Consider the following 57,671-nt stretch of genomic DNA (forward strand, 5'->3'; position numbering starts at 1 on the left):
CGGTGGTGTCGGTCACCGTGTCGTTCGGTCCCCGGTCCCCGGTGGTGTCGGTCACCGTGTCGTTCGGTCCCCGGTCCCCGGTGGTGTCGGTCACCGTGTCGTTCGGTCCCCGGTCCCCGGTGGTGTCGGTCACCGACTCGTCGGTCCCCGGTCCCCGGTGCCATTCAGGGCGTTGTGCAGGCACTTCATCGACCAGGAGGCCGGTCCCCGAGCGGCTCTCGTGCTCCTCACCGGGCTCCGCGTTCACTGCCTTGGTCCCCGGCTCGTGGGTCCCGTGAATCGAGCCTCGGTCCTCGGTCCCCGCTGCCCGGTCCTCGGTCCCGGGGTGCTGCTTGGCGTTCTCGGTGTTTGGTCCCCGGTGAGGTTGCAGTCCCCGGTCCCCGTTCCGAGTGACGACGATGTGGGGACCGTCGTTGGCCGAGCTGCTCTCGGTGCTAGCGGCGGGGACCGTGGTCGCCATCTCGCCGGAGCGCGGTGGGGACCATGGGGAGGGCAGCGGGACGGTGGCGAGCGCGAGCGCGTGTCGGCGGGCGGCAAGCTGGGCCAGTAGCTCGGCTCGCTGGGCGGGGACGGTGGCGACCGAGGCCCGGCCGATCGCTATCGACAGCCGCCGGGTCAGGCGCCGACCCCGTCGACTCTGCCGCTGCTCGGCTGTGAGTTCGGCAAGCCGGGTGGCCAGGGCCACGGCGCGGGCGGTGGCGCGGTCACGGGTGATCTGCGCAGCGTTGCGGTCCCGGGCGGCGATGCCAAGTCGGGACAGCAGGCGCTCGCGTGCTTCTCGCCCGAGAGTGGCGATCAGGCCGTGGGAGGCGGCACCAGGGGTGCGCAGGCGCAGCTCGATGCCCATGGCCAGGTGCCAGAGCATCGCCGCCATCACCGGTCCGACGAAGGCGCGGACAGTGCCTCCTACGGGACCGCTCTCGGCGTAAGCGGGGATCACTTGTACTCCGGTGATGAGCCACACCAAGGTGCCCGGCAGTCCAGGAGCGCCCTGGGTGTTCAGGTTCTGCCGGGCCATCAGGGCGGTGGCGAACAGGCCCAGTTCCGCGGCGGCGAACATGCTGGCGCGTTCGGCCGTGCCGGCGATGTTGAGATAGTCGGCGGCGAAGCGCCAGCTGGTGTCGGCGCTGTAGGCGGTGCAGCCGAGCGCGGCCAGGGCGGCGACCACGACCGCGGCATTGCCGAGTCGTTTCTGCGGGTTCTGTGCCCGTCGCCGGAACGCCCAGCCGACCAGGGCCAGGGCCAGCGCGGCGGCGGGGACGCCGAGGGCGAGCAGGTGGGAGAGGTCGGGGCTCGCACCGAGGGACAGGGAAGGGTGGGTCATGCGGCCCTACCTTCTTTCGCACGGCCCGGTCGTTCGCGACGATGGGGTCGCGCGAGCGGGGCAGGGATGGGTTTCATGCTGGCTGCCGTCGATGGCTGGAGAGGCTGTTCCCCCTGCCCCGCCACTTCTTCCGGACTGCTGATTAGGCTCTGCGGACCATCGCTTAGTAGGGCGAGGACAGGCGGAAGAGGTCGCGCCGCACATTGCACGGCGAGGGGAGCGTCATGACCGCCACCGCAGGCTTCGACATCGGCAAGGACTTCCACTGGCTGGCCGCCATCGACGACCGCGGCCGGCCACTGCTCAGCCACCGGGTCGGCAACGACCCGGAATCGATCGAGCAGGCCGCCGGTGAACTGCTCACCGTCCAGGCCGAACACGACGGCCTCACTGTCGGGCTGGACCTGTTGGGCGGCATCGCCGGACTGCTGACCGCCATGCTGCTGGCCGCGGACCTGCGCTGCGTCCACCTCCCCGGCCTGGCCGTCAACCGCGCCCGGCGTGGCACCCGGGGCGGAGAGAACAAGTCCGACCCGCGTGATGCCAAGGTGATCGCCGAACAGGTCATGCTCCGCGACGACCTGCGGCCCATCACCCTGCCCGAGGAGGCCACCGTCGAACTGCGGCTCCTGGTCAGCCACCGCACCGTGATGGCCAAGGAGACCACCGCCCGCATCAGCCGCCTGCGCGACCTGCTGGCCGGCATCCACCCCGGCCTGGAACGCATGGTCGACCCGACCCGGAAGACGAGCCTGCTGCTGCTTTCGCGCTACGTCACCCCTGCCGAGATCCGGCAGGCCGGCGCAGCGCGGATCAACAGCTACCTGAGCCGGCACGGCGCCTACCGCCCCACCGCCCAGAAACTGACCGAGGCAGCCGTCGCGGCCGCTCACGCCCAGAGCACCAGCGTGGTCGGCGAACGCCGCACCGCCCAGCTCATCCGCGAACTCGCCACCGACCTCATGGTCGCCAAGGACCGCGTCAAGGCCCTGGAGGCCGAGATCGAGGAGCTGGTGGCCGAGCACCCTGACGGGGCCCTCATCCGCAGTCTGCCGGGGATGGGGGCCGTCCTCACCGCGGAGTTCATCGCGCTGGTCGGCGGCATCGACCGGTTCACCAGCCCCGACGCCCTGGCCGCTGCGGCCGGCCTGGCCCCGGTCCTGTCCCAGTCTGGAAGGATCCGCTACTCGCGCAGCGCCACCGGCGGCGACAAGGCCCTCAAACGCGTCTTCTACCAGTCCGCTTTCTGCGCCATCCAGCGCGATCCCGTCTCCAGGACCTACTACGACCGCAAGAGAAGCGAAGGCAAGCGGCACCACCAGGCCCTGATCGCCCTCGCCCGACGCCGCGTCAACGTCGTCTACGCCATGCTCCGCGATCGCAAGCCCTACGAAGGACGTCCCCAACTCCGCCTCATCGCTTGACATCAGCATTAGGCAGCCTTTCCGAGAGGGGCGTGCGCCGAGGCCGGCGCCACCGGGCGGGTGACGGGCTGCTGTGTGGCGGGCCGGGCGGACCCAGGTCGGCTGGCCTTGCTGGGTGCGGCCTTCCTCTTTGCGTCCTTGCGACGAGGTACGCCGAGGGTGCGGTCGCGGTCGAAGACCTTGTTGGCCGCCTGCCGCAGCAGGTCCCGGGCGTGCTTGGTGCCGATCTGCAGGGCGACGGCGAGCCGGTCGGGTCGCCATCCGCGGACATAGGCGTGGTCGATGACGACCTGCCGCTCGGCCTCGGTGAGGTGGACGTCGCGGCCGTTGAAGAAGGCGATCACGCGGCTGTAGTCGAGGCGATGGGGCAGTCCCTTGTGCCAGGGTTCGCGTTCTTCAGCGGTCAGCCCGCCCCAGACGCCCTCCTTGAGGTCGTTCTCCAAGGCGTAGTTGAGGCAGTCGCGGCGCACGGGGCACATGGCGCAGAGTTCCTTCGCGTCGGCGATGGCCTCGTAGTCCCGGGGCAGGGGAAAGAAGGTGGCGTCGGCGTCGTCGGGGTCCATGCCGTGGCAGGCGCCGTGGGGCTGCCAGCTGGTGTCGCCGATGCCGCGCAGGCCGGTGGCCGGCGTGGTGTGGGTGGTGATGTGGCGCAAGGTGGTCTCCGGTGTGCTGCCGCGCCGGCCGACAGCAGGTCGGCGTGGGTGGACGCGGCGTCGGGCGCCTGCTGCGGCGCGGGACAGGGGCGCGGCAGCAGGGGCGGGACGGTGGTGTTGCGCGGGTGCACCGGACGGTGCACCGTCGTGCGAGTCGGTCAGGCCAAGGCCGCGTGCTTGGCGGCGGCGAGGTCCAGTCGGCAGTGATGCGGGGTGGCCCGCGGGGCGCTACCGCGTGCGAAACCGTCGGGGTCGACGCGCCGGCGACGGCACGGCTCGCCGACCGGTGCCTCGCACCAATCGCAGCGCACCGAGAGAGCGTCGGGCTGGCCCTGGGCGAGGGCTGCCTCGCGGGCGGCGCGGGCGCGACGGAAGGGCGCGAGGGCAGCCCTGGCCTCCGGCGGAATGCAGGAGCCGACTTCCTTCAGCCGGGCTTCCAGCCTCGGGCTGACACGGCTTGCGGCCAGCTGCCGGTACATCACCGGCTGGGCGGAGCCGGTGGCGACCGCACGGCGGGTGCCGACCAGTTCAGCGGTCCATGCCGCCTGATCGTCGGGGTCGGCCGACGGGGTGGGGTCGGTGTGCCGGTGCAGGCGGTCGCGCTTGTAGCTCTCCCACGGGCGGGCGATGTCCGCGGGCAGGATCTGGTACGGCGAAACGCGGATGTGGCGGCGGGCGACGACGCAGGCGTCCCAGCCGTGCGGCGTGGCCAGCGGTACCTCGTCCAGCAGCTCGTGCCACTGGGCGAGCTGGTCGCGGGCTTCGCCCTGGTCCGTGCGGATGGTGCGGGGGTCGAGTCGGCCGATGTAGGCCAGCAGGGCGGCAGTTTCGCGGCGGTCCATGGGCTACTCCGTTCCGGTCGGCGTCGGCTCGTTGAGGGCGGCGAGGAGAGCGGCTGTGTGGGCCTCGGCGCGGGTCATGCCGCCCGTCGGGGCGTGTCCGCTGCCGGGTATGGCGTAGAGCTTCGGGCGGGCCGGAGCGTGTTCCCGGGCGATCCAGGAGCGCCAGTCGGCAGCCCAGGCAGCGGGCGGTCGGGGGGTGTGCCCGGCGCGGTGGGCGCGCCACTTCGCGTCGGCTGCTCGCAGGCCCTCCTCGCCGAGGCGGTCGAGGTGGCCTTGCTGGCGGGCCCAGGTGTGGCTGGCTGCGTCGACCTGCCAGTCGGCAGCCGAGGTGACGGCAGCACCACTACTGCTGCCTTTCCGGTTCAACTTAGGTTCTCTACGGTTCTGTGTGTCGGATTCCGTACCGTGCTGGGGTCGGATTCCGGCAAATCGAGGGGTCGGAATCCGATGCGAGGGGCCGGATTCCGTACCGGCCGGATTCCGGCGGGAGGGGCCGGATTCCGCACCCTTCTTGAGCCAGATCCCGTACCGCCGCAGGCCCTTCTCTGCCTCCTCATCCAGCTCCGGCACCGGGTCGGAGCCGGCCGGCGGCTCGACGTACGCGTCCGGGTCCTCGCGTCGAGCGTCGGCGACCTTCGCCAGCCACGCGGCAGCCCGGGGCAGCCGGTACACCGTGGTCCGTTGCGGGCCCTCCAGGTGCCCCAGCACCCGCAGCTCGCCGCTCTTGTCGAGCGTGACCAGCGCGTCCCGTACCGCCGTCCGGCTGGCGTTCGTTCGCTCCACCAGACTCGTCAGCGAGGCCCAGGCGACGCACTTGTCGTCGGCCACCCGGTCGGCGATCGACAGCAGAACCAGCCGCGCGGTGCCCCGGCTGGAGCTGTGCTCCCACACCCACTCGCGTGCGTTGACGCTCATCGGACACCCCCGGCCGCGACGCCCGGCTGGCTGTTCGCCGAGGCCGGGCTGGCGTGAAGCGTGCCCAAGCGATGCGACGCCAGGGCGAGGGCGGATGCCGCGCAGGCCGGATGACGGGGCCTTTTGCGTATGGCGGGAGGCATGGAAGAATCCCCTTTGCAGTGTTGCCACGCTGAAGCGCCCGTCGGAAAGGGATCAGCGTGGTGATGGTGGGCAATCTCCGCCCTCTCGGGCCTAGCCGGGCCAGATCGGGGCGGTACGTGCCGCTACGCGTTCGGCGTCCAGGAGTAGCCGCTCCTGGGCGCCGTCGCTGTATACGGACCTGCGCGAGTCGTTGGGTTCCTGCCCTCCTCCTCACGCTCTCTGGGCCCCAGGCGGGGTGCCCGGGGGACGACGAACATACGCACGGACCCGTGTCAAGATCCAGAGTTGGCTCTAAAACTCTGTACTAGTCGCAGAGAGTGATGGGGTCGCACGTCAGGTCGGCTGGTGGCGATCGGCCAAGCACTGCTGAGCCGCCGTGGGGCGGCTGCCGCGATTACCCGCAACGCCTGTAGACGCGGCAGTGCAATTCGAGGCACTAAAATCTGCGTCGATAATATTGCGTCAATTGCGGCGCATGCGTCGCCTTCGGAGTGTCGAATGACGAACCACTAAGCGTCGCGCTGCGAGTACTGCTATCCGGCCGTGTGGTCCTCGACGGATGTTCCAGCTGGCATCGATGTCGGCAGGCAACCGACTAAGTGGTGGGCGCAGGCCGAACGGTCCGAGCGTCCCGGCATGTTCCTCACTGCGAACCCCCTTGTGTCTCATGCCACATTGCTGGTCGGAACTGCTGGCCAGAGCGATTTAAGTCAAGCCCGTCCGAGCACGTCAACGGCAACTATTTGTCCAGTTTGGTATAGTACGTCGCTAGGGTTGCGTGGTAGTTGGTTCATACCTACGCTGCCGTAACTCGAGCCTGAAATAAGGCAAATGCTTGCAACGGAGCCAACTGGATGCCCGGTCGTGAGTGTGGTCTAGACCGCCCACTGCTTCGCTCAACGAAAAGCGGCAACGTTTTGCCGATTTGCCGGCCGCCTGCATGGGTGGATCTTGAGTTGTGTCCGTTTGGGGCATGAACGTGCCACCATGTCGCGCCTCGTTTGTTCGACGTTGAACCATGGGGCCGTCTTCCATGGCGACCCACCCGGATCAAGATCACTTAGGGATTGCGTATGGTTCTTCCGGGAGGCGAAGGGTGGGCCCAGCGGATTCGCTGCCGCTTGGGTCCTTACGTGCGCCCGGAAAGAAGCGTCTCCTGATAGTCAAAGGCAGGATTTTCGTGGTCACGCAGGAACAAAAGCCCAGCGGCAATGACGCTCTGGAAGAGGAGATTTCGGAGCGCGGTGACAGCGGACAGCAATTGGCCGGCCACTACATGGGCTTCGGTGCCCTCCTGCGCAGGTGGCGCAAAGCGGCAGGGGTAACGCAGTACCGGACGGCCAGGGCTCTGGGCATGAGTGAGCGCACGTATCGCAAGATCGAACGTGGCGCGACGCCACCCCGGCTGTCCCGCACGCAGTGCGAGGCCCTCTCCGAGCTACTTCGGCTGGACCGCGACGAGCGCCACGCGCTGCTGCTCTACAACGTCGGCTCGATGCTCGTTCCGCCGAGCGGGTCCGGCCAGCCGGAGCTGCAACAGGCTTTGCGTCTGCTCATCGACCGGCAGATGCCCAGCCCCGCGTACTTGTGTGACCAGCACTGGAACATTCTGGCCTTCAACACGGCCATGGCGGAGTGGTGGCCGTGGGTGATGGAGCCGGGCGCGAATCTCATTCGGTGGGCTCTGACAACGCCGGAGGCCCGCGCTCAGTACCAGGACTGGGACAAGCACGCCTCGGCGTATGTGAAGATCCTCAAGTTCGCCCAGGCCACCAGGCCGAATGATGCCGAGCTGCGCCGGCTGATCGAGGACGTCAAGAAGGACCCCGATGTGCGGCACGTCTGGGAGACCGAGCACGACATGGGGGAGACCCGCGATGGCCATGTCTTCCGGATGAACGTGCCGACGCTGGACTGGGAGACGATCGAGGTCGTCAGCCACGTCCTCTATCCGGCGTCGATGCCCGACTGTCGCTTCGTCGTGATCACCTGGATTGAAGGCCACGGCGACGACGAGCGCGACGCGCTCGGCGGCGTCCGCGACGCTTGGGCAACAATGACCGCGAACGAAAACGACGTGGCGACGGCACAGCGGCACGCGCAGAACCGTGCGGCCGAGGACGCCGCCACCCGTTGGCGAAGGGAAGCGGCAACCCTCGCGGCCCGCATGGTTGTCGCCACTGCAGACGAAGCAGCAGCACTAGCGGGGGACAACGGCGTCCCCCTGCCGGCCATCAGCGGGACCGTGGGTTCCGACGTCCACCTGACGCTTGCGCCGGACAAGCGCACCGTGGTCTGGGCCACCGAAGAGACGACCGGTAGTTGGTCCGTCACCCATGTCTCGCCGGCCACCGTTATCGCTCGCGTGCCCAGGCACGCGGTAGAGGGCGCGTGCCTCCTTGAGATGCGTCAGCTGGTGCGCGCTGCGCTGCCGGCCGATCCTGCGGCGGCAAGCGTTCGCATCGGACAGCTCCTCGACGAGCGCGACACCGAGCAGCGTGTGCTCCGCGATGTCCTGCAGCAGGTTCAGGAAGGCAATGCCGAGTCGCCGAAGAGCTGCATGGCAGGCTGAGGGACCGCGATGGACGGCCTTGCTCAGAGCCGCCCGCCGACAGCATCAGTGGCCCCCATGCCATCTGCCCCCCCACACACACAGGAAGACCTTTCTCGTGAAGAAGTACACCTATGCCCTCCCGTTGCGCTGGGCCGACGCGGACGCGTACGGGCACGTCAATAACGCTCTCTTCCCCCGGTACATGGAGGAGGCGAGGACCCGGATGTTCCAGGAGATGCTGCCTACCGACGAGGCCGGACGCCGCCAGCACGCGTTCGTGGTCAGCCGTTCCATCGTGGACTATCGCGCTCCCCTGTCCTACCGCGAGGAGCCCGTGGACGTGGACGTCTGGGTCGTCGCCTGCCGGGGGGCGAGGCTGGAACTTGCCTACGAAATCCGTGACGCGGACCATCTGTATGCCGAAGCCACGACCTTGATGGCCGCGTACAACCTGGAGACCGGCAGGCCGCGGCGGATCTCTCAAGCCGAGCTGGACTTCCTCGCTCGCTACACCGAGTCCTGAACCGCTGCGCTGTCTCTGCATGCATGCAGGCCCCGGCTGACGACGTCCAGCCGGGGCCCATGCGTCTCCGGCCGCATCCGTCACTGCCGGGAGAGGCGGTTGAGCACGTCGAGAAGCGGGAGCACGTGGCAGGGCTACGTCAGCGAAGCAGCTCGTCGCCGGAATCCTGTGACGGAAGGAACTTCGCGGCTTTTCGGGCCAGAACGGCAGTGAAGTATTCACGTGCGTCGGGACGCAGTCGTGCGAGGGCGACCATGCCAGTGATGACAGCGTCGGCCACCTCGTCTTGGACGTCTGTCCACGTGTGGCTGTGCCCTTTTCTCGGGTTGGTGCCCCGGGCTCCGATGACGGCCTGCGCAGCCTCGCCAACCTCTTCCGCGAGCTTGAGCACTTGCAGGGTCCATTGCTCCTCTGGCGCGAGTCCGTTCTCAGCATCGAGACGGCTGAACGTGTCAGCCAGACGCTGGATCGTGTCCCAGTCGTCGGTCAGAGCGCCGCACCTGTGCTGACCGCGGGATTGCGGAGGTAGTGCGGTTCTGCGCATCAGTGCTGGATCGCTGACGAATCCGAGCCCCTCGTACAGAGACCTGGATTCATCACTGGCGTGCAGTTCGAAAAGGGTGATGTCTTCCTGCTCCAGGTCGTTGAGGAGCGCGGTGAGGGCGGCTTTGGCGTAGCCGCGACGTCGGTACCCGGGCCGGGTGGCCACGGCTTGGATGCGTGCGGCCAGTCCCTTGGGATACCGGGGTGCGGGCAGTACGGGGCTGACGAGTGCCAGGGCGCAGGTGACGAGTCCTCCCTCGGGTGCTTCGACGACGTAGGCCCGGGCATCGCCGTGAGCCTCGAGGCGTTCGGTCAGTTGGTCTCGGCACAGGGCCAGCCAGTCAGGGGTGAGCGGCTGGGAGAGGATCAGTTCGGACCGCAGGCGGGTGATGCCTTCGGCATCGGCGGGCGTGGCACGGCGTGGAGTGGTCACGGGATCGGTCCTGTTGATTCGGCGATGGGTGAGGCGGTAGGGGGTTCACCGGGCGAGGCCCGCCTCAGTCAGGGCTGGGATGACGCGGAGGCGGTGGTGTGCGGGTCGGTGATGGGCGAGAAGCAGCGGGCGGGGGCGTGGTCGATGGGGAGGTCCGGGCGCCAGGCTGTGAGGATCTGGGCGCTGCATTCGAACAGGTCCGGCGGCAGGGCATCCAGCGGCCACCAGCGCCAGTCTCCGACACTCTCGCCAGGTTGGTCGGCCGGCTCGCCTTGCCAGTGGGTGACGAGCGCGCCGAAGGTGATGCGGACGACGTCGCCGATCTGGTCGAGGAACATGCCGAGAAGACGGACGTCGGCCGGGTCGGCGCACAGACCGGTCTCCTCGGCGAGTTCGCGCACGACTGTCTCTTGCAGTGACTCGCCCGGCTCCACGGTCCCGCCGGGCAGCTCCCGTGTGCCCAGCCGGTGTCGGCCGAGGAGGAGGCCCTCGGGTCCGAGGAGCACTGCCCCGACGCCGACGGCCGCATGGGCGACGGGTGGCTTCGCGGTGCGGGGCCGGGCGGTGATCCGGGCTGGCCGGTGGACCTTGAACAGTCGGTAGGAGGCGTGGTTGTTCTTCTCCGGCGCGTCGAGGACGGTGATGCCCTGCACGCGGAACCCGTAGTGCACGAGCAGGTCTTCCCACAACTCGGGTGTGAGCACCCACATGTGCACGGTGAGATCGTCGCCGCCGGCCAGGCGCAGGATCTCCGGGCGTGGGGTGACGGTCGAGGTGGGGCCGTCGCCATCGGAGTTGGTGTGCAGCACGGTGAAGTACAGCCGTCCGCCCGGTTTGACGGCGGTCGACAGGGCGGCCAAGAGCCGGTGCGGGTCGAGGAAGTGGAAGGTGCTGAGGGAGTAGATCACGTCGTACGGGGCTGTCGTGCCCAGGTACTCGACAGCGTCGGCGTGCACCAGCCGCAGGTCCGGTACATCGGCGTAGCGGGCACGCGCTCTCTCGATTTGGCTGAGGGAAGCATCGACGCCGTCCACCTGCGCTCGGGTAGGTGCGGGCCAGGTGGGCGGCGTGCCGACCAGGGCCGCAGCCGATGTCCAGGACCCGCAGGCCCTCGACGTCCCCGAGGAGGGCGTCCCCGGGCCCGTTCGCTGCAGGGCCCCAGCTGATCCGTTCCACTTCCGGCAGGGGAGTGGCGCGCTCCAGGTGGTGCTTTCCATAGGTGTCCCAGGCGAGGCGGGTCTGATGCTCGATGTCCAACACGTCGACCTCCGTGCTCAGTTCAGGGGCGGAGTGCATAGCAGCGCAGCACGTCGAGATCGGCGGTGCGTACTACGGACCAGCTCGCGGTGAGGATTTCGGCCTCGGCGGGTGTGATACCGAGGTGCCTGTACGGATCGTCCTCCTCGCGGCGGCCGGCGAGTTCGGTGACGACCCAGAAGGTCCCGCCGGGCGCCAGGACCTGTCGGACGCGGTCGAGGAAGGCCGCCTTGTCGTCGATCCACCGGTAGACCAGGCGGCAGGTGACGATCGCATACGCGGCATCCGGCAGGGCGCTGAGGTCGTCGGAGACGAAGTCCATCAGGTGCCAGGCCGGCCCGTCGCCCCGCTGGGTGTTGCGGGCCGCGGCGATGGCGCTGGGCGCGAAGTCGATGCCGATGGTGCGGTAACCGAGCTGGTGAAGGTGGCGGGCGAGTGAACCCTCGCCGGTGCCGATGTCGAGTGCCGGGCGTCCGTGGCCCGGTCCGACATGGTCGGCCAGCATCGCTGCCTCGGTGCTGGTGACCTCGCGATACCGGCGTCCGCCGGCCCAGAGCGGCTCCCAGTAGTCGGCGGTGGCCGGCACGGTCGCCACTCGGCCGCTTTGCGAGCGGGCAGGACAGCAGGGCTCATGGTCTTGGGCGTCGGCAAGGGCTGCAGGCGCTGCTTCGCCGGGAATGACGGGCCAGTCGATCTTGATCCGAGTGTGTTTCTTATGGAACACGTGCAGGCCGTCGGTATAGGCGCCGGTCGGTCCGGTGGCGTTCTTGGGCTGGACCGTGATGTGCGGGCAGGGTGCGGCGCGGTGGTTGCGCTGCCAGTGCCGGACGTGCTCGGCCATTTCTGTGGCCGCCAGGTGACCGGCCGGTCCATAGCCGTGGATGACGAACTCGTAGGCGCCGTTGCCGTTTTCGCCGTCTCCGATCCGCTCGTGTGCCAGACGGGCGAGTGACCTCCCACGCACCATGGCCGCGCCGGGCCAGTGCGGGGGTGGGGGACTGACGAGGCCGGTGTCGTGGTCCGGGTCGACGGACAGGCGGCAGAAGCCGGGGAGAGCCCCGGCCAGATAGAGGGTGAGGGAGTCGAAGGGTTCCTCACCCCCGACGGTGACGTGCGTACGGACCGTTGAGGGCGCCATACCGAAGGCCGGGGCCAGCTGGTCGACGGGCATGGGCGTTCCGTCCTCGAAGGCAAGGCGGATGCCGCAGCCTGGGATGGTGCGTAGATTCGGTTCCCATGCGCCGACGCCTTGCATGGGGACGAAGCCGCACACGGTGAGTGGCTCCTCACTGATGAGCGCACCGTCGTGTTTCGTGAACCCAATGGACCAAACGTACTGGTGGAGGCGTAGCGGGGCGACGAGGCGTCCGCCCTCCGCGACCATGGTGATCCACGGCAGATCCCAGGTGTCGACCGTGACGATCACCGCGTCGAATCCGCCTTCGGGGACGACATCGGCGGGCAGATACTCGGCGTCCGCGGTGAAGACACGGACACGGTCGTATCCGGCGGCAGCGAGGAAGCGGGCGGCGCGGTCGGTGACGTCTGGGTCGATGTCGACGGTGGTGACCTGTCCGGTCGGGCCGACCAGTTCGGCGATCAAGGCGGCGTTGTAACCGCCAGAGCCAACCTCCAGGACACGGTCGTCCGGCTGGATGCGGGCCGCTTCGAGCATCACGGCCTGCAGCCATGGTGCGCTGACGGAGCTGCTGATCCGGCCGTCGGGCGTGTGACGGGTGGGGATGATGTCATCGGCGTACGCGGTCTGCACGGGCACGTCCGGTGCGAAAGCATGGCGGGGAACCCTGCGCAGGGCGGCCTCGACACTGGCGGTGCGGACGTGGCCGGCCGCGAGGAGCTGATCGACGAGCCGGTGCCGCAGTGCACTGGGATCGTGTTCCTGCGCGGTAGTGGGGGGAGCCGTCACCCTGGGGCCTTTCGAACGGGTCATGCGGGATCTGCGACGGTGGGGGAGCCGGGGCGGGGGATGGTGCCCGCGGGGGCGTACTGGGCGGCTTGCGCGTCGAACATCGAGGCGTAGCGCCCTTGGGCGGCCATGAGTTCGTCGTGGCTGCCGTGCTCTACGAGGCGTCCGTGGTGCAGGACGTAGATGCGGTCGGCGTGGCGGACGCCGGACATGCGGTGGGTGACCAGGACGACGGCCCGGTTCGGGGCGGCGAGCCGGCGGATGCGGTCGAAGGCGGCGATCTCCGCTTCCGGGTCGAGGGCGGAGGTGGGCTCGTCCACGATGAGCACGCCGTCGGCATCCGAGGTGGCGCTGCGCCAGTGGGTCCGGGCGAGCCCGATCTTCTGCCACTCGCCGCCGGACAGTTCGCTCGCGCCGCGGAACATCCGGGCCAGCAGGGTGCGCAGCCCTTCGGGAAGTTTTGCGATGACCGGTCCGGCACCCGCGTAGTCCACCGAAGGCTGCAGGTGCTCGGGATCGGCCGGCCGGGCGGGCCGGCCGATACGGATGTTCAACGCCGCTGTCACGGGCCAGCGTTGGAAGTCCTGGGTGAGCAGTGCGACGCGGTCGAAGACCTGGGAGCGGTCCAGGGAAGCGATGTCCGCTTCTCCCCACCGCACGGTCCCGCTCTGCGGCAGCAGCAGGCCCGACAACACCTTCATCAGCGTGCTCTTGCCGGAGCCGTTCTCGCCGACCACGGCGGTGACCGAGCCCATGGGCAGCGTGAGGGAGACCTCGTCCAGGGCGGGGGCTTCCCGGTCCGGGTAGCGGTAGCTCACTTTTTCCAGAACGACCTGCCTCACCCGCGTCGGAACGGGATCGCCCCCGCTGGGAATGGTGCGCCGCGCCGCCTCGTCCAGGAAGCGGGCGTGGTCGCGGACGTAGAGGGACTCCTCGTGCAGCTGGTTGATGTTCATCACCAGCGCGCCCAGGCTCGCCGAGCCGGACCGGACGGCGATGACGGCGGTACCGGCCACGGCCAGACTCATGTGCCCGCTCATGATCAGCCAGAACATGGCCGCGTACGTCGCCGCCATGGCGAGCCCGGACAACGCGGCGGCCACCCACTCGGTGACCGCCTTGCCGACGGCCAGCCGCTCCTGCTCGGCCTCGGCGCTCTCGGCCATCCGCTCGTAGCGGCTGAGCAGGAACGGCCCGACGGCATGGATGCGCACCTCCTGCGCGGCGGAGCGCTCGGTGAGCAGGTTCCCGATGAGGCGGCTGGCCCGTACGTGCTCGACCCAGGTCATCACCGACACGTACCGTTCCTGCGCCACCCGCATCGCGCCCCAGCCGCGCGGCGCCGCGATCAGGATCAGCAGCGGCAGCAGCACCGGGTGGAGGATGGTGAGGACGCTGGCCGTGGAGATCAGGGAGATGGTGCCGTTCAGCGCGGCCACGCAGGCGCTGATCATGCGGCGGGCGGATGCGGCGCCGTACTGGGCGACATCGATCAGGCGTCGGAACTCCGGGTCCTCGATGGCCTCCAGCTCCACCGACGCGGCTGCGGCCAGGTACTGGGTCGTGGCGATCCGCTCGACCAGCGGCTCCAGCCGGCCCGCCCGCGAGGTGGACCAGCCGGCCAGACCCGAGTTGACCACGGCCGCTGCTGCGGCGGCGACCAGGCCCGGTAGCACCGCGTGCAGCCGCTGCTCGGGGGTGCCCGAGCCGAGCAGCGCGTGCATGACGGCGTTGACCGCGAGCAACCCGACCGCCGCGGCGACACCCTGCCCGATCTCGCTGACGGCGACCGTGAGCAGCGCGCGGCGGTCGGCACGCCACGCCATCCGCAAGGTCGCCCCGACCAGACCGGGCATGGAGCGCAGAGCCGACATCATCGTCAGGTCGAGCCGGGCACGCTCGTGTTCCGACCAGCCCAAGTCGTAGCGCAGAGGACCGCCGAAAAGCTCCTCCTCGGCGTCGGAGACCTCCGGCTCCGCCATCCGCACGCGTCCGAAGAACCTCTTCACCGGGCGCCTCCCGGCTCGGAGCAGCTCAGCGACCGGAGAGCCGGCGTGGGCAGCCACCGCCCCATGGTGGCGACCGTGATCATCCGCACAGAGGCCATGCCGCCGGACTCGTCGCGGTACGAGTACCCATCCCCTCGTGCCACGTTATGGGGAGTCGCATGTGCTGGTGTTCTGGCCGAAGTCAACGTGGTCCCCCTTGACGGTTGTGCGGCTGGTTCGTGCGGCTCAACGAGCCGGCCGGAATTTCGAACACATGTGTTTCGGTCGTGTTGGTAACCCTGGGATTCAGCGCGCGCCGGAGCTTGCGGGTGGCATCGACCCTTGCGGCCCCAGGGTCAGAGGTCGGAGCGGCGGTGGCCAAAACGCCGAGCATGCTGCTGCGGCGCCGGGGACGGGCGCGGTCTCGTCGAAGCGTGTGAGCAGAGCGCCGGATCCAGGGAGCGGCGGTCGACCGCGGTCATCAGGAGAAGCGGGCGATCGCCCGCCCGGTGTGGGTCCGCAACAAGGTGCCGGCCCTCGCGAGGTCCTCGGGAGTGTCGACCGCCAACCCATCGTCCGCGACGCCGAGCATCCGTACGTCGTGGCCATGCTCGATGAAGCGCAGCATCTCCACGCCTTCGGCACGTTCCAGCGGCCCCTGAGGGAGACGCCGGAACGTGTCGAGGGCCGTTCGGGTGAAGCCGTAGAGACCGAGCTGACGCAGGTACCTCGGCCGGTCACCGCGCGGGTAGGGGATCGGCTGCCGGGAGAACATGAGGGCGTTGTGCTCGGCGTCGACGACGACCTTGACGACGTTGTGGTCCAGGACGGCACTGGCGTCGTCCAGCTCCGTGTATGCGTTCACTGCCAGGGCTCTGGGTGCCAGGTGCTCCATGGCTTGGGAGACAGCGTCAATCGCGGTGGGGGAGATGAACGGCTCGTCCCCCTGGACGTTGATGTAGGCGTCTGCGGGCAGGCGTTCTGCGCACTCCGCGACGCGGTCCGTGCCGGTGAGGTGTTCTCCGGTCCGCATGCACTCGATGCCCAGGCGGTGGCACACCTCCTCGATGCGCTCATCATCGGTGGCGACCACCACCCCGTCGAGGCGCTCTGCCTCCAGGCAGCGCTGGTGGACGTGCCACAGCAGCGGCTTGTCCCCGAGCTGCGCAAGGGGCTTTCCTGGAAATCGGGAGGCTCCCCAGCGGCACGGGATGACCGCTATGTGGTGGCGGCGCGCGGTGCTCGGCGGTGCGGCGGTGGTGACTGCCACGGCGTACTCCCGTCGGTGAGTGTCAGGAATGGGTGGGGCGGGGGAGGAGGGCCAGCTTGGCGCGGACGGTCGGCGAGGCAGAGTCCTCGAAGGACCGCCACTCGTATCCGCTGACCTCTTCGGTTTGAAGCGTCACGGCGTGTTCGGCCCGGAGGAGGAAGGCCCAGCGGAAGTCGACGTGCTGGTGTGCCGGCTCGCCCTTCGCGGGGTTGGCGGCGATGTCGTGTACGTCGATGTCCAGCGGCACGGTCTCAAAGCCGGGGAGGGGGACGACGGCATCGCGAGGAATGCCGGCTTCCTCGCCCAGTTCACGAAGGGCGGCACCGGGAAGGTCTGTGTCCCCTGGCTCGTTGTGGCCGCCGGGCGCGAGTGCCTTGCCGGTGGCGTTGTGCTGGATGTGGAGCACCTGGTCGTTGCTGTTGATGACGATGGCGCTGGAGGTGACGTGTGTGGGAAAGGTCTTGCGGCTGGTCGGATCGTCCCCGCCGGTAAGGGCGACGAAGAGCGCAGCCAGGGCGTCCCGCTCGGACGGGTGGTGGGTGAGGTACCCCTCAACGGTGGCACGGATGTGGTCGGGGGAAGGCGGCATGGAATCACCTGTCGAAGTAGTCGAACCAGATCCTGGCGATGGCCTGGCGGTCGGGTGCGGCCATTTCGTGGAGACCGGACTGGAAGCGGCCGTGGCTGAGGGCCGCGGTGGCGGCGAGTATCTCGGCCTGAACGAGATGGATGTATGAGCCGACGGCGGCGCCGTGCACGAAGTTGACGGCGCCGCCGTCAGCGAGGACGTAGAAGTAGTGGCCCGTGATCTCGTAGCGCGTCAGATGCTCGCTGACCGGGGTGCGCTTGTAGAGGCCATGGAGGCTGCCGAGTTCGAGTTCGTCCTCTGAGGACGTTACCGAGGCGAGGTACGCCCCGTTGCGCAGGGCGGAAAAATCGCCCTGGCGGAGGGCGAGGTTGCCGGTGGCACACAGGACGAGTTCCGCCTCCCGCAGCGCCTCGGCCGTCGACGCGCTCGTACGGAAGCCTTGGGAACGCGCCTGCACTCTCTTGACTGGATCGGTGTCGTGGACGGTGACGCGTAGGTCTTGGGCGCGCAGCGTTTGAGCGATGGCCCGGCCGACCTTGCCGAACCCGATGACGCAGGCATTTCGGCTGGTCAGAATGTCGCCGCGGGCGCGTACGAGGGCGTCGGTCGAGAAGACGATGGACCGGCCCACCAGGTGGTCCTCGCAGTCCTTCAGCGGGGAGCGGGCCACCGAGACGACCGGGCAGGGCAGGCGGTCGAGTGCCGCGTACCGCTGGTGTCCGTTCTCGGTGTCCTCGACGACGCCGAGGACACGGCCGGAGAACTTCTCTACCAGGGTGTCGAGGCACGGCGCGAAGTAGCCGCCGATGTCTATCAGGATGACGTTCCGGCCGCCTGCTGTGTCCTCCAGGTACTCCAACGCCCAGGTCGAGTCGGCAAACAGTTCTCGGTTCAGGTCATGGACGGTGAAGGCACGTCGGACCTTCTCCAGCGTCGGCTGGTCGACGGACCTGGGCTTGGGTAGTACAGCACCGACCGTGGACGTCGCGGCCATTGCGTGGAGGAACGCCGGCCGCTCGGAGAGCAGGTGCGTGATGATCAGGGTGGTGACGTGCTCGCCAGCGGGGAACCGTGTTGTGATCTGCCGGAAAAAGGCTTCCAGTCGCGCCCTTTCAGGACTCTCCACTGCAACTCCTCCTGGTGTCCCGCTGGTTATGCCGCGTGGCCGTACGCGGCGGTCTCGGCGGCCAGCGCCTGCATGTGAGCTCGCATGCCGTTGTGAAGGTCGACCTGGGGCTGCCAGCCCAAGACCTCATGGGCGCGGCCGGGGTCGGCGCGGGTGGTGAGGACGTCGCCGCTGCGGGGGTTTTCGTGGTGAACCTGGATCTCGCGGCCGGAGAGGCTGTTCGCGATGTTGATCACTTCCAGCAGGGAGGCGCTGGAACCACCCCCGACGTTGATCACTCCGCTGGCGGTCGGGATCGTGGCCGCGGCGATGGTGGCGGCGACTGCGTCGTCGATGTACGTGAAGTCCCTGCGCTGGTGACCGTCTCCGTACAGACGTAGTGACTGGCCGGTCAGGGCGGCCGTGAGGGCGCGGTGCGTGAACATGTCGGGGCGCTGCCGGGGGCCGTAAACGGTGAAGTACCGCAGAGCGACGACGCTGGTGGGGCAATGGGCCTGGGCGGAGTGCGCGAGGCAGAGCTGCTCCTCGGCGAGTTTCGTGACCGCGTACGGGGATGCCGGCTGTGGCCGGTCGGTTTCTACGCTCGGACCGCCCTCGGTGGGGCCGTAGACGCTGGAGGACGAGGCCACCACCAGCCGGGGAACACCCATACGGGTGACGGCGTCCATGACGCGGTGGGTGGCGAGGACGTTGGAGGCGACGTACTCGCTGAACTTCGGCCCCCAGGAGGGGCGTACCCCGGGGATGCCGGCCAGGTGAAAGACGGCGTTCGCGTCCACGAGTAGCGGCTCGATCGCGCAGTTGAGGAGGTCAGCGGTGACGTGCATGTACCCCGGGAGCCTCTGCAGGGCGGCCAGGTTGGCTGCGGCCGTGGGGTCGGTGGCAGGGTCACGACGGTCGACGCCGACGACGACGGCGCCGGCCTGGACGAGGGCCTGCGCGAGGTGGGAGCCGATAAAGCCGGCGTCGCCGGTCACCACAGCCCGGCGGGGCACGGTGGTGGTCATGTGGGATGCGTGCTGTGACACGGAGTTCTCCAGGAATTCCGGGGAGGGTTGTGGTTCAGGCGAGCCGGGCGAGAACGGTGCGGCCGTGGCTGCTGAGGGCGAGATCGTCCTGCTCGTGTCCGCGGACCAGGGCGGTGACCGCCTCGATCGCACCGAAGGACTCCAGCAGTCGCTGTTCGGTGTCGTTCAGCGGCGTTCCGTATCCGGCGAAGAACGCCGTGCGGAGGTGGGGAGCGGCCTGCCAGCGGCGGAATTCGAGCCGGGCGAAGTCGCGGATGCGGGCGTCCCGGCGCATGTGCTCGAAGTCGCACATTCCGAAGGCGTCCCCAAGGAGCCAGTTCCGCGGCTGGTAGTCGAGGTGGCACACCGCGCTGTCCATGAGCGTGTTCGCCAGGACGTCCGCGCTGTGGCTCATGCGGTCGCGTTCGGCTGTGGAGATGAGGCCGGCCCGGTCTGCACGGGCGATCCAGTCGCGTAGCCGCTGGGCGAGTTCCGTGCCGACGGCGCCGGTACGCGGTACCGAGGTGGCGTGGTGCAGCTTGCCCAGGACGCGCCCGGCCTCGTAGTGAGCCTGTTCCTCCTCCGGCGACCCGGGGGCGACCGCATCCGCCCGTACGCCGCGCACCGCGGTGAGCAGCAGGGTGCATGTTCTGTCCTGCCGGCCCACCACTTGGGGGACGTGCCCGATCAGGTGAGCTCCCCAGGCGAGATAGGCGTGGAGTTCTCGGGTGTATCGGTCGCGTTCGCTGTGCTGCTTGGCGAAGAACTCATTGCCGTCGGCGTCGACCAGACGCAGGACTCGGGGCGGGAGAGTCGGATCCTGCACGATCCGGACCGCTCCGAGCGCGCCCTGTGCCAGGCTCAGGCGCGGATCACCGGACAGCATGATCACGCGGCAGCCTCCTGCGCTAACGCGGCCAGGTGCTCGGTGTCGTTGTGGCGGTCGAGCATCCACCGTCTCTGTCTCAGTCTGTTGAGGTGGTGTTGCCACCGGGTGATGGACCCGTGAGAGACGGTAAATCCGGTCGGAGATCCGAGTGGGATTCCCAGGAGCAGGGTGTGGGCGACGATCACGGTCTCGCCGTGCGCGGCGAACAGGATGCGCTCACCCTCGTGATGGTCGATGAGCTCCCGTAGGAGGCGGCCGGCCCGCTCCAGGTAGCCGTTCCACGTGTCGGATCCAGCAGCCCAGGGCCTGTCCGGGTGGGCGTGCGGCCCGCCGTCGGCGGCGGTTTTCACCTCGGCCCAGGGTCTGCCGTCGGCGGCACCGTGGACCGGACCGTCGAGGCGGTCGTCGGTGGACATGGGGAGGTTGAGGGTCTGGCTGATGATCTCGCCGGTTTGGCGCAGGCGGAGGCGCGGGCCGGCGTACAGGGCGTCGAACGGCTTGTTTCGGTGTTCGGTGGCGAGGCGGAGCGCGACCTGTTCGGTCTGGGCGTATCCGCGGTTGGTCAGCCCGGTGCAGGTGAGCGGGCCGCCGACCAGGCCGTCGACGTTGCACTGGGCTTCGCCGTGGCGGACGAAGACGAGTTCGGTGGTGATCATGTGGATCCTTGGGGGCTGGGGCGGGGCGACCAGGTGTAGCGGTAGCCGTTGCGCCTGGCGTACGGAGCGGTCAGCACGGCGTGCAGGGTGAGGAAGTCGTCGAGCCGCTCGCGATCCGTGATGCCAAGCTGGGGGTCGTGGCGTACGGCGGCCTCGTTGTAGGCGCGCAGGGCCGAGTCAATGGTTGGAGCCGGCAAAGGCCCGTACGTCAGGACCAGCGTCGCGATCAGTTTCGCCAGGTCGTAACCCATCGGCGCCAGCGTCAGATCGTCGGTGTCGACCGTGTAGATCTCGCCGGCCTCGGTGATGATGAAGTTTCGCGGGTTGCTGTCCTTGTAGAAGGCGGTCGGCCCCTCGGCGGTCTTCTCCAGCAGCGTCAGCAATGCGTGCAAGGCCCCGCGGTCCGGCAGGTACCCCTGTTCCAGCCTTCTTCGCAGGGCAGCCTGCCGGGGACCGATGTAGTCGCCGAACGCGATGCCGTCACGGAAACGGTGGGGCCTGTTGAGCGCGGCCGGCCGGAGGTCGGTGGTCCAGGCGGCCCCGTGGACATCGCCCAGCAACCCAGCCAGGGCCGGCAGGTCCTCGGTCCGGGCAGGACGGCCGTCGATCCACTCGTATGTCAGGCTCGTCGGCCCCACCACCGTCAGCGCCGGAAGCCGCAGCGGCTGTGCGTGCTCGACGAGCCAGGCGTGATGGCGGGCTGCCGAGGCCACCCGGCCGGGGGTCTCGTAGTGCTTGGTGAACTGGCGAACGCTCACGACCGTCCTCCCCCTGACTGGGCTACCACGAAGGTGACGAGGGACTTGGTGGTGAGGGGCCGGTCCGGCAGGAACTCATGCAGTGTTGCCGCGAGCGCGCCAGGATTGCCGTAAAGGCCCGGGGCGAGGTCGTACTTCGGGTTGGTGGCCAGGTACTCCGCCACGTGGTCGTGTCCGTCGAAGGTGAAGCGGTGTTCCTCGTGCTCCACAGCGAGTACGTCGAGCGACACGGCGGCCAGGTGGGCGAGGTTGTCGCTGTGCGCCGAGATGTACAGGCTCTCGTGCTGCTCGGCCCGCGGGTCGAGGCCGGCGGCAGCGACCAGCTGGTCCATCTCCCGGTAGCTGTCGAGCCCCTTCGTGACGAGCACGGCCAGCCCTCCCGGAGCCAGCACCCGCTTCATCTCCGCGACCACCGTCTGAGGCTGCGGTGAGTGGTAAAGGCAGAAGGCTGCGACAGCGACGTCGAATGACTGGGCAGGAAGCGGCAGTTGGTGGAAGTTGCCCATGTGGAAGCTGACTGGGACGTCGGGGAGCCGTTGAGCGCGGTGTAGGGCCTGTTCGATCAAGGCCGGAGCCGCGTCTAGACCGAGTACCCGCTGCGGCCGGAGTTGCTGGGCCAGGGCCAGACTGCTTGTACCGCGACCACAGCCGACGTCCAAGACCAGGCCGAGCTTGTCTGCCCGCTCGTGGTGGGCGCGTACCAGGCGCACGATTGTGTCTGGTACCGGGCGTCCGGAGGTTTTCGCCCGCATCAGGGCATTGGACCGGCCGGCCAGCCGCGAGGCGTGCCCATACAGCTCCGCTTGCCGCGCGGGGTCCAGGAAGGGGTTGGCGCCGCTCATGCCGCACCCTCCCCTCGGGGGCGCGGAGCGCTCAGCGGTGCTCGGCGGCGACCTTGCGCAGCCAGCGGTGCGTCTGTCGTCGGTTGCGCAGCAGCACCACCTCGGCACGGCCCGAGGCGAATTCCTCGATCTTGGCCATGACGCGCGGGCGCATCTTGCGGCGGTACGTCGCCACGTACTTGATCACGCCCCAGTGGATGCGGTTGTGCACCCCGTTGCCCTTGTGCCCTGCCCCGTGCCGGACCTGACGGGAGAAGATCCCGTACAGCGCGGCCACGGTCGAGACGTCCATGAGGACCACCGTGTCGCAGGCTTCGAGCCGGATCTGCAAGGTGGAGTTGTAGTTGCCGTCGATCACCCACTTCGGCTGCGCGACCAGGTCCCGCTGCAGGGCGGCGAACTTCTCCATGGGCAGCGCGTTCCACGCGTCGTCGTAGAACGCGGCGTCCAGGTGCGTAACCGGGGCGTCGAGGATCCTGCCCAGCTCGCGTGCCAGGTAGGACTTGCCGCTGCCTCCGCAGCCGACGATGGCGACCTTCTTCATGGTGCTCCAGCGTAGAGGCGCTCGGGTGCCCGATCGGACCGGCCGGTCGGACACGTTCGGATGATCCAGGTGCCATGGTCTGGGAAGCCAGCTGCATCACGCCGCTCCCTGCTCCACATTTACGGGGCTGGCAGCCGTGTCCAGTACGGCTTCCAACGCCTCTACCTGCCGACTCAGGCGGAACAGGTCCAGGCGGTCCAGGCAGGTCGCGATCAGGTCTGCGTGCTGCTGGGTGCCGGCGATCCGCTGGAGGTGGGCGAGCCGCTCGATCACCTCGCTGCCGGAGCTGACGATCAGTTCCTTGGGCACGAAGCGGTCCGCGTGCAGGATGTCGGCAGGGGTGAGCGGCAGGCAGCCGACGAGGACGGCCTCGAAGATCCGCTGCGTCATCTGCCCGACGACGGCGTACCGCTCCGGCAGCATCAGCACGGTTGCCAGAGACCTGCCGTACACGGCGTGGACTGCCTCGAAGGGGAGCCTGCCGAGGAACCGGACGTGCGGCCAGCGATCGGTCTTGGTCCACTTGCCCCCGACCAGGTGATCGAAGCGTGTGGCGGCCGGCGCGAAGAAGCGATCGAAATGCTGGTCGCGGTCGTATTGGTTGCCGACGTACCCGAGGACGATGTCCCTGGGCTTCTTGGCGAGCACGATCGGATCCGCCTCGTCGAGGAGACGGTCGTCGACCGGGAAGAGCAGGCGGTGGGCGCTCGCCGTCGGTTCGAGAGCGGCCTCGCACACAGTGGTCCGGCGGATGCGCCGCCACACGCTGTCCGGCCGGAGCTGGCGGTCCTTGTCCCAGATCACGGTCGGGGTTCCGAGCCGAACTGTGTACCAGGTGAGCAGCTCTGTCTGGCGGTGCAGGTCGCAGGTGTGTCCCTCGATGCCGCATGGGGTGGTGTTGCGCCCGTCGATCGCCCAGCGCCACTCCAGGAACAGGACGTCGATGTCCGGGTTGCCGTTGTGGAAGGCGTAGGCGTTGCCGAGGTCGTCGCCGGCCTCGATCAGGTCGCGGTTGGCCTGCAGGAAGATGATCTCGTGGCCGCGGCCGAGGAGGGCGTCGATCAAGGGGCGGCGGTGGCTGCGGCCCCCGTCCGGGGTGTCGGTGATGCCGTTGCCGAGGAATCCCCAGAAGCTGTATCCGATCTTCACTTTGTGATCCACCGGCCTTCCAGCAGCAGGGCGTCCAGTCCGGAGCTGGCCAGGCAGTCCAGCGCCATCTCCGGTGTTCCGCAGATCGGCTGGCCCTTGACGTTGAGGGAGGTGTTGATCAGCACTGGCACCCCGGTGCGGCGGGCGAAGGCGCTCAGCACGTCGTGCATGAACGCGTTCTGCGACCGGGTGACGGTCTGGAGGCGGGAGGTGCCGTTGGCGTGCACGATGGCCGGCACGCGCTCGCGCGCCTCGTCGGTTACGCCGGATGCCATCGACATGTACGGCGCCTCTTGGCCGAGGGTGAAGAACTCCGCGGCGCGTTCGGCCAGGACCATGGGGGCGAATGGGCGGAACGGCTCCCGGAACTTCACGGTGGCGTTCAGCCGCTCGACGACCCCGGGCTCCAACGGAGAGGCGAGGATCGAGCGATTCCCAAGGGCGCGGGGGCCGGCCTCGACTCGTCCTTGGAAGAGCCCGACGATCATGCCGTGGGCAAGCTGGTCGGCGAGGAACTCGGCGGACTCCACGCCCAGCGTCTTGTGCTGGAGCCCGGGCCATGGCGTGAGGTCAAGGGCCTGGTGCTGATACGACGGGCCGAGATAGCAGGCCCGGGCGACGCCGGACACAGGCCGTCGGCTGCGGCTGCCGGTGTGCACGGCGATGGCGGCCCCGATCGCGGTGCCGGCGTCGCCTGGGGCGGGCGGGACGAAGACTTCGTCGAAAAGTCCGGCCTCGATGATCCGCCCGATGCTCACGCAGTTCGTGGCGACTCCACCGCCGACACACAGGCGGCGCGATCCGGTGATCGTCCGCGCCCGGCGGGCCAGATGCAGCATCACCTGCTCCGTGCGCTCCTGGAGTGCGGCGGCCAGATCCCGGTGGACGTCTTGGATCGGCTCGCTCGGGTGGCGCTCGGGGCACGTTGCGGCGATGAAGCGGCGAGAGGTCCTCGGGTAGCCCGAGGTCAGCACCCGCGGCGGGAAGTAGGCGGGGTCGAGCGAGAAGCCCGTGGGTGTGGTGCGCACCGCCCGGGCAAAAAGGTGGCGGAACCGCTCCGGATCGCCGAGGGCGGCGAGCGCCATCACGGTGCCCTCCTCGTCACCACGGCGCCACCCGAGGTGCTCGGTGACCGCGCCGTACACGTAGCCCAGGGAGGCAGGGTCGTTGATCGCCTCCAGGGTGCGGGTGGAAGGGTGGAGCGCGTCCTGTCCACGGGCGATGGTCGTGGTCTGCCGCTCGCCGAGGCTGTCCACGATGAGCACGGCGGACTCGTTCCACCCGGAGGCGGCGAAGGCCGCCAGCTGGTGGGCACGGTGGTGCAGGACGGGGGAGACGCGGGAGGAAGGGAACCGCCGGCCGAGGGCGCGGGTGCGCAGCTGGGTCCGCAGCGCCACCTTGGCGAAGCCGCGCGCCCTCGGCAGCGCCAGGTCGCGCGTTGTCGGTGACAGTGCGAGGCGCAGTGCCGCCGGCGACTCGGCAAGGTAGTGAGCGGGCCGGAAGTTGTACGCGACGGCGTCGACGTCGGCTGCGGTGAGCCCAGCCTCGCTCAGCAGCCACTTGACGGCGTGGCGGGGGTAGTCCTTGGTGTGCTTGTGCTGAGAGAGGCGCTCCTCCTCGACAAAGCCGATCAGCTCCCCGTCCACCAGAAGGGCAGCAGAAGAGTCGTGCGTGTATGAGCACATCCCGAGGACCACCGAGGGCGCGGGGTTCATGGCGGCCATCACCGCGTCCCTGGCGTCTCGCGCGCGGTGGACGTGCGGGCACGGCGGTTCAGCTCGCCGTACCAGGCGATCAGCGCCTCGCCCAAGGGCCCGTCGATCTTGTCGGCGACTCGCCACGCCTGCTCACGAGAGCCGTCCTTCCACAGACGGTAGCTGCGCAGTGTTTCAGCCATCGTGTCCCAGCCCGGGTGGCCGGTGACGTCCCGGGCCTCGACCTGGTCGAGGAGGCCGTCGAAGCCCTGCCACGGTGTGGTGAGGTCCGGCATGACCGCGCTCGCGGTTACCGCGGTCAGCTCTTCCGCCTGGTCGAGATGGTTCTCGTAGATGTGCAGTGATCCCACGTGGTGGTGGAACTCGCCCAGCTCGGCGCCGAGCCAGCCCGCGACCAGCTCATGCAGCACGGTGTAGAAGAACAGGTCGTACGGCATGCCGATCCACACGTCCTGACCACGCATCGTCGTCGACATGTGCAGGCGGCCGGCACGCAGATGGAAGCCGAAACCCAGCGTGCAGGGCACGTCCTTGTGCCCTGCAGCGTCCTGGGCCGGGTCGTAGAGCTGGATCAGGGCCCGGCGGGAGTCGGGGTCCTCTCTGAGGATCTCGACGACGCGGCTCAGCTGATCCACGTTCCCGGCCCACTTCCGCATCCGCGGCCCGTACGCGCCCCGCAGGACACCGTCGTCGGCGTACTGCCGCAGGCGTGCGTTGTAATCGAAGATCCATGGGGCGTCCGAGCCGGAGAGGTGCCACACGGTCTCCGCCACGGCGAACGCGGGGTTGATGACGCGTGCCAGCGGCGCGTACAGCAGTCGAGCCCGCGGCTGCGTCAGCCGCATGTGGACGTCTCGCACCTCACGGGTCGCCATGCCGCGAGGGCTGACCCTCTCGCCGCTCTTGGCCAGGGCGACAGCGCCGACGAACAGTTCGGCGACGCTGTCGGCGGTCAGGTGTGTCATCGGACAGGTACTCCTTCGCCCTGCGGCCGTCCGGACTCGGCGGCGCGGGCATCGTGGTTGATGTGGTGGGAGGGCATGACGTGGCCGCCCGAGCGGCGGGTGATGAGGCATGCGACTTGGGCTGCGCTGTCACCGCGCCACCGGCACACCGCGTCCGTCGCCGCCCGGTCGGCAGGTGGGTGCGGACCGCGCAGTGCGACGAGAGCGTCGGCGATGTCATCGGCGGTGGTGCACCGCCGTGCAAGGCCGTGGTCGGAGAGTCCGAGCGTGCGCTCGCCGGGCGAACCCAGTTCGAGCACCGGCACGCCCATCAGCGCGGCTTCGATGCCGCACGTCGAATAGGCGCTTGCCAGGGCGTCGGCACCGGCGAGGCAGCCACGAGCGCCGACCCGGGGATCGGCCACGGCCACGAGCGGCCGACCGTGCCGTTCGAGCAGGGGGGCGAAGACGTCGACGCTCTGCGCCGGGTGCGGCGCGATGACGAGGCCCCAGTCGCCGCCGGCCTGCCACAGACCGTCCAGCAGCAGGTCGGCCTGGGCCTTGAGCCGGTCAGGACCGAAGGGCTGGCAGGCCCACACCGCGATACGGGCAGGACTGCGACGCGGGCCATGTGCCAGCAGATGTTCCAGGTAGCGCCGCTGGGTATCGCGGCCGAGGCCAGCGAGTACATCGAAGCGGGGCTGGCCCAGGACATGGACTTCGGCGTCAGGGTGGCGCACCCACTCCTTCGCGAGGGGGAGGTCCCGCTCACCCATGACCACAATGTCGCTGCTGTGCAGGGCGGGCCATGCGACCGACTCAGCCGTCCAGGCCCCGTGCTGGACGTGCACCGTGTTCATCCCATGGCGCTCTGCAACATGTACAGCCAGCGCACCCAGCGGGCTGGTGTCGTTGCTGACCAGGACGGTATGCGGCCGTACGGCGGCGAGAACGCCGTCCAACCATGTCTCCGCCCGGACCACGGATCGCCAAGACGGCTGGGTGTACCCGCCGCTCGTCTCCAGAAGTACGGACACGAGGCGGAGCAATCGGGCCAGTCGGAGCTCGTGCTCGTCGACTCGAACGACGGGGCCGTCATCCTGCGGCCTCAGCCCGTCCACGACGCCGGAGAGGTCGAAGAGACTGGGCGGAGGCGAGCACAGGTTCACCCCCGCGACGCCCGAAGCCGGGCACCGCTCCGCCGGGTCGGTCGCCAAGTCCACCACGAGGCTGGGGCGCCCGTTCCTGGCCAGCTCCTCCAGCACTGGCAGCAGAGTGGCCGCGTGACGGGACGACCACGACAACGCCACCACCTCGCTCACGGGAAGCTCCGAGGGCGCCGAGCTCGGCACCGATGCGGCCGTCAGGGCAGGAGGGAGGTTGCGTAACTGCGCGGATCGGAGGGGATTGTGAAGGGCTGCGGCTCCGAGCAGGTAGGCAATGCCCGACCAGGTGACCGTGTACGCCCGGTACTCGCGGGAGCTGCTCGACCGCAGCCCGACGAGTCCTTCGTAGGGCGCGAGTCTCAGCGGACCTGGGACCTTGGCGAACGGCTCCCACGCGCTGAGCGCCGCCAGCTTACGTACGACCTGTGCCACCAGGCGCCGCGCCGGCACGTGCTGGACGTACAGCCACCCCGCGCCACCCGGAGTCCTCGCGAAGTCGGCGCCGTACGCTTCGAGGGCCTCCATCACATGGTTGACCCGTGCTTCAGCATCGCGTGGGTCGAAGGGCAGGGCCTCCAGTTCGGACGTGGTGATCCGGTCGGACTTCATGGTCGCGAGCGCGGCCTCGCCGACCAGCGCCCACTGGGGCTTGCCATCGGAGTCGGTGCGGGCGATGCCCAAGGCGCTGCGCTTGGTCGGCGTCATACCAGGCTCCCTTCGAGGATCGGCCCGGTGTTCATGAGCCGCAGCAGGTCCTTCGGCGATTCGGCGACGACGGGGGCCGGGGGGCTCGGAGTGCCGTAGCCCCAGCCCGCGTGCACGTACGAGACGCCGGCGCGACGGGCTGCCTCCTGGTCGACCGCCATGTCTCCGACGTACAGGGCATCGGCCGGGTCGGCGCCCAGGTCGATCAGGGCGAGCAGGATTGGGTCTGGCGCGGGTTTCCCCCGCCCTATCCCGTTCGGCGTGCGCACCGTGGCGAAAGGGACGCCGAGCTGAGCCAGGAGAGGGGTGGCTCGCGCCAACGGCTTGGACGTGACAATCCCCAGCCGCCAGTCGGCAGCGGCGAAGGCATGCAGGACCTCCATGACGCCGTCGAACTGTCGGGCAAGGTGAGAGGCGGCCGTCGACGCCTTGGAGTAGGTCTGGTGGATCGGCTCGGCGTCAGCGAGCCCGAGCTGCTGCATGATGTCGGCGAAGGGCCGACCCAGGTGACGCTCGTACTCCCCGAACGGCACGTCGAGGCCGTGGTCCTCACAGACCTGGCGCCACGCGCGCTTCATGACCGGGCGGGTGTCGACGAGCACGCCGTCCAGGTCCAGCAGCAGCACACGTACGGCATCGGCGTCGAGGCCCCGCCTCGTTCCGCCGGAGGTCGGCGCGGGTGAGGAAGTAGGCCGGGATGACATCAGGGATCTCCAAGGGAAGGGGTTAGGAGGTGAAGGGCGACTCGGTGCGCCTCACGAGAGCGATCACTCTCTTGCCGCGTCCGTCTTCCTTGGGACAGGCAGCCCAGGCGTCGGCCGCTGCCGACACGAGGTGTAGGCCCCGTCCGCTGGTGGCATAGAGCGAGGCGACCTGAGGCACTGGGGGCTCAGGGGAGTTGTCTTCGACCTCGATCCCCACAACACCTGCCTGCAGGGCTAACGTCAGCGTGATCTCTTCGACGGGCTCGCCTTCCACTCTGGATGGAAGGCTCAGGTCCACGCCCGGAGTTCGGCCGTGCCGCTCGGCGTTGGTGGTGAGCTCGCTGACGATCAGTACAGCCTGGTCCAGAAGGTCTTCCACCCCCCACGCCATCAGCGCTTCCCGGGTGAAGGACCGCGCCTTGCCCGGAGCCCTGTCGTTGGCGGCGAGCGTCAGGGTCTTCTTCTGTTCGGGAGCGCTGATCACACTCCCCAGACTTTCGATTCGGTCCATGCTCGCCTTCTCACAACTGGTGCTTGAGCCCGCGAGGACTCGATCGGCGGTCTTGTCGGAGTGGTCGAAGCGGCGGAGGTTTTGCACGAGCACGGCCACCGGCGGGGGGTGGTCGAGGTGCCGTACGCCAGACGTCGGAGCGGGAGCGCGCCCGTCGCCCGGCACAGTCCGGGTGGCGGTGCCAGTCGTGTGGCTGGTCTTCACCGGTTTCCTCCCGGGCAAAGGCAGTTGATGGTTTCGTTGACCACGAGCGAACCGTGGATCACGTCGCGGCGGTATCTCCCGGCAGCTGTCGGGGCCGTCAAACCCGTCAAAGATCGTTTTGGTGAACCGAGGTAGACGATGGCGCGCGAGCGGAACGTGAAGCTGGCCGACGCGATCGCGGAAACAGGCTGGTCGCAGCAGAAAGTGGCGGCTGCCTTCGTGAGGGTCGCGGCTGAGGTAGGAGCAAAGGAACTGCTGGGTACCAGCCGCTCCCACATCGCCATGTGGGTGGCGGGAACGCAGCCCTCGGGCAGAGCGCCCCTTATCTTGTGCGAGACGTTGTCCCGGCGACTGCAACGCCCCATCACGCCAGCTGAGATCGGGTTCTCCGTGCCGGGCGCGGGTGCAGTGGCGGCATCGGAGTGGAACGTCGATACGCTGACTGCGCTGGTAGACCTTGGGAGAAGCGACGTGGATCTCGAACGCCGCCGATTGCTGGCCGGCGCCGCCTACTCGGTGGGTGGCCTGGTTCTGCCTGGACAGCAGTGGTGGGATGAGGCTCCCGAACGGGCAAAGTCCCGCCCCGCCGCGACGAGCCGCAGGGTCGGGGCTGCCGAAGTCGGCGCTGTGCGTGAGATGACAGAGTTCTTCTCTCGAAGAGACCAGCGACACGGCGGCATGGACGGCCGTACAGCCCTCTACCAGTACCTCGTCGACGACGTTGCCAGGTACGTCGGCGGGGTATTCACCAGCGACGACACTCGTCGCGCCCTCCTCGCCGCTGCCTCCGAGGCGGTGTACGTCGCCGGCTGGATGAGTTTCGACGCCTCCCACCATGAGGCCGCGCGGCGCTACTTCACGCTGGCGCTGAAGCTCGCGGCGGAAGCCGACGACGCTCCGCTCGCCGGCCACATCCTGCGGGCGATGGCTCACCAGGCAACTGACCTTGGCCACCCACGGGCTGCCGTCGATCTCGCTGCGGCTTCCGTGGAGCGTAAGCGGTACACCCTCGCGACCCCTCGCGAGCGGGCGCTGCTCGGCGTGGTGCAGGCCCGCAGCCTTGCCGCCGATGGACAGAAGCGGGCCGCGATCGCAGCGCTTCTCCGCGCCGAGGACGACCTCGCAGCGGCGGACGTCGGCGACGAGGATCCGAGTCGGGTGTGGTTCTTCCAGCGGGCTTCCCTGGCCCATGAGACCGCCCGCACCCTGTGGACGCTCGGTGATCTCGACGGAGCACTCCGCGAATTCAACAACAGCGTGCTGACCAGGAAGGCCGACACCTTCAGCCGGACCCACGCGGTGACATTGGGCTACATGGGCACTGTGCAGGCCCGCAAGGGGAACGTGGAGGCCGCTTGCCACACGTGGGCACAGGCCCTGGACGCGATGGAGGGCGTCCAGTCGGGCAGAGCGCGCGAGGCAGCCGTGAACATGCGCCGGGTGCTGTCCCCCTTCCGTAATCGGGGAATCAGCGTGGCGGCGGAGATCGACGAGCGCGCCAAGGCCGTACTCGAACGAGTAGTCTGACGGCGCCATGGTGGTGAAGGCGGGCATGCTGTGGCTGACCGCCTCGCCGTGCCGCGAGCGGAGAAGGGGGAACCCGTGTCCACAAAGTCCATCGAGGTGCCGGTGATCGCCGAGGTGGTCGGGGGCCACAAGGGGCGCCTCGACGACTTCAAGGGCGGTGTGGAGTCGATCATCCGGCTGCGCCCGGAGTACCCGGAGGAGACCCTGCAGGGGATCGAGGAGTTCTCTCACCTCCAGGTCACCTGGTTCTTCAACTTCGGCTCTCCTGAAGACGTTGCCCTCCACGCGCGCAGCCCGCGGGACAACCCGGACTGGCCGGCGACGGGAACCTTCGTGCACCACAACCACCGGCGTCCGGCTCGCCTCGCGACCTCGTTCCCGCGGTTGCTCCGCGTCGACGGACGGGACCTGCACGTCGCCGACCTTGACGCGGACGACGGCACCCTGGTGGTGGACCTGGTGGCGGTCTTCAAGGAGTTCCTGCCGCGCGGCACCGTCACCCAGCCCGCGTGGCCCAGCGAGATGCTGAAGGACTACTGGAGGGACGCCGCCGAGCGCTGACTCGAGGCATCCTCCGTAACCGAGGCTGGCGGCCGGCCGGGACGTAGCCGCCCGAGCGGGCGCCAACCACGGTCGCGCAGTGCTGTACCGGCAGGCACTCATCACTCGGTGCCTCCAGCGGCGAGGGCTGCGGCGCCTTCGCCTGGGGGAGCCGTCTGTTCACCACGGATCAGCAGCAGATGGGCGCCGGTTTCAGTCAGCTGACTGCGCCGTTCAGCTGCTATGGCCTTGGGGCCGAGGTGCGACGGGGTGGGAAGTACGACCCCATACGACCGAGTGGCCGTGAGGGCATCGAGCATGCCCACGAACGCGGACGTCGTGGAAGAGCAACGCTCCATGTAGACGCCGGCCAGTGTCAGCTCGTGACGGCGGCAGTAGTCGCTGATCGCCATCGTCAGGGCCAGCTGACGAGCACGCGAGACCCGCACCAGGCGCAGGTAGCCGAACACGAGCGGACCGGTGACGTGCCGCTGTTCGGTGAGGGGTTCCAAGATCATGACCGTCCATCAGGCCGTCTTCGGAGGGGCACTTCGAGCCTGATGGCGACCGGGTGATCAGGGAATCTACGGCCGTCCCACTTCTGTCCCACTTCCGTCCACCTGGCGCGACACAGCGTGCTTCGATGGCAACGGAAAGGAGTGGCACGTGGCGACCGTTCATGAATGGACCGGCCTGGAGGCGCTTGCCCTCCGGAAGGCTCTCCGCTTGAGCGTGCGCGCCTTTGCCGAAAGACTGGGTGTCTCGGTCAATACCGTCAGTAACTGGGAAAAGTTTCTGGCCAAGCGGCGACCCAATACGGAGAGCCAGGCCATCTTGGATACAGCGCTGGCCCAGGCCAACGCGCAGACCCACGTGCGTTTCGAAACAGAGCTCGCCAAACTCGCCGAGGGGGACACCCCTCCGGAAACGGCCGGGCGAGTCACCATTCCCCGCCCACGAGCCTGGGACTACCAGACGTGGGCCGACGACCTGGAGCGCGCAGTGGTGGCCCTTGCCCGCCAGAACTTTCCCTTCGCGGAATCACTTCTGCACCGCTGGACCTCTCGCTATAAAGCCTCGGAACTGGATGAACGGGGCTTGTCCCTGCTGGCCCGGTCCACCGCGCTGCACGGAGACCTGATGCGAGACCAGGGGGCCGTCGTTGGCCCACTCTCGGCCCAGCGCGCATACGCCAACGCTCGTTCGCTCTATATGCAGTTGGCGATCCCGCGCCGCGTAGCTCAGCTCGATCTCTCCCTAGCCGTCGTCACGGAGATGGTCGGCGAACTTGAGACAGCGGCGCGCCAGTACGAGGACCTGGCAGCCGACGATCGACTGTCCCCTCGTGACCGTGCCCGCGCTCGTCTGTGGGTGGGCACGGCGCTGAGCAAGGACGGCAACCACGACTATGCGGTCAGCGTGATGGAAACGGCGGTCCACGTCTTCGAGGACCTCTCCGAACAGGAGGACTGGTCGGTCGCGCAACAGAAGCTGGCCCTCGCTCACCGCGGTTCCGGAAACCTCGATGCCGCCCTTCGCCTCATCGACCTTGCACGCAGTACGGGCTTCACGGAATCGCCCATGCAGCGGGTACGCCTGGACACCGCATATGGCCACATCCTGCTCTCCGATCCCGCCACCCTGGATGATGGGCTACACGTCCTCGACGACGCTGCCAGGGAGGCGGCCCAGTACGGGCTGAGCCACCAGCTCCGCAGCATCACTGACATCCGGAGGACGGCCGACGGGGCAGCCCGCCCCACACGACGGTGACCAGGGAGATAAGCGAGTGACCGACAACCAGCCGGCCATCACCGAGGAGCAGATCAGCAAGGCCAAGCTGGTCTGGGACTTCCACCAGATGCATCACGACGTGAGCCCCGTCGACGTCGCGATCGGGCTCGGCAGTCACGACCTTGGCGTGGCCGCCTTCAGCGCCGAGCTGTACCGCGCTGGCCTGTTCCCCACCCTCGTGTTCACCGGCGGCAACAGCCCGACCACAGCCAAGGTGTTCCCCCGTGGGGAAGCCGTGCACTTCCGTGAGAACGCCCTCGCCCTCGGTGTGCCGGATAGCGCAATCCTCGTGGAGCCGAACGCCGGCAACACCGGCCAGAACATCACCCTGTCACGCGAGGTCCTCGCATCCGCCGGCATCACGCCGAAGTCCGTGCTGCTTGTCTCAAAGCCCTACATGGAGCGCCGCTCCTTCGCCACCGCCCGCAAGCTCTGGCCAGAGGTCGAGGTGATCTGCGCTTCGGAGCCCATGGAGTTCGACGACTACCTCAAGAGCATCGGCGACGAGAAGCTCGTCATCGACATGCTCGTCGGCGACCTCCAGCGCGTCATCGAGTACCCGAAGCTCGGGTTCGCCGTCGAGCAGCATGTCCCGGAGGACGTACATGCCGCGTACGAGTCCCTCATCCGTGCCGGATTCACCAGCAGACTCATCGCCTCATGACCTTCCCGCGCCCGGCGGGCTGTGTGCGATCCACCAGCCGAACTTCCTGCCGCGGCTGAATACCCTGGCCAAGTTGTTCGCGGCGGACCACTGGATCGTGCTCGACGACGTCCAGTTCGCCCGCCGCGACTACCAGCACCGTGCCCGGCTGGCCAGCATGTCCCACTCAAGCCGACGTCAATGGCTCTCGATCCCTACCCACCTTCCTCATGGTCGGTCGACCGTCATTCAGGACGCCGTGCTGGTTGACCCGGAACGATCATGTCGACGAGTCATGCACATGCTCGCGCAGCGCTACGAGAGCTGCCCTGATTGGCGGACTTTCAGGCACGAGCTGGACAACGTGCTGGTCCAGTTCCAGCGAACGGACAAGATCGCCGATGTGGCCGAGGCGTCCACGCGGATGTTTCTCAACCTGATGGGGTGGAAGGGCCGCATCCTGTACAGCAGTCGCCTGCCGGCCCGCTCTGAGCGGTCGCAGCGACTCGCCGACCTCGCAGCGGTCACCCGGGCGCGCGGCTACCTCTGCGGCACCGGTGGCACGCGCTATCTCGAGGTGGGCCCGTTCGCGGCCTGCGGGATAGCCGTGATTCCCTTCCGTACGCCGACGAAGGGTCTCTGGGAGGGCGGGCGTGATGTCAGCGCCGTACACCCTCTCATGACCTATGGAATCAGGGCCGTGTCCGAAGAACTGCGTGCCGTCGCCTCCCGACACCACCCGTCCCTGCGGGCCCCGCGCCGGAGTCCCGCAGCGGAACCGGCGGGGCATGGTCCAGTACGTCCCCGAGCCGATGCTGGCGCTGCCGACGGTGGGCAAAGCAGTCTCTGTTGAACATCTCCCTATGTCGATGTTGGGCCTGTATGGTCACTGCACGCATGCGTCCGGTGGCGAAGCGGTGCCGGTGCGTGACGTTGCGATGGCTTGGATCAGGGGGTGTTCGGGATCGTCGCTCCGACCACTGGGCAGACAGCGGTGCGCATGCTTTTCATCCTGGATCGGCTCGGTGATGAGTGCGATACCGGCGGAGACGTGCCGCCGTCGGCGATCAAGGTGATCCAGTCAGAGCGGAAGCTGCAGAAGCTCGACTTCCTCATCCGCAACCCGGACTATCTCGCCAACTTGATCATCTCCGGATGGGAAGAGGGCCGATTGTCCGGAGAGCGCCTCCTCGACGCGCGAGCCGTGTTGAAGGAGCGAGAACCGGAGCTGCACACCTACCGGATGCTGCGCGGACGGCACGGTGCGTTCGAGCAGTTGAACAACGCGTTGAGTGTGCTGCGGCATCTGGAGTTGATTGCCATCCGGCGAGCGGGGCGGGTATCCGACGGGAAGGTGCGGCGCCGGGACTACTACCTGCTGGAGGCCGGTGCCGTCCGGGCGCAGGAGCTGCGGACCACGGAGCCGCTGCTGGCCTGGTACGACCAGCAGGCCGCGTATGTGTCCGTTGCAGCGCAGGGCATGTCCGGGGGACAGCTGAAGGCACTGCAGTACGGGCACGAGGAGTATGCGGGCACTCCGGAAGGCCGGCTCATCGGAGGCATCACCGCACGGGTGAGACAGCGCTTGGAGGCGGCACTCGAACGGGAGGGGCTGGCAGCGTGAGCCAGGGCACTACACAGAACGAGGACGATGCCTCGGGCCCGGTTGAAGCATGGCTGGCGGAAATCGCCAAGGCGGCCCGGCAGCCGGTCGAGGTCGTGCGTGCGGTGCTTGCCGAGCATGGGGTAAGGGCCCATACGGCGCTACCGCGTCCGCATCGGATCCTGGTCACAGCCGTGGAGTTCGAGGGAATCCGGCCTGCTCCGGACGGCCAGCAGCAGGACGCAGCCGACATCCCCTTCCGTTTCGAGTGGCGGCCCGGGCCCGGTGTGTGGTGTCTGGCTTCCACAGGGAAGAACGAGGCGGGCAAGACCAGCGTCCTTGAGATCATCTTGTGGTGTCTGCGCGGCCGAGTGGGCCTGCAGCGCGATGTGCGCAGCTGGTTGCGCCGCGTGCGCTGCGAGTTCGTTCTGGATGCCGAGCCGCTCAAGGTGGAGATGACGGTGACCGACGGCATACCCGCCGGCCGGGTGGTCTCCCAGCAGACCGGAGTCGTCCTGGTCTCGTTCGACGGAGTCAAGGCGTTCGAGGAGTCGATGGACGCCTTCATGCTGGACCGTCTGGGGCTGGAGCCCCTGCGTACCCAGCAGAAGGCCCGTGGAGACGTGGAGGCGCTGCCCGTCACCGGAGAGCTGTCGTGGCCTTCCTACGCCAGCGGCCTGTACATCAATCGCAAGGGCCTGGGCCATCTGTTGGGCAACGACTCGAAGAATGCGCTGCCAACCCGGTTGCTGGAACTGTTCCTGGGTGCCCCGTGGGCGGCGACCATGGTCGCCGCCTCGGTGGCCCAGAAGGTGGTGGCTGCTCAGCTGTCCGCCGCTCGCCAGCGGGCGGCGGCCGACGCCGAGGCACGGCGGGCCCAGCTGGGCGAGCTGACCCGGCAGCTGGACGCCGAACGCGCCCGCCTGGAGGCGTTGCCCGATCACGGTCAGGCCGCAGCCGACCTCGGTGTGGCCTACCGAACGCTGGCCGACGCCACGGCCGCGGCCAGCGAGGCACAGCGCCAACTCGCGGCGAGCCGTCTGCGTCACGACACCTTGGAGGAGCAGCGGCACAGCCTCGCGCAGGCCGTGCAGACCGCCCAGGAAGCGGTGCTGGCCCAGGCGTTCTTTCACACCCTGACGCCAACGATCTGCCCTCGCTGCGACACGAAGGTTTCCAAGGATCAGTGGGCCCGCGAGCAGGAGGGACACTGCTCGCTCTGCGACTCCCGCTTGCCAGACCCCTCCGACCACGATGACGCTCACGGAGAGGAAGAGGAGGACACGCCGGAGACTCTGCGACAGGCATTGGCTGGCGTTCAGCAGGAGGCGGAAGAAGCCGCCAGCGCCCTGGCCGCGGCTCAGGCGCGGGCGTCGGCCGCAGCCGACGCCGTCAACCGGGCGGAGGCTGCCCTCAACGAGGCGCTTAAGGACCCTGGCACCGGCGAACGGCGGGCCGGGGAGCTGGCCGTGGCCCGCCTGGAGGGAGCGGTCGCCGAGCGAAAGGGCCGCTTCACCCAGCTGGACGCCGCCCTCGACATCACTCCTCTGGAAGTGGCCAACACTGTCCTCAAGGCGGCGGAGAAGGCCGCGCACACCCGCCGGACCGCGGCGCTGAAGCAAGTCCTCCGGGATGTTGAGCAGGACATCGTCACCATGGGCCGTGCCCTCGGGCTGGAGATGCTCCAACGTGTCGAACTGGGCACCGGCGCCACCCTGACGGTGTGGAAGGGCGGCCAGCAGCACCCCTATGGCTCCCTGACCGAAGGCGAACAGCTGCGGCTGAAGATCGTCACCACGACGGCGCTGCTGCGGCACGGCATCCGCAGCGGTGTCGGCCGGCACCCTGGACTTCTGATCGTAGATTCCCCTGGAGCCGAGGAAGTCGACAGCAAGGACCTGCGGCTCATGGTGCAGGACCTGGTCAAGCTCACCGACATGGCGCCGGAACTGCAGGTCATCATCGCCACCGCCCGCGGCCAGGACGTGGCCTCCCTCATCCCCGAAGGTCAGCTGCGGCTCGCCCCGCCAGGACAACGCCTGTGGTGAGGTTGCCAGCCCCGCCCCGCGCGAGCGCTCGCCGGCGGCGTCCGGCATAAAGTCCAAGGCGCACACCGGTCCGGCAGCAGGAAGGAGGCACGACGATGACAGGCCCCGCCACCGACCCTCTGTGCCTGTTGGCCGACGCACGTCGTACCGGCGCACCCCCGCCTACCCTGGCCGAACTTGGCGGTCCGGTGCTCCTGACCGATGCCCGGGACGAACTGCTGGACCACGACGACCTGCCCGCTCTGGTGTCACTCGTCTGCAACGAGAGCATCACACTGGCCAGCCCAACCGGCCAGGACTTCCTTCTCGCCGCAGCCGAGGCCCCCGACGATCCGCTTCTGCTCGAAGACGTCGTCACGGCCCTGCTGACGCATCCCGATGCCGTCCGGGTGCTCGGTGAGGATCTTGCCGACGTCTGGTTGGACGCGAGCCGCACCCGCCTGGATCTTATGGGCGGTATCGCTTTGGAAGCCTGTGCCCGCCTCGTCCTGGCTGGCATCGCGAGCCACCACGGCCTTGTGGACAGACTGCGCCGCATGCGCAGGGAACTGGCACGTATCGACGAGGACTTCGCCGCCCGCGCCGTCCGTGTGGCTGGCGCGCTCGCCGAACAGTTTCCGGCCCCGGAAATCCCACCGCTGTTGGAGCGTCTCCTCAGCCACGACGACGTCGCCGACGACGCGGCCTTCGAGCTGGGCATGCTCTCTCTGCGCCAAGCCTTCACCGCAGCTACCGTTGACGAGGCCCGCCCCCAGCTCCTCAAAGCCCGCGAATATCTGAGCGACGCGTCTTGCATGGAGGAACGCCCGGACGCAGTCGGCTTCGGCGCCGCCCTGGACGCCGTCCTCGCCTATACGACAGGCGCCACCGTCTCCGACGACACCGTCCGCCGGCTCCAGGACGCGATCTTGGACATCCGCCTGAACCTTCTCGGCCTGCCACCCGGCTGGCGCACTCCCCGCCTGGACACCCTAGCCAGCTGGCAGCAGCTTCTCGACACCCTCATCCACGCCCAAGGGGCTGACCGAGAAGGGTCGTGGCTGCACGCCGCCGCGGTCATCACCAGCTTGGTCGACGTCTATACAGCCCACCGCAGTCTCGACCTGCTTACCCCTACTGACGGCTCCCTATCCCCGGCACGCGTACCCGGTGCCTCGGTCTCGACGCCGGGCCTGCACGCCCTACTGGCCCCGCGTGTGGAACAGACTCTGCTCGCCCGCGAAGGCGGCCTAGCCCTGCTCGACCAGTGGCTCGCCGAACTCGGCAGTGCATCCGAGTCCGACCAGGACCCCACGACCCCGGTCGTACGGGAACAGGCCACCGCTCTCCGCGAAGCCCTGTCAGCCGGAAGGCAGGACCCCCGCCCAAAACCTGAAGGCCCGGCAACCGTCCTTGCCGGGCTTCCCCTGCCGCCTGACGACGCCGACCGCCTGTCTGGCTTCCTCGCCGCAGCCCCCGAACTCGCTCTCCGCCTGGCCGACATGTGGCAGGCACGCCAGGCTCGAGAACCCGTCGATGAAATCCCCGCAATCGCCACCGCCTACCGCAAGACCCGCACCGATCTGCGACAGCAGTGTCCCCACGGCTACACCGGCCAGTTCGCCACCGATATCGACTGCATGCTGCTCTACCTGCTCCGCTTCCTGGACCTGAGGCTCAACGAGACGCAGAAATTCGGTGGCGACGCCCGCAAGTACCTCCGCCGCCTCAAAAAGGACGAAGTCAAGCCACTGGAAAAGGAGATGGGCAGAGACCTCCGCGATTTCCTCCGCGGCCAGGGTCTGCGCGTCGAACTGGAAGTCAACAACATCGGGGCGGGACACGTCGACATCGCCTGGCGCCCCCACGACGAGCTGATCACGCTCGAACTCAAACGAGACTGGGCCAACCCCTCCTGGGACGCCTACACCAGAGCCTTCCTCCCACAGGCGATCTCCTACCAGGTCAACGGCCCGCCCGTGAACTTCCTCGTTGTCCTGGACCTCACAGACAAACCCGACGGACTGGCCTCAGTACCCGCCTGCGTCCACGTCCGCACCGTCCCCGGCCCTGCTGGCGACCCAAGACCCCGCACAGTGATCATGCTGCGTATCCAGGGCAACAAGCGTGACCCGCACGACCTGTAGTCGTCACGACGCCAGTGCTGGGGATCCGTAACCGCTGCACAGCCTGTCCAGTGGGCGTCCCCGCAGCAGCCACGGGCGCAAGGCGCTCCTCTGCCTCTAGGCGAACCTGTTTCCTGCGGGGAGTCGCTCACATCTCGGTCCTCAGGATGGGTTGGGTCGTGGTGGTGTCACAAGCGATCTGCATGGAACCTCGACGCGAGGTCCGGGTCCGCCGCCACCTTCTCCACCCTCGCTGGCCTCAGCCGCGCCGATCTCGTGTCCCGCACCGCACCCGCAGCCGAAGCGGCCGATCTAGACACATGCGTGGACGTCATTGCACCGTTCGCTACCCTCCCGGGCATCTTCGTCGGCTTCGCCAAGCGCTGATTTCGCTGACCAGGCCCCTGACGGCTTCGCGAGCGCCGACGGGGATGAGTGTGTCCCATTGTCCGCCGGGGCAAGGAGGCTGTTCGATTCACGGAGGAGGGTTGAGCGGGTGGCGAAGTACGGGAAAACGAGGCAGCGGCTAGTGGATTTTCTGCTGCTCCAGCCATTTGAAGATCTCGGCCTTCTTGTACAGGACTTTGGCGTTCCTGCCTCGGCCGAGCTTGTAGCCCTTCAAGCCCAGTTTCGATGCCTCCCTATAAACCCAGCTTGTCGACATGTTGAGCATCGCAGCGACCTCAGCAGTGTCCATGAGGACCGGCTCGATGCTATGGCGCCGGCGTGGGGAGTCGAAATCGGTGTGGGACTCGACGGGGTGTGACTGCGGTTGCGCCGGCAAGATGGCTCCCTAAAGGCTGGTCTGAGCGTGATCGCTGCATCGGCTCGCGCTCTGCTCTGGCTGAATCTCGAACGTTCTTGACACCCGACCTGTGTCACCGCCAAGAGTCACCGGACGAGCTATTCCATGGTCATGAGAATCGCCGGTTTGGCTAACCGGCGATTCGCTGCTATGTTGCCGCGCCCGTTCGGCACTCGGGATCTTTGAAAAACCTTGGCTGCCTGCACCTGCGGGGCGGTATGGAGGCGCTCGGGCCAGCTGACCTAGGGCGGTGCGTGGTCCGGGTCCCGGTCAAGCGCCGCTGGCTCTGGCTGCCGTCCAGACCGCCCGAGTGACGGTCATCACGGATGCCCCTGAGAGGGTGCTGCGTAGGCTTGTGCCGTCGTCGCGGTGGGGGACGGGGGAGTGCGCGAAACCCTCGTCCGGTCGCCTGACGATGCGTCAGAGAAGTCAGCAAGTGGTCAGCATGAGTTCTGAAAAACCTGGGGAAAGCTGCCCGAACGTGCGACTCGTTGTAGGGTATGGAAACAGCCCTTGACCTGCAAAAACGCAGGCAGGGAGCCTACTTGTGGGAGTGCCCCGATGTTGCGTACTATGTTCAAGTCCAAGATCCACCGCGCCACCGTCACCCAGGCCGACCTGCACTACGTGGGATCGGTGACCATTGACGCCGACCTGCTCGACGCCGCCGACCTGCTGCCGGGCGAGCTGGTGCACATCGTCGACATCACCAACGGCGCCCGGTTGGAGACGTACGTCATCGAGGGCGAGCGCGGGTCCGGGGTGATCGGGATCAACGGGGCGGCCGCCCATCTCGTGCACCCCGGGGACCTCGTGATCATCATCAGCTACGCCCAGGTCACCGACGCCGAGGCGCGGGAGCTGAAGCCGCGCGTCGTGCATGTCGACGCCGGCAACCGGATCGTCTCCCTCGGCGCCGACCCGTCGGAGCCGGTGCCCGGCTCCGACCAGCAGCGCAGCCCGCAGGCCGTCGGGGCCTGACCGGGGGGCTCCGAGCGCGCGGCGGCTCGTCCTGTCGGGTGAGTGGCCGCGCGGGGGCCGGGTAGGCGGGGGAGTAGTCCAGAGGCGACGTTCAGCGACTGCCCGGAGGACGCCATGACGTACCCGCATTACGACCCGGTCCCGCCGGGGCCGACACCGGGTCCGGGTCCCACCACACCGGACCCCTATCCGAGCCCCGTCCCGCCGCCCGAGCCGGGCCCCCAGCCCACACCACCACCGCCGGGCCCCGGCCCGACCCCACCGCCGGCACCTCCGGCCCCAGGCCCCCCGGAACCGTCACCGTCGCCGATCCCACCGGGCCCGGAGCCGGTACCGAACCCCGAGCCGGGCCCACCCCTCACCTGACAACACCGGGCACCGATGTGCCCCAGGCGCGGGGCCGTATCGATATGCGGCCCCGCCACCTTGGGCGGAACCAGCACCCCTCAGGCGGAAACCTCCGACCGGTCCCCGCCCCACAGCGTGTGGAACGACCCCTCCCGGTCCACCCGCCGATACGTGTGCGCCCCGAAGAAGTCCCGCTGCCCCTGCGTCAGAGCCGCCGGCAGGCGACGCGCCCGCAGCGCGTCGTAGTACGCCAGTGCCGCCGCGAAGCCCGGCGTCGGCACACCCTGCCGCGTCGCGGCGATGAGCACCTCGCGCCAGTCGTCCTGGGCGGCGGCGATCTCGCGCGCGAAGGTCTCGTCCGACAGCAGGCTCGGCAGATCGGCGCGGGCGTCGTACGCGGCGCGGATCCGGTCCAGGAATGCGGCCCGGATGATGCAGCCGCCCCGCCAGATCGAGGCCACCGCGCCGAGGTCGATGTCCCAGCCGTACTCCTCGCTGCCCGCGGCGATCTCGTGGAAGCCCTGCGTGTACGACACGATCTTGGACGCGTACAGTGCCTGCTCCACCCGGTCCGCGAAGGCGGCCGCCTCCTCCTTGCCCAGCGGCACGGCCTGCGGGCCCGCCAGCCCCTGCGAGGCCTCGCGGAGCTTCGCATGACCCGACAACGAGCGCGCGAAGACGGCCTCGGCGATGCCGGACACCGGCACGCCCAGGTCCAGCGCGATCTGGACGGTCCAGCGGCCGGTGCCCTTCTGCTCGGCCTGGTCGACGACCACGTCCACGAACGGCTTGCCCGTCGCCGCGTCCACGTGCGACAGCACCTCCGCCGTGATCTCGATCAGATACGAGTCGAGACGGCCGGTGTTCCACGTACGGAAGATCTCCGCGATCTCGGCGGGGGAGTACCCGGCGACCTCGCGCAGCAGCTGGTACGCCTCGCCGATCAGCTGCATGTCGGCGTACTCGATGCCGTTGTGGACCATCTTCACGAAGTGCCCGGCGCCGTCCGGGCCGCAGTGCGTGACGCAGGGCGCGCCGTCCGCGGCCTTCGCGGAGATCTTCTCCAGCATCGGGCCGAGGGAGTCGTACGACTCCACCGAACCGCCCGGCATGATGCTCGGCCCGTGCAGCGCGCCCTCCTCGCCGCCGGAGATGCCCGTGCCGACGAAGTGGATGCCGCGCTCGCGCAGCTCACGCTCCCGGCGCCGGGTGTCCGCGAAGTGCGCGTTGCCGCCGTCGATGATCATGTCGCCGGGTTCGAGGAGCGGCGCGAACTCCCGGATCACCGCGTCCGTCGGCTCACCCGCCTTCACCATGATCACCAGGCGGCGCGGGCGCTCCAGCGCCGCCACGAACTCCTCGGCGGTCTCGGCCCCGACGAAGTCGCCCTCCTGCCCGAACTCCTCCACCAGCGCCTTCATCCGCGACGCCGTACGGTTGTGCACGGCGACCGTATAGCCGTTGCGGGCGAAGTTCCGGGCGAGGTTGCGGCCCATGACCGCCAGGCCCGTGACACCGATCTGCGCTGAAGTGCTCATACCGCCTGCTCCCTAGCTGCCTCGTGACTACGGCTCCGTCAGCACGGCTCCGCGACCATCCTGACCTGCCGCCACGGCGAGCGCACATCCGACCCGCCATGCCTTCAGTACGGCGCGAGGCCACCTGAAGCCTCAGCGTCCGGGACGTCCGGTCAACGAAGGTCCCTTCCCGGCCACTTGGGGGCTGTGGGAGGCCGGTTTTCCGTCTTGTCATGGCCTGTTCGCGGCGCTTACCTTTGCCCCCTCCTGACGCATGCCGAGGGGAATTCGGACATGGCCGTACGCGGCCGGCATCGCCGGTACCAGCCGAACAGGATCAACCGCGCCTCACTCACCGTCACGGCGGGCGGCGCCGGCCTCGCGATCCCGCTCGTCGCAGCCGGCCCGGCCGACGCGGCCGACGCCTCCACCTGGAACAAGGTCGCCGCCTGCGAGTCCAGCGGAAACTGGAGCATCAACACGGGCAACGGCTACTACGGCGGCCTGCAGTTCACCCGGTCCACCTGGGAGGCGTACGGCGGCACCCGGTACGCCCCGCGCGCCGACCTCGCGACCAGGGACCAGCAGATCGCCGTCGCCGAGCGGGTCCTCGACGGGCAGGGGCCGGGCGCCTGGCCGGTCTGCTCGGTGCGGGCCGGGCTGACCCGGGGGGACACGGATCCCGGCCTGCACGCCGACAGCACCAGCACGCGCCCCGCCAGGAGCGTCGCCCTGAAGGAGGTACAGGCGCACAGCACCCCGCAGTCCCGTGCCGGCCGGGCCGAGATGTACACGGTGGTGCACGGCGACACCCTCTCCGGGATCGCCGAGGAGCACCATGTCCGCGGCGGCTGGCGCGCCCTGTACGCCGGCAACCGCCGGACGATCGGCGCCGATCCCGACCTGATCCTGCCCGGCCAGCGGCTCAGCCTGCGTGGCGCGGCCACCACCGGCACCAAGTCCCCGCAGAAGAAGGCCCCTTCGGAACACAGGACGGCACCGCACCGGACGAAGAGCACCGGCCGTACGCTCGTCGCCCCCGTCGACGCACCCATCGGCACCGGCTACCACGTGGCCGGCGCGCACTGGTCGAAGGGCTACCACACCGGCGTCGACTTCCTCGTGCCGACGGGCACCTCCGTGCAGGCCGCGGAGGCCGGGCAGGTGGTGGCCGCGGGGTGGGGCGGCGCCTACGGCTACCAGGTGGTGATCCGGCATGCCGACGGCCGCTACACCCAGTACGGCCACCTGTCGGCCATCTCCGTGCGGATCGGGCAGAACGTCGCCACGGGCCAGCGCATCGGCCGTTCCGGAGCCACCGGGAACGTCACCGGCCCGCACCTGCACTTCGAGGTGCGGACCGGACCCGACTTCGGTACGGACATCGACCCCCTCGCCTATCTGCGGGCCGGCGGGGTCAGGGTCTGACGCGCGTACCGTGCCCGTGCAGGACCGGCAGCGGTGCCCCGACGCGCGCGGGCAGCGCGAGGTACGACGAGGGCAACGAGCGGACATCCGGCAGTTCCCCGCCGGCGCCCGGCCCCGGAACCCGGCAGCCGACCGGGCCCGGCACGAGCAGGTTGCGCAGCACCGGCGCGTCGGACGCGCCGCCGGCCTCGGGAAGCCCGCCCCGCTCCGGCCCGGCCTCCGCCGCTGCTCGCTGCTGGGGCACGGCGGGGAACGCTTCCGGCGCGGACACCGGTTCCGGGCCGCCGTCCGGCAGGGCGGGCGGCTCGGCGCGCGCGATCCGCTCGGTCGTCAGCATGATCAGGCCGCCCGCCGCCACCACCCCACAGCTCACGGCGAGCGCGGCGCCCTCACGGCCGTGCCGGAACGTCTCACCGAACATCAGGATGCCGACGGCGGCCGCCAGCACCGGATTGACCACGGTCTGCGTGGCCAGCGGCGCCGCGAGGCCGCCGCCCCGATAGGAGGCCTGGGACAGCACGACACCGCCGACCGCGAACAGGGCGACCGCCGCGAGGGACGGCAGGTCGTCCCAGTCGATGCCGTGCGTCCAGTCGACGGCGACGGTCTTGGTGAACACCGACGACATGCCGAACGCCGTGCCGGAGGCGGTGGCGAGCAGCACGCTGCGCACCGCCGGGTGCCGGTGCGCCGCCAGCCCGGCGAACGTCAGCGCCACGACCGCACCCCCGGTGACCAGCGCGACCGCCACCCGCTGGCCCATGGCCATGGAGTGGCCGTCGGAGGAACCGACCAGGGCCAGCAGACCGGCGAGGCCCACGGTGGCCATGACCGCGCCCCGCCAGGCGGTCGCCCCGGCCCTGCGGCCGACGCACAGCGCCGCCATGGGCAGGGCGAAGACGATGGTCAGCGCGCCCAGCGGCTGGACCAGGCTGAGCGGGCCGTAGGCCAGCGCCACCACGTGCAGCACGCCGCCGAGACCGTTGAGCGCCAGCGCCCCCCACCAACCGGCCCGCCGCAGCGGCAGGTACGCGCCGACGGGGGAGGAGACCGCCACCTGCTCCTGCACGATCGCGCCGGCCGCGTAGGCGAGTGCCGACACGAACGACAGCAGCACGGACAACGCGAGGGCGCTCATCGGCGTCTCCTGTGCGGGCGGCGGGGGCCCTGAGCCCGGCGCGACGTACGGTCGGCTTCCATGGCCAACACTCTGCCCGGCCGCGCTCTTCCCGTCGTCGTCCCTGAGCACTCAATGCCTCCTACTGCCGATGGAGTACACCAGCCGCGCGATCATCCTCGCGACGGGTGACGGAAGTCCCACCCCTCGTGCCCGGATCCGGGAACGCGCCTGATACCAGTACTGGTCGTGGACCTCGACCCCGCTCTCGCCGCCCTCCGCCCCCTCGGCGGCTTCTTCGTCCTGCGCACACTGCCGGGCCCGGCCGAAGCCACCGGCGGACCGGATCCCGGGCACCTGCCGACCCTCGCCGGGACCTACGAACGGGTGAGCCCGGACCCGTTGGCGGTGCGGGTGGCCGTGGTCGCGGACCGGCTGCGCACCGGCGAACCACGCGTGGCCGCCTCCATCGCCCAGCAGGGCCTGGCCGCCCGGCTGTGGTCGGTGGCCCTCGGCTGTGCCGTCCGCTACGGCCGGCTGCCCGACCTCGGCCCGCACCTGCTGCGCTGGGACCCGCTCGCCGCCGCCCCCGACGACCTGTACCTGACCGAACTGCGTCCGTTGCCCGGGGACGCCGCCATGCTCGCGGCCGTCGTGCTGCACGGACACCTGGAGCCCCTGACGCGGGCCCTGAGCGACGGCTACGGCAGCGCCCCCGGACTGCTGTGGGGCAACGCGGGCTCCACACTCGCCGGAGCCGCCCGCGAACTGGACCGCTGGTCCCGCGCGCACGGCCGTACCGACCTCGCCGACCGGGCCCGTGCCCTGACGGACGAACTCTTCGCCCACCCCCTCCTGCGCGCCACCGGCACCCGCACCGGCACCGCGTTCCGCCGCCGCAGCTGCTGCCTGTACTACCGGGTGCCCGGCGGCGGGGTCTGCGGCGACTGCTGCTTCCCCCGGCCGCCGCGCTCTTCCCCAGGGGCCGCTTCTGGGTGACCATGAAGGGAACCTGCCGCCGGTACAAGGGGGTTGTCGGGTGCGAGTGGGACTGCTGACACGGGAGTACCCCCCGGACGTCTACGGCGGCGCCGGTGTCCATGTGGAGTTCCTGGCCCGGGAGCTGACCCCCCTGGTCGACCTGGAGGTGCACAGCTGGGGCGAGGGCCGCGGCGTGGGTGTCGTACGCCACCGCCCCTGGTCCGCGCTCGACGGCGCCAACGACGCACTGCGCACCTTCTCCGTGGACCTGTCCATCGCCGCCGCCCTCGAAGGCCGCGAACTCGTCCACTCCCACACCTGGTACGCCAACCTCGCCGGCCACGTCGCCAAGCTCCTGTACGGCGTCCCGCACGTGGTCACCGCCCACTCGCTGGAGCCGCTGCGGCCCTGGAAGGCCGAGCAACTGGGCGGCGGATACGCCCTGTCGAGCTGGGCCGAACGCACCGCGATCGAGGCCGCGGACGCGGTGATCGCCGTGTCCGGCGCCATGCGCGAGGACATCCTCGCCTGCTACCCGGCGCTCGACCCGGCCGCTGTGCACATCGTGCACAACGGCATCGACACCCGCCTCTACCGGCCCCACCACGGCACCGACGCCCTCACCCGGCACGGCATCGACCCGGCCCGCCCGTACGTCCTGTTCGTCGGCCGGATCACCCGCCAGAAGGGCGTTCCCCATCTGCTGCGTGCGGCACGGGACATCGAGCCGGGCGTCCAGGTCGTGCTGTGTGCGGGCGCCCCCGACACCCCGGAGATCGACCGGGAGTTCCGCGAGCTGTTCGAGGAGCTGAGCCGGGCCCGTACCGGGGTGTTCTGGATCCCGCAGATGCTGCCGCGCCCCGAGGTGATCCAACTCCTCACGCGCGCCGCCGTGTTCGTCTGTCCCTCGGTGTACGAACCCCTCGGCATCGTCAACCTGGAGGCGATGGCCTGCGGCACACCGGTCGTGGCCTCCCGGGTCGGGGGGATCCCGGAGGTGGTGGCGGACGGCCGTACCGGTGTGCTGGTCGACGTGGACGAGGAGTTCGAGACGCGTCTCGCGCATGCCCTGGACTCCGTGCTCGGCGACCCGGAGGCGGCCCGGCGGATGGGAGAGGCCGGACGGGAGCGGGCGGCCTCGGAGTTCGGCTGGGACACGGTGGCCCGCCGCACGGCCGCGTTGTACGAGGAGATCCTCAAGCAGGCTTAGTCCCGTCCGCTCGGGGCAGCCATGGTTCAACCAGGGTGAGGGGAGCGGCCATGCGTCGTGGAGGGCCTTCCGTACTCGGGATCGTACTGGCGGGCGGCGAGGGAAAGCGTCTGATGCCGCTGACCGCCGACCGCGCCAAACCAGCCGTCACCTTCGGCGGCACCTACCGTCTCGTCGACTTCGTCCTGTCCAACCTCGTCAACGCCGACGTGCTGCGCATCTGCGTGCTCACCCAGTACAAGTCGCACTCGCTGGACCGGCACATCACCACCACCTGGCGGATGTCCAGCCTGCTCGGCAACTACGTCACACCGGTCCCGGCGCAGCAGCGCCTCGGCCCGCGCTGGTACCTGGGCAGCGCCGACGCCATCCTGCAGTCGCTGAACCTGGTCCACGACGAACAGCCCGAGTACGTGGCCGTGTTCGGCGCCGACCACGTCTACCGCATGGATCCGCGGCAGATGCTCGCCCAGCACATCGAGGGCGGCGCGGGCGTGACGGTGGCCGGGATCCGGGTGCCGCGCGTGGAGTCCTCCTCCTTCGGCGTGATCACGCCGGGCTCGGACGGCCGTACGGTGCAGCGTTTCCTGGAGAAGCCCGCGGATCCGCCGGGCCTGGCGGACGACCCCGAGACCGTCTACGCCTCGATGGGCAACTACATCTTCACCACCAAGGCCCTCGTCGAGGCGCTGCACCGGGACGCCGAGGACGAGAGTTCCGTGCACGACATGGGCGGTTCGATCCTTCCCCAGCTCACCGTGCGCGGCGAGGCCCAGCTCTACGACTTCAACGACAACCACGTGCCCGGCGAGACCACCCGCGACCAGGGCTACTGGCGGGACGTGGGCACCCTGGACGCCTACTACGAGGCGCACATGGACCTCATCGCCGAGCGCCCCGCGTTCAACCTCTACAACCGCCAGTGGCCCATCTACACCCACTCGGGCCAGCTCTCCCCGGCCCGCTTCAACGCGGGCGGCATCGCGAGCGAGTCCATCATCAGCGCGGGCTGTCTGATCCGCGGTCAGGTCACCCGGTCGGTTCTCTCCCCAGGTGTACGGGTCGACCCGGGCGCGGTGGTCCAGGGCTCGGTGCTGCACGACAACGTGCGCATCGGCCGGGGCGCGGTGGTGCGCGGCGCCGTCCTGGACAAGAGCGTCGAGGTCCCGCCCGGCGCGACCATCGGCGTCAACCCGGAGCGGGACGCGGAGCTGTACACCGTGTCCAAGGGCGGAGTGATCGCCCTGGGGAAGGGGCAGCGGGTGCCCTAGGCCCTGTCGTCAAATTCCCGCCTGCCCCGCGACGCCATGCACGCTCCCCCACTGCCTCAAGGGCGTGGGAGGTGCCCCCACTCGCCGCACCGGGCCCGGGCCCGAGTACATCCAGTACGAGGGCCAGGACCCGGCACTCCCCCAGCCTTCGGCCGGGGGGACCCCCAGAGCACGCACCTGACGCCGCAGGGCCCGCCCTCCGGGCGGACGGCGGGAATTTGACGACAGGGCCTAGGCATAGGGTCCCCCGCATGCGATGTGGGATATGTGGCTCCGAGCGGCTGAGCCCGGTCGGTGAGCTCGCCTCGGGGGAGCGGTCGTTCGAGCGGCTGCGGCTGAGATTCCGCCGTCCGGGATTCTTCAAGCCCCGGCCGGTGTTCCAGGCCTCGCGCGCGCGTGCCTGCCGCGACTGCGGAGCCCTCCTGCCCTTCCTCACCGAGCGCGACCGGCGGGAACTCGACGCGACGGCCGGGGACCTGATCGAGGTCGAGGACCCCGAGCCGGTGCCACCCCACCCCTGGGACCCGCCCGTGGGCTAGGGTCGGCGCATGTCCACTGCTCCCGTGCTGCTGTTCCGGCCCGCCACACGCGCCGACCTGCCCGCCGTGCTCGCGCTGCTCGCCGACGAGGAGAGGGTCGTGGAACCGGCGTCCATCGAGGTGACGCAGGATCACGAGCGCGCGTTCGCGGCCATCGAGCAGGACGCGCGCAACGAGATGCTGGTCCTCGCCGAGGCCGGCACCGGCACGGTCGTGGGCTGTCTGCAGGCGACGTACATCCCGGGTCTCGGCAAGGGCGGCGCCGAGCGGGCGCTGATCGAGGCGGTGCGGATCCGCGCGGACCGGCGCGGCGGCGGGCTCGGCCGGACGCTGATGGAGCGGGCCGTGGAACGGGCACGCGCGCGAGGCTGCGCACTCGTCCAGCTCACCAGCAACAAGAACCGCGCGGACGCGCACCGCTTCTACGCCGCGCTCGGCTTCGCCCGCAGCCACGAGGGCTTCAAGCTGGCGCTCTGACGAACCGTCATCATCCGGCCGGTATCCGGCGCGACGCGTTCGCCCGATAACCGTACCTTGCCCGGATCTGAGTCGTTCGACCTTCAGGATGCAGACATCGATGTCGAACCTGCGGAGGTCATGCGACATGAGAGGGACCCGGCGCACGCGGCTGTGCCTGGCCGGGGTGATGGCAGCGTCCACGCTGATCGCCACCCCCGCCGCACGGGCCGCCGAGCGGACAGACGGCCACCTCACCGACCTGGTCAACCCGTTCATCGGGAGCCAGGACGAGGGCAACACCTTCCCCGGCGCGGCCGTGCCCTTCGGCATGGTCCAGCTCTCCCCGGACACCGGGCACAACACCGGCTACGACTACACGCAGAACCGGATCCGCGGCTTCTCCCTGGTCCACCTCTCCGGCGTCGGCTGCCGCATCGGCGGCGACCTGCCCGTGCTGCCCACCACCGGCGACGTCACGCAGACGGACTACACCCGCTACGCGACCGGCTTCTCGCACCAGGACGAGACGGCTAGCCCCGGCTACTACCGGGTCGGCCTCTCCTCCGGCATCCGCGCCGAGCTGACCGCGACCGAGCGCACCGGCGTGCAGCGCTACACCTTCCCCGCCACCGACAAGGCCAACGTCCTGCTGAACGCGGCCCAGTCGCTGCACAAGGGGGTCTCCAGCTCCGTCGAGATCCTCGACGACCACACCGTGCGCACCGAGATCACCGGGCACGGCTTCTGCCGGGACACCGGCCCCTACACGGTCTACACGATCACCCGCTTCAGCCGGCCCTTCACCGCGTACGGCACCTGGGACGGCGCGACGCTCACCCCCGGCTCCCGCAGTGGACCCGGCGGCGCCTATGTCCGCTTCGACACCACCAAGGACCGTACGGTCGAGGCGACCACCGCCCTGTCGTACGTCGACGCGCGCGGCGCGGCCGGCAACCTGGCCGCCGAGGGCGGACGGTCCTTCGACGCGGTGCGCGAGCGGGCCCGCGAGGAGTGGGAGAGGCGGCTCGCCGCCGTCCGCGTCCAGGGCGGCACCCCCACCCTGCGCCGGACCTTCTACTCCTCGCTGTACCGGTCCTTCCTCGCGCCGAACGTGGGCAGCGACGCCGACGGCCGCTACTTCGGCTGGGACCGCCGTGTCCACCACGCCCAGGGCTTCACGTACTACCAGAACTGGTCGCTGTGGGACACCTACCGCACCCAGGTCCAGCTGCTCGCGCTCCTCGCGCCGCGCGAGACACGGGACATGGCCCGTTCGCTCGTCGCCGTCGACGAGGACGGCGGCTGGCTGCCCAAGTGGGGGTACGGCCCGGTCGAGACGAACGTCATGAGCGGCGACCCCGTCACCCCCTTCCTGACCACGGCCTACCAGACGGGGCTGCTCAAGGGCTTCGAGGAGCGGGCCTACCGCGCGCTGAAGAAGAACGCCGACGGCGTCCCCCCGCCCGCGTATCCGGGCATCGGCCGGGAGGCCAACACCGAGTACCTCGCGCACGGCTACGCCCCGTTCGACAAGGACCGGCCGTACGCCAAGATGGGCGACTCCGACTACCACCACGGCGCCTCCGTCACCCTGGAGTACGCCCTCGCCGACGCCATGCTGGCCCAGATGGCGCGCGGCCTCGGCCACGACGCCGACGCCGCCCGCTACGCGGCACGGGCGCGGAACTACCGGAACATCTTCGACCCCGCGACCGGCTTCTTCCGCGCCCGCGACGCCTCCGGCGCCTTCACCGGCTCGGCCGATCCGGCGAGCGGCACCGGCTTCCACGAGGGCACCGCCTGGCAGTACCAGTGGCTCGTGCCGCAGGACGTGCCCGGCATGGTGCGGCTCATCGGCGGCGAGCGCGCGGCCAACGACCGGCTGGACTCGTTCTTCGCCTACGACCGGCTGCTGGCCGACCCCGCGAAGACCGCCCGCGAGGTGTGGGTGCACGGCGACGCGTACGCGTACTACAACGCCGACAAGTACAACCCGATGAACGAGCCCGACCTCATCGCGCCGTACACCTACCTGGCCACCGGTCAGCCGTGGAAGACCACCGACGTGGTGCACGCCGCCCTGACCCTCTTCACCGACGGGCCCGGCGGCATCACCGGCAACGACGACCTGGGCACGATGTCCGCCTGGAACGTGCTGTCGTCCATCGGGCTGTTCCCGATCCAGCCCGGCTACGGCACCTGGGGCCTGTCCACGCCGGTCTTCGACCGTGTCGACCTCACCCTGGACCGCCGGTACTGGCCGAGCGGCCGGCTGACCGTCGCCGCGCCGGGCACCTCCGCCACCGACCGGTACATCCAGAGCGTCCGCACCGACGGAACCCCGCACGGGCAGACCTATGTGACGACGGGTGCGCTGCGCTCCCTGCGCTCGCTCGCGTTCACGGTCGGCCCGCGCCCGTCTGAGTGGGGTACGTCACCCGGGGCGGCACAACCGGTCCTGAACTGACCTCACGTAACCCTAGGTCCCGCCCCTGCCGCAGGGGCGGGACTTAATCTTCTGTTAACTGAGCGTAGCCTGATCGTACTTGACCGTAATCGGGTGACAGAGATTGACTGCGAGTGACTGCAGATCCACCCGTCGTCGACGTGAGGCACGCCCTTGACTTCCCACCTGCTCGCTCCACTCGACCTGGCGTTCTGGAACATCGAGTCCGACCGGCATCCGATGCACCTCGGCGCGCTCGGCGTCTTCGGCGCGCACTCGCCCACTGCCGGCGCCCATGCCGCCGACCTGCTCGCCGCCCGCGCCGCCGCCGTACCCGGGCTGCGCCTGCGCATCCGCGACGTGTGGCAGCCGTTCGCCTTCGGCGGTGCAGCCCGGGAGCCCGACCCGGACTTCGACCCGCTGAACCACGTACGCCTGCACGCCCCGACCGCCGACTTCCACGCCGTCGCCGGGCGGCTCATGGAGCGCCCGCTGGAGCGCGGCCGGCCGCCGTGGGAGGCGCATGTGCTGCCCGGCGAGGACGGGATGTCCTTCGCCGTGCTGTTCAAGTTCCACCACGCCCTCGCCGACGGGCTGCGCGCGCTGAAGCTCGCCGCCGGCGTCCTCGACCCGATGGACCTGCCCGAGCGGGCGCCGCGCGCCATCGAGCCGCCGCGCGGGCTGCTGCCGGACGTGCGCAAGCTGCCGGGGCTCGTCCCCGGGCTGGTCAGGGGCGCGCTGTCCGACGTGGGCCGGGCCCTGGACATCGGCGCATCCCTCGCCCGCTCCACCCTCGGCATGCGGCCCACCTCCGCCCTCACCTCCGCCCCGAGCGGCACCCGCCGCACCGCCGGGGTCGTCTTCGACATCGACGACGTGCACCGCGTGCGCAAGAGCGCCGGCGGCACCGTCAACGACGTACTGATCGCCGTCGTCGCCGGGGCCCTGCGCCGCTGGCTGGAGGAGCGCGGCGACTCCACGAAGGGCGTGGCACCCCGCGCCCTCATCCCCGTCTCCCGGCGCCGCCCGCGCACCGCGCACCCACAGGGCAACCGGCTCTCCGGCTATCTGATACGGCTCCCGGTGGACGAGCCGGATCCGTTCGGCCGGCTGCACACCGTGCGCACCGCGATGCTGCGCAACAAGGACGCGGGGCCGAACCGGGGTGCGGGTGCGGTGGCGCTGCTGGCCGATCACGTACCGGCGCTGGGCCACCGGCTCGGCGGGCCGCTGGTCGGGCAGGCGGCCCGGCTGTGGTTCGACATCCTCGTCACCAGCGTGCCGCTGCCGGGGCTGGGGCTGCGGCTCGGCGGCCACGAGCTGAGGGAGGTGTATCCGCTGGCGCCGCTCGCACCGGGGCAGTCGCTGGCGGTGGCCATCTCCACGTATCGCGGGCGCGTGCACTACGGGCTGGTCGCCGATGCGCAGGCCGTGCCGGACCTGGACCGGTTCGCTCACGCGGTGTCGGCGGAGGTGTCGACGCTGCTGGCGGCGTGCGACGCGTGAAGCCGTAGGGGGTTCCGGGTCCCCACCCGCACCACCCGTACAGCTTTCGTTGTCGGGTGCGGGTGGCCCCTTGGGTTCGGTGCTGGTCCGTTCGGGTTTGGCGGGGAGCCGGTGCGCTCCGTAAAATTCCCCGTTCGAAGGCGGGCGCGAGTCGGAGCGCTGCGCGGTTGACCAGGGAAGCGGCAGCGCGATGACGGTGACAGAGGACGGCTCCATGGCCTCCACGGCCACGGAGGAAGTGGTCTACGGCCCCGGTATCGACCCCGAGCGGCTGGCCGTCTGCCTCAGCGTGCTGGAGGAGCTCGACACCATCGAGGTCGACCACCCGGACGCGATCAAGGTGCGCCGGGCCACCTCGCACATCTACCGGACGGTCAAGCAGCGCCGCCGCCAGGAGCGCCGGGCCGCCAAGACCGCGCACGACCGCGCCGTCACCGAGGCCACCGCCACCGGCTCCGCCGAGCGCATCGACGACGAGACCGAGGGCATCCTGCCCTCCTCCAAGGTCGAGGCGGGCAGGATCGCGGGCATACTCCAGCGCCCCCGCTCCTGCTACACCTGCAAGACCCGCTACGTCGAGGTCGACTACTTCTACCACCAGCTCTGCCCGGACTGCGCCCGCACGAACCGCGCCAAGCGCGACGCCCGCGCCGACCTCACCGGCAAGCGCGCCCTGCTCACCGGCGGCCGCGCCAAGATCGGCATGTACATCGCGCTGCGGCTGCTGCGCGACGGCGCGCACACCACCATCACCACGCGCTTCCCCAAGGACGCCATCCGCCGCTTCAAGGCGATGGAGGACTCCGCGGACTGGCTGCACCGGCTCGAGGTCGTCGGGATCGACCTGCGCGACCCGGCCCAGGCCGTGGCCCTGACCGAGCGGGTCACCGAGGCGGGTCCGCTGGACATCCTGATCAACAACGCCACGCAGACCGTACGCCGCCTGCCCTCCGCCTACGCGGCCCTGGTCGAAGGCGAGACCGCCCCGCTGCCCGCCGGTGAACTCCCCGCCCACCACGTCATCGGCGCCTTCAACTCCGGCGCCGTCGACGGCATCGCCGCGCTGCCCGTCGGCACCAGCGGCCTGGACGCCCAGAAGGTCGCCGACCTCGCCCTCGTCGCAGGCAATGCCAGCATCGCCCGGCACATCGAGGGCACCGCCATCGACGCCGGCGGCCTCGTCCCCGACGTCGTTGACACCAACACCTGGGTGCAGACCATCGACCAGATCTCGCCGGTCGAACTGCTCGAGACCCAGCTGTGCAACTACACGTCCCCGTTCATCCTGATCAGCGCCCTGCGCCCGGCGATGGCGGACGCCGCGAAGAAGGCCTCCAGCGGCCGTGCGTACGTCGTCAACGTCTCGGCGATGGAAGGCGTCTTCAGCCGCGGCTACAAGGGTGCCGGGCACCCGAACACCAACGCCGCGAAGGCCGCGATGAACATGGTCACGCGGACCAGCGCCCAGGAGATGTTCGACACGGACGGCATCCTCATGACCTCCGTCGACACCGGCTGGATCACCGACGAGCGCCCGCACTACGACAAGCTGCGCCTCGCCGAGGCCGGCTTCCACGCCCCCCTCGACCTGGTCGACGGCGCCGCCCGCGTCTACGACCCCATCGTGCGCGGCGAGTCGGGCGAGGACCTGTACGGCGTCTTCCTGAAGGACTACGCGCCCGGCAAGTGGTGATCCGCCACAACCGGTGGCAGGTCGGGCGCCCCGCGCACGCACCCCGCTGAGGGGCCGTCAGCCGCCCGAGTCCCCGCGCCTCGGGTGTCAGTCGACGGCGCCGAGCCGGGAGTGCCGAGCGGCCACCAGTTCCAGCACCGTGCGCCAGTCCTCCAGGACGCCCGCGTCAAAGCCCGCCGCGCGGCTCTCCTCGTCGGCCTGCCGCAGCCGCAGCGCATCGTCGTCGGCCGGGCCCGCGTCTCCGCGTACCAGGCGGAACACCCGCTCCCCGAGCAGGGGGCGCACCGCCTCGGCCGTGGTGAGGGCTCGGTCCGGCCCGTCGCCCGGGCACAGGACCGGCCCGATGCCGCGCACCAGCCCCGCCACCTGGAGCTCCTTGTCGGCGGGGCGGCTGCGGCGCAGCAGCGCGGCGGTTCGCAGCGCGTGCTGGTGCCGTCCGGCGTACAGCAGATCCATCAGCTCCTCGACGCTGCGCAGCTCCATGCGTCAGTCCTTCCGCGAGTCAGCCGTTGCCGCTCATCAGCAGATCATGGCGACCTTGCGACCCGGCCAACGGCACCTGAACTGCGCCACGTGTAGCCCGATCGGGTGATCGGCTCCGACGCTCCGGGGAGCGCGCCAAGGTAAATGGCCGCATATTAGGAGGTATTGGGGGGCGAAATGACTTCTGATAGTTACACCTTGTTTGCACTCCCGATCGAGCGCGAGCCCGCTCATTTGGGTAATCTGGAGGGGACGGGCAGCAGTACCGGGTCCCACCCAGACCCAGACGTCCGTACCGGCGCCACCGCGTCCGAACTGGCCTTCCATCCAGACCCGAGCGGGCGCCGAGTGCCGGAGCGCAGGCTGTCCGGCAGGCCCCCCGAGGGTGACCGACACATAAGGAGTGCGCGGTGACACCGGAGAAGACGAAGAGCGATCAACGGCCCAAGGAACGCACGGAGCGCGTGGGCCGACGCCCCGGAGAACTCGGCAGCCTCGACGTGTGGGCCCGGTCGGCCCCGATCCGCCTGGCGGGCTACGAGGACGACCTCGCCGAGCCCCACATCCTGCCCAGCGTGGACTGAACCCCTCGGGCCGGGCCCCCGCGAGTGCCGCACGCATGGGCGTGACCTGACAGACTCACGCCCATGCTGATCAGAGAAGCCGTGGCCGAGGACTGGCCGCGGATCTGGCCTTTCTGGCACCGGATCGTCGCCGCCGCCGAAACCTACGCCTGGGACCCCGAGACCTCCGAGGCCGACGCCCGCGCGCTCTGGATGAACCCCGCCAAGCGCGTCTACGTCGCCGAGGACGTGAGCGGAGCCGTGGTCGGCTCGGCCTACCTCACCCCGAACTACGGCGGTCCCGCCGCCCGCGTCGCGAACGCCGGCTTCATGGTCGACCCCGACCGCACGGGCGAGGGTGTCGGCCGCGCCCTCGCCGAACACGTCCTCGCCGAGGCCAGGGCCCACGGCTACCGGGCGATGGTCTTCAACGCCGTGGTCGAGACGAACCCCGCCGTCCAGCTCTGGACCTCCCTGGGCTTCACCGTCCTCGGCACGGTCCCCCAGGCCTTCGAGCACCCCCGGCACGGCAGGGTGGGCCTGCACATCATGTACCGGTCACTCGACCAGCCGGACGCGTAAGCCGAGCGGCAGGACGCGTGAGCCGGGCGGCCGGGTACCCACGCGCCGGGCGGCCCGGCCTCAGGAGCCGCTCACCGGGGCCGTCCGCCGCCACGGACGCAGCGCCTGAAGTTCCTCCGCCAGCTCCAGCAGCACGGACTCCGAGCCCGGGCGGCCCACGAGCTGTACGGCGCAGG

At 69.6% G+C, this 57,671-nt stretch carries 52 protein-coding genes (1 of these 52 only partly in view); 23 read left to right on the forward strand and 29 right to left on the reverse strand.

Annotation, left to right across the window (positions count from 1 at the left end; genetic code table 11):
- Positions 1-1,324, reverse strand: a 1,324-nt coding sequence (locus ACWC2T_RS18370) for a hypothetical protein (RefSeq protein ID WP_450671367.1), incomplete at its 3' end; no start/stop codon positions are given.
- 224 nt (positions 1,325-1,548) lie between these two features.
- On the opposite strand from ACWC2T_RS18370, the gene ACWC2T_RS18375 reads away from it, so the two are divergent.
- Positions 1,549-2,748: an IS110 family transposase gene (locus ACWC2T_RS18375; protein ID WP_450671368.1), complete on the forward strand. Its 1,200-nt coding sequence runs from the start codon at positions 1,549-1,551 to the stop codon at positions 2,746-2,748.
- An 8-nt stretch (positions 2,749-2,756) separates the two neighbouring features.
- On the opposite strand, the gene ACWC2T_RS18380 is transcribed toward ACWC2T_RS18375, so the two are convergent.
- From ACWC2T_RS18380 to ACWC2T_RS18390, 3 genes are all read right to left on the reverse strand, one after another.
- Complete coding sequence (locus ACWC2T_RS18380; protein WP_450671369.1) at positions 2,757-3,401, reverse strand: WhiB family transcriptional regulator; 645 nt, start codon at positions 3,399-3,401, stop codon at positions 2,757-2,759.
- Between the two features lie 158 nt (positions 3,402-3,559).
- Positions 3,560-4,243: a zinc finger domain-containing protein gene (locus tag ACWC2T_RS18385; protein WP_450671370.1), complete on the reverse strand. Its 684-nt coding sequence runs from the start codon at positions 4,241-4,243 to the stop codon at positions 3,560-3,562.
- Positions 4,244-4,246: 3 nt separating this feature from the next.
- Complete coding sequence (locus ACWC2T_RS18390) at positions 4,247-5,158, reverse strand: helix-turn-helix domain-containing protein (RefSeq protein ID WP_450671371.1); 912 nt, start codon at positions 5,156-5,158, stop codon at positions 4,247-4,249.
- 1,324 nt (positions 5,159-6,482) lie between these two features.
- On the opposite strand from ACWC2T_RS18390, the gene ACWC2T_RS18395 reads away from it, so the two are divergent.
- Positions 6,483-7,874, forward strand: coding sequence for a helix-turn-helix transcriptional regulator (locus ACWC2T_RS18395; RefSeq protein WP_450671372.1), 1,392 nt, complete (start codon positions 6,483-6,485; stop codon positions 7,872-7,874).
- 97 nt (positions 7,875-7,971) lie between these two features.
- A complete protein-coding gene (locus ACWC2T_RS18400) occupies positions 7,972-8,379 on the forward strand; it encodes an acyl-CoA thioesterase (RefSeq protein ID WP_450671373.1) in 408 nt (135 codons plus the stop codon).
- 139 nt (positions 8,380-8,518) lie between these two features.
- Here ACWC2T_RS18400 and ACWC2T_RS18405 read toward each other — a convergent pair whose 3' ends face one another.
- The 19 genes from ACWC2T_RS18405 to ACWC2T_RS18495 all read right to left on the reverse strand — a co-directional run bounded on the left by ACWC2T_RS18405 (position 8,519) and on the right by ACWC2T_RS18495 (position 29,201).
- Positions 8,519-9,355: a GNAT family N-acetyltransferase gene (locus tag ACWC2T_RS18405; RefSeq protein WP_437076931.1), complete on the reverse strand. Its 837-nt coding sequence runs from the start codon at positions 9,353-9,355 to the stop codon at positions 8,519-8,521.
- A gap of 68 nt (positions 9,356-9,423) precedes the next feature.
- The gene (locus tag ACWC2T_RS18410; RefSeq protein WP_450671374.1) at positions 9,424-10,389 is read right to left on the reverse strand and encodes a bifunctional class I SAM-dependent methyltransferase/NUDIX hydrolase; all 966 of its coding nucleotides are present in this window, start codon (positions 10,387-10,389) and stop codon (positions 9,424-9,426) included.
- Positions 10,390-10,634: 245 nt separating this feature from the next.
- Positions 10,635-12,539, reverse strand: a complete 1,905-nt coding sequence (gene fxlM, locus ACWC2T_RS18415; RefSeq protein ID WP_450671375.1) for a methyltransferase, FxLD system — start codon at positions 12,537-12,539, stop codon at positions 10,635-10,637.
- A 20-nt stretch (positions 12,540-12,559) separates the two neighbouring features.
- Positions 12,560-14,521 (reverse strand): ATP-binding cassette domain-containing protein, encoded by a 1,962-nt coding sequence (locus ACWC2T_RS18420; RefSeq protein WP_450671499.1) that lies wholly within the window; start codon positions 14,519-14,521, stop codon positions 12,560-12,562.
- 487 nt (positions 14,522-15,008) lie between these two features.
- Positions 15,009-15,797: a 3-deoxy-manno-octulosonate cytidylyltransferase gene (locus ACWC2T_RS18425; protein WP_450671376.1), complete on the reverse strand. Its 789-nt coding sequence runs from the start codon at positions 15,795-15,797 to the stop codon at positions 15,009-15,011.
- A 22-nt stretch (positions 15,798-15,819) separates the two neighbouring features.
- Positions 15,820-16,386 (reverse strand): NUDIX hydrolase, encoded by a 567-nt coding sequence (locus ACWC2T_RS18430; protein ID WP_450671377.1) that lies wholly within the window; start codon positions 16,384-16,386, stop codon positions 15,820-15,822.
- Positions 16,387-16,390: 4 nt separating this feature from the next.
- The gene (locus tag ACWC2T_RS18435; protein ID WP_450671378.1) at positions 16,391-17,512 is read right to left on the reverse strand and encodes an adenosylhomocysteinase; all 1,122 of its coding nucleotides are present in this window, start codon (positions 17,510-17,512) and stop codon (positions 16,391-16,393) included.
- Positions 17,513-17,538: 26 nt separating this feature from the next.
- On the reverse strand, positions 17,539-18,519 hold the full coding sequence (locus tag ACWC2T_RS18440; RefSeq protein ID WP_450671379.1) for an NAD-dependent epimerase/dehydratase family protein: 981 nt from the start codon (positions 18,517-18,519) through the stop codon (positions 17,539-17,541).
- Between the two features lie 55 nt (positions 18,520-18,574).
- Positions 18,575-19,405 carry an aminoglycoside phosphotransferase gene (locus ACWC2T_RS18445; RefSeq protein ID WP_450671500.1) on the reverse strand — a complete coding sequence of 277 codons (831 nt, stop codon included), beginning with the start codon at positions 19,403-19,405 and terminating at the stop codon, positions 18,575-18,577.
- Between the two features lie 2 nt (positions 19,406-19,407).
- Positions 19,408-20,064: a histidine phosphatase family protein gene (locus ACWC2T_RS18450; RefSeq protein ID WP_450671380.1), complete on the reverse strand. Its 657-nt coding sequence runs from the start codon at positions 20,062-20,064 to the stop codon at positions 19,408-19,410.
- Positions 20,061-20,822: a phosphotransferase gene (locus ACWC2T_RS18455; RefSeq protein WP_450671381.1), complete on the reverse strand. Its 762-nt coding sequence runs from the start codon at positions 20,820-20,822 to the stop codon at positions 20,061-20,063. Before ACWC2T_RS18455 ends, ACWC2T_RS18450 begins: the two co-directional genes overlap by 4 nt.
- Entirely contained in the window at positions 20,819-21,664 is an 846-nt protein-coding gene (locus ACWC2T_RS18460) for a class I SAM-dependent methyltransferase (protein WP_450671382.1), read from the reverse strand. The genes ACWC2T_RS18455 and ACWC2T_RS18460 overlap by 4 nt, the downstream gene beginning before the upstream one ends.
- A gap of 31 nt (positions 21,665-21,695) precedes the next feature.
- Positions 21,696-22,208 carry a P-loop NTPase family protein gene (locus tag ACWC2T_RS18465; RefSeq protein WP_344016702.1) on the reverse strand — a complete coding sequence of 171 codons (513 nt, stop codon included), beginning with the start codon at positions 22,206-22,208 and terminating at the stop codon, positions 21,696-21,698.
- A 96-nt stretch (positions 22,209-22,304) separates the two neighbouring features.
- Positions 22,305-23,369, reverse strand: coding sequence for a glycosyltransferase family protein (locus ACWC2T_RS18470; RefSeq protein ID WP_450671383.1), 1,065 nt, complete (start codon positions 23,367-23,369; stop codon positions 22,305-22,307).
- Entirely contained in the window at positions 23,354-25,072 is a 1,719-nt protein-coding gene (locus ACWC2T_RS18475) for a carbamoyltransferase family protein (protein ID WP_450671501.1), read from the reverse strand. The genes ACWC2T_RS18470 and ACWC2T_RS18475 overlap by 16 nt, the downstream gene beginning before the upstream one ends.
- Before the next feature lie 8 nt (positions 25,073-25,080).
- A complete protein-coding gene (locus ACWC2T_RS18480; protein ID WP_450671384.1) occupies positions 25,081-26,037 on the reverse strand; it encodes a thymidylate synthase in 957 nt (318 codons plus the stop codon).
- On the reverse strand, positions 26,034-27,887 hold the full coding sequence (locus ACWC2T_RS18485; RefSeq protein WP_450671385.1) for a hypothetical protein: 1,854 nt from the start codon (positions 27,885-27,887) through the stop codon (positions 26,034-26,036). Before ACWC2T_RS18485 ends, ACWC2T_RS18480 begins: the two co-directional genes overlap by 4 nt.
- Positions 27,884-28,513: an HAD family hydrolase gene (locus ACWC2T_RS18490; RefSeq protein ID WP_403441337.1), complete on the reverse strand. Its 630-nt coding sequence runs from the start codon at positions 28,511-28,513 to the stop codon at positions 27,884-27,886. The genes ACWC2T_RS18485 and ACWC2T_RS18490 overlap by 4 nt, the downstream gene beginning before the upstream one ends.
- Positions 28,514-28,613: 100 nt before the next feature.
- A complete protein-coding gene (locus ACWC2T_RS18495; RefSeq protein WP_450671386.1) occupies positions 28,614-29,201 on the reverse strand; it encodes an ATP-binding protein in 588 nt (195 codons plus the stop codon).
- Between the two features lie 243 nt (positions 29,202-29,444).
- Between ACWC2T_RS18495 and ACWC2T_RS18500 the strand changes: the two genes are divergently transcribed.
- Positions 29,445-30,833, forward strand: a complete 1,389-nt coding sequence (locus tag ACWC2T_RS18500; RefSeq protein WP_450671387.1) for a Tat pathway signal protein — start codon at positions 29,445-29,447, stop codon at positions 30,831-30,833.
- 75 nt (positions 30,834-30,908) lie between these two features.
- Positions 30,909-31,394: a TrmO family methyltransferase domain-containing protein gene (locus tag ACWC2T_RS18505; RefSeq protein WP_450671388.1), complete on the forward strand. Its 486-nt coding sequence runs from the start codon at positions 30,909-30,911 to the stop codon at positions 31,392-31,394.
- Between the two features lie 101 nt (positions 31,395-31,495).
- Here the strand turns inward: ACWC2T_RS18505 and ACWC2T_RS18510 are convergent, their stop codons facing one another.
- On the reverse strand, positions 31,496-31,891 hold the full coding sequence (locus ACWC2T_RS18510; protein ID WP_450671389.1) for a hypothetical protein: 396 nt from the start codon (positions 31,889-31,891) through the stop codon (positions 31,496-31,498).
- 148 nt (positions 31,892-32,039) lie between these two features.
- Here ACWC2T_RS18510 and ACWC2T_RS18515 point away from each other — a divergent pair, with 148 nt between their 5' ends.
- The 6 genes from ACWC2T_RS18515 to ACWC2T_RS18540 all read left to right on the forward strand — a co-directional run bounded on the left by ACWC2T_RS18515 (position 32,040) and on the right by ACWC2T_RS18540 (position 39,587).
- Positions 32,040-33,146: a helix-turn-helix domain-containing protein gene (locus ACWC2T_RS18515; protein WP_450671390.1), complete on the forward strand. Its 1,107-nt coding sequence runs from the start codon at positions 32,040-32,042 to the stop codon at positions 33,144-33,146.
- A gap of 16 nt (positions 33,147-33,162) precedes the next feature.
- Entirely contained in the window at positions 33,163-33,831 is a 669-nt protein-coding gene (locus ACWC2T_RS18520) for a YdcF family protein (RefSeq protein ID WP_450671391.1), read from the forward strand.
- Positions 33,773-34,663 carry a WbqC family protein gene (locus tag ACWC2T_RS18525; protein ID WP_450671392.1) on the forward strand — a complete coding sequence of 297 codons (891 nt, stop codon included), beginning with the start codon at positions 33,773-33,775 and terminating at the stop codon, positions 34,661-34,663. Before ACWC2T_RS18520 ends, ACWC2T_RS18525 begins: the two co-directional genes overlap by 59 nt.
- A gap of 102 nt (positions 34,664-34,765) precedes the next feature.
- A complete protein-coding gene (locus ACWC2T_RS18530; RefSeq protein ID WP_450671393.1) occupies positions 34,766-35,434 on the forward strand; it encodes a hypothetical protein in 669 nt (222 codons plus the stop codon).
- A complete protein-coding gene (locus tag ACWC2T_RS18535; protein ID WP_450671394.1) occupies positions 35,431-37,461 on the forward strand; it encodes a hypothetical protein in 2,031 nt (676 codons plus the stop codon). Before ACWC2T_RS18530 ends, ACWC2T_RS18535 begins: the two co-directional genes overlap by 4 nt.
- Before the next feature lie 95 nt (positions 37,462-37,556).
- Complete coding sequence (locus ACWC2T_RS18540; RefSeq protein ID WP_450671395.1) at positions 37,557-39,587, forward strand: hypothetical protein; 2,031 nt, start codon at positions 37,557-37,559, stop codon at positions 39,585-39,587.
- A 505-nt stretch (positions 39,588-40,092) separates the two neighbouring features.
- Here the strand turns inward: ACWC2T_RS18540 and ACWC2T_RS18545 are convergent.
- Positions 40,093-40,263: a helix-turn-helix domain-containing protein gene (locus ACWC2T_RS18545; RefSeq protein ID WP_450671396.1), complete on the reverse strand. Its 171-nt coding sequence runs from the start codon at positions 40,261-40,263 to the stop codon at positions 40,093-40,095.
- 669 nt (positions 40,264-40,932) lie between these two features.
- Between ACWC2T_RS18545 and panD the strand changes: the two genes are divergently transcribed.
- Positions 40,933-41,352: an aspartate 1-decarboxylase gene (gene panD / locus ACWC2T_RS18550; RefSeq protein WP_450671397.1), complete on the forward strand. Its 420-nt coding sequence runs from the start codon at positions 40,933-40,935 to the stop codon at positions 41,350-41,352.
- A 446-nt stretch (positions 41,353-41,798) separates the two neighbouring features.
- Here the strand turns inward: panD and gndA are convergent, their stop codons facing one another.
- The gene (gene gndA / locus ACWC2T_RS18555; protein WP_450671398.1) at positions 41,799-43,238 is read right to left on the reverse strand and encodes an NADP-dependent phosphogluconate dehydrogenase; all 1,440 of its coding nucleotides are present in this window, start codon (positions 43,236-43,238) and stop codon (positions 41,799-41,801) included.
- A gap of 273 nt (positions 43,239-43,511) precedes the next feature.
- Here gndA and ACWC2T_RS18560 point away from each other — a divergent pair, with 273 nt between their 5' ends.
- Positions 43,512-44,645, forward strand: coding sequence for a transglycosylase family protein (locus ACWC2T_RS18560; protein ID WP_450671399.1), 1,134 nt, complete (start codon positions 43,512-43,514; stop codon positions 44,643-44,645).
- Here the strand turns inward: ACWC2T_RS18560 and ACWC2T_RS18565 are convergent.
- Positions 44,635-45,783 carry a DMT family transporter gene (locus ACWC2T_RS18565; protein WP_450671400.1) on the reverse strand — a complete coding sequence of 383 codons (1,149 nt, stop codon included), beginning with the start codon at positions 45,781-45,783 and terminating at the stop codon, positions 44,635-44,637. The genes ACWC2T_RS18560 and ACWC2T_RS18565 overlap by 11 nt on opposite strands.
- Positions 45,784-46,011: 228 nt before the next feature.
- Between ACWC2T_RS18565 and ACWC2T_RS18570 the strand changes: the two genes are divergently transcribed.
- The 8 genes from ACWC2T_RS18570 to ACWC2T_RS18605 all read left to right on the forward strand — a co-directional run bounded on the left by ACWC2T_RS18570 (position 46,012) and on the right by ACWC2T_RS18605 (position 55,867).
- Positions 46,012-46,761 carry a (2Fe-2S)-binding protein gene (locus ACWC2T_RS18570; protein ID WP_450671401.1) on the forward strand — a complete coding sequence of 250 codons (750 nt, stop codon included), beginning with the start codon at positions 46,012-46,014 and terminating at the stop codon, positions 46,759-46,761.
- 40 nt (positions 46,762-46,801) lie between these two features.
- Positions 46,802-47,953 carry a glycogen synthase gene (glgA, locus tag ACWC2T_RS18575; RefSeq protein WP_450671402.1) on the forward strand — a complete coding sequence of 384 codons (1,152 nt, stop codon included), beginning with the start codon at positions 46,802-46,804 and terminating at the stop codon, positions 47,951-47,953.
- 50 nt (positions 47,954-48,003) lie between these two features.
- On the forward strand, positions 48,004-49,224 hold the full coding sequence (glgC, locus tag ACWC2T_RS18580) for a glucose-1-phosphate adenylyltransferase (protein ID WP_450671403.1): 1,221 nt from the start codon (positions 48,004-48,006) through the stop codon (positions 49,222-49,224).
- Between the two features lie 251 nt (positions 49,225-49,475).
- Entirely contained in the window at positions 49,476-49,763 is a 288-nt protein-coding gene (locus ACWC2T_RS18585) for a hypothetical protein (RefSeq protein WP_450671404.1), read from the forward strand.
- A gap of 9 nt (positions 49,764-49,772) precedes the next feature.
- Positions 49,773-50,240 carry an N-acetyltransferase family protein gene (locus tag ACWC2T_RS18590; RefSeq protein WP_450671405.1) on the forward strand — a complete coding sequence of 156 codons (468 nt, stop codon included), beginning with the start codon at positions 49,773-49,775 and terminating at the stop codon, positions 50,238-50,240.
- 127 nt (positions 50,241-50,367) lie between these two features.
- The gene (locus ACWC2T_RS18595; protein WP_450671406.1) at positions 50,368-52,689 is read left to right on the forward strand and encodes a GH92 family glycosyl hydrolase; all 2,322 of its coding nucleotides are present in this window, start codon (positions 50,368-50,370) and stop codon (positions 52,687-52,689) included.
- A gap of 153 nt (positions 52,690-52,842) precedes the next feature.
- Positions 52,843-54,174, forward strand: a complete 1,332-nt coding sequence (locus ACWC2T_RS18600) for a wax ester/triacylglycerol synthase family O-acyltransferase (protein WP_450671407.1) — start codon at positions 52,843-52,845, stop codon at positions 54,172-54,174.
- A 190-nt stretch (positions 54,175-54,364) separates the two neighbouring features.
- Entirely contained in the window at positions 54,365-55,867 is a 1,503-nt protein-coding gene (locus tag ACWC2T_RS18605; protein ID WP_450671408.1) for an SDR family NAD(P)-dependent oxidoreductase, read from the forward strand.
- An 87-nt stretch (positions 55,868-55,954) separates the two neighbouring features.
- Here ACWC2T_RS18605 and ACWC2T_RS18610 read toward each other — a convergent pair whose 3' ends face one another.
- A complete protein-coding gene (locus ACWC2T_RS18610; protein ID WP_450671409.1) occupies positions 55,955-56,350 on the reverse strand; it encodes a hypothetical protein in 396 nt (131 codons plus the stop codon).
- Between the two features lie 410 nt (positions 56,351-56,760).
- On the opposite strand from ACWC2T_RS18610, the gene ACWC2T_RS18615 reads away from it, so the two are divergent.
- On the forward strand, positions 56,761-56,934 hold the full coding sequence (locus ACWC2T_RS18615) for a hypothetical protein (RefSeq protein ID WP_450671410.1): 174 nt from the start codon (positions 56,761-56,763) through the stop codon (positions 56,932-56,934).
- A 63-nt stretch (positions 56,935-56,997) separates the two neighbouring features.
- The gene (locus ACWC2T_RS18620) at positions 56,998-57,495 is read left to right on the forward strand and encodes an N-acetyltransferase family protein (RefSeq protein ID WP_450671411.1); all 498 of its coding nucleotides are present in this window, start codon (positions 56,998-57,000) and stop codon (positions 57,493-57,495) included.
- 60 nt (positions 57,496-57,555) lie between these two features.
- Here the strand turns inward: ACWC2T_RS18620 and ACWC2T_RS18625 are convergent, their stop codons facing one another.
- On the reverse strand, positions 57,556-57,671 hold the 3' portion of the coding sequence (locus ACWC2T_RS18625) for an amidase (protein ID WP_450671412.1). Its footprint extends 1,234 nt past the window's final position; 116 of the gene's 1,350 nt are visible here — the last part of the coding sequence; its start codon lies off the right edge, out of view; the stop codon is at positions 57,556-57,558.

Source organism: Streptomyces sp. NPDC001393 (genome assembly GCF_053597455.1).

What these genes read in the sequence shown, in the direction of transcription:
- ACWC2T_RS18590 (WP_450671405.1), top strand. Translation starts at nt 49,773, where the DNA reads ATGTCCACTGCTCCCGTGCTGCTGTTCCGGCCCGCCACACGCGCCGAC.
- ACWC2T_RS18450 (WP_450671380.1), bottom strand. Translation starts at nt 20,064, where the DNA reads ATGATCACCACCGAACTCGTCTTCGTCCGCCACGGCGAAGCCCAGTGC.
- glgC (WP_450671403.1), top strand. Translation starts at nt 48,004, where the DNA reads ATGCGTCGTGGAGGGCCTTCCGTACTCGGGATCGTACTGGCGGGCGGC.
- ACWC2T_RS18485 (WP_450671385.1), bottom strand. Translation starts at nt 27,887, where the DNA reads ATGACGCCGACCAAGCGCAGCGCCTTGGGCATCGCCCGCACCGACTCC.
- ACWC2T_RS18465 (WP_344016702.1), bottom strand. Translation starts at nt 22,208, where the DNA reads ATGAAGAAGGTCGCCATCGTCGGCTGCGGAGGCAGCGGCAAGTCCTAC.
- ACWC2T_RS18540 (WP_450671395.1), top strand. Translation starts at nt 37,557, where the DNA reads ATGACAGGCCCCGCCACCGACCCTCTGTGCCTGTTGGCCGACGCACGT.
- ACWC2T_RS18480 (WP_450671384.1), bottom strand. Translation starts at nt 26,037, where the DNA reads ATGACACACCTGACCGCCGACAGCGTCGCCGAACTGTTCGTCGGCGCT.
- ACWC2T_RS18510 (WP_450671389.1), bottom strand. Translation starts at nt 31,891, where the DNA reads ATGATCTTGGAACCCCTCACCGAACAGCGGCACGTCACCGGTCCGCTC.
- ACWC2T_RS18390 (WP_450671371.1), bottom strand. Translation starts at nt 5,158, where the DNA reads ATGAGCGTCAACGCACGCGAGTGGGTGTGGGAGCACAGCTCCAGCCGG.
- ACWC2T_RS18375 (WP_450671368.1), top strand. Translation starts at nt 1,549, where the DNA reads ATGACCGCCACCGCAGGCTTCGACATCGGCAAGGACTTCCACTGGCTG.
- ACWC2T_RS18610 (WP_450671409.1), bottom strand. Translation starts at nt 56,350, where the DNA reads ATGGAGCTGCGCAGCGTCGAGGAGCTGATGGATCTGCTGTACGCCGGA.
- panD (WP_450671397.1), top strand. Translation starts at nt 40,933, where the DNA reads ATGTTGCGTACTATGTTCAAGTCCAAGATCCACCGCGCCACCGTCACC.
- ACWC2T_RS18440 (WP_450671379.1), bottom strand. Translation starts at nt 18,519, where the DNA reads ATGACCACCACCGTGCCCCGCCGGGCTGTGGTGACCGGCGACGCCGGC.
- ACWC2T_RS18445 (WP_450671500.1), bottom strand. Translation starts at nt 19,405, where the DNA reads ATGCTGTCCGGTGATCCGCGCCTGAGCCTGGCACAGGGCGCGCTCGGA.
- ACWC2T_RS18620 (WP_450671411.1), top strand. Translation starts at nt 56,998, where the DNA reads ATGCTGATCAGAGAAGCCGTGGCCGAGGACTGGCCGCGGATCTGGCCT.
- ACWC2T_RS18565 (WP_450671400.1), bottom strand. Translation starts at nt 45,783, where the DNA reads ATGAGCGCCCTCGCGTTGTCCGTGCTGCTGTCGTTCGTGTCGGCACTC.
- ACWC2T_RS18475 (WP_450671501.1), bottom strand. Translation starts at nt 25,072, where the DNA reads ATGAACCCCGCGCCCTCGGTGGTCCTCGGGATGTGCTCATACACGCAC.
- ACWC2T_RS18460 (WP_450671382.1), bottom strand. Translation starts at nt 21,664, where the DNA reads ATGAGCGGCGCCAACCCCTTCCTGGACCCCGCGCGGCAAGCGGAGCTG.
- ACWC2T_RS18605 (WP_450671408.1), top strand. Translation starts at nt 54,365, where the DNA reads ATGACGGTGACAGAGGACGGCTCCATGGCCTCCACGGCCACGGAGGAA.
- gndA (WP_450671398.1), bottom strand. Translation starts at nt 43,238, where the DNA reads ATGAGCACTTCAGCGCAGATCGGTGTCACGGGCCTGGCGGTCATGGGC.
- ACWC2T_RS18525 (WP_450671392.1), top strand. Translation starts at nt 33,773, where the DNA reads ATGCCGCGTACGAGTCCCTCATCCGTGCCGGATTCACCAGCAGACTCA.
- ACWC2T_RS18560 (WP_450671399.1), top strand. Translation starts at nt 43,512, where the DNA reads ATGGCCGTACGCGGCCGGCATCGCCGGTACCAGCCGAACAGGATCAAC.
- ACWC2T_RS18595 (WP_450671406.1), top strand. Translation starts at nt 50,368, where the DNA reads ATGAGAGGGACCCGGCGCACGCGGCTGTGCCTGGCCGGGGTGATGGCA.
- ACWC2T_RS18430 (WP_450671377.1), bottom strand. Translation starts at nt 16,386, where the DNA reads ATGCCGCCTTCCCCCGACCACATCCGTGCCACCGTTGAGGGGTACCTC.
- ACWC2T_RS18500 (WP_450671387.1), top strand. Translation starts at nt 29,445, where the DNA reads ATGGCGCGCGAGCGGAACGTGAAGCTGGCCGACGCGATCGCGGAAACA.
- ACWC2T_RS18420 (WP_450671499.1), bottom strand. Translation starts at nt 14,521, where the DNA reads ATGGCGGAGCCGGAGGTCTCCGACGCCGAGGAGGAGCTTTTCGGCGGT.
- ACWC2T_RS18385 (WP_450671370.1), bottom strand. Translation starts at nt 4,243, where the DNA reads ATGGACCGCCGCGAAACTGCCGCCCTGCTGGCCTACATCGGCCGACTC.
- ACWC2T_RS18545 (WP_450671396.1), bottom strand. Translation starts at nt 40,263, where the DNA reads ATGGACACTGCTGAGGTCGCTGCGATGCTCAACATGTCGACAAGCTGG.
- ACWC2T_RS18585 (WP_450671404.1), top strand. Translation starts at nt 49,476, where the DNA reads ATGCGATGTGGGATATGTGGCTCCGAGCGGCTGAGCCCGGTCGGTGAG.